Origin of the sequence: Siminovitchia terrae (genome assembly GCF_003605405.2) — a bacterium.
In the GTDB taxonomy this organism is placed as follows: domain Bacteria; phylum Bacillota; class Bacilli; order Bacillales; family Bacillaceae_C; genus Siminovitchia; species Siminovitchia terrae.
In genome coordinates this window covers 1-57,671 of record NZ_QYTW02000009.1, presented here as the reverse complement: position 1 = coordinate 57,671, position 57,671 = coordinate 1, and the positions used below count along the sequence as shown (strand labels likewise).

Below are 57,671 nucleotides of genomic sequence, written 5' to 3'. Positions count from 1 at the left end.
GAATCGGTAAATCGACTGTTTCACATCCCCAACCATAAATAAATTCCCGTCATATTCACCGTCGGCCGAAATAAGCTGAAGAATTGTTTCCTGAACCATGTTTACATCCTGATATTCATCTACAAGCACTTCCCTAAACTGATTCCGATACTCCAAAGCAATTTCGGAAGGCTGGATTTCATTTTCAGAACTCTCACCATCCACAAATATATGAAGAGCAAAATGCTCAAGATCAGCAAAATCTACGATCCCTTTTTCTTTTTTCTCAAGAGTGAAACGGATGGAAAATAACTTTCCAAGCTGGACCAACGCCTGATAAATCGGGTGCATTTGGCGCATGTCACGCAAAAAGCCTTCCGCTTCTCTTGCAAAAACATCCTTGACAATCTTTTCTAAAATACCTTTGGCCTTCTTTCTAAGTGCATCGGCATCTTCCAATAGTTTGCGATCGTAATCGTCTCCGCGACAGCTTTTTGCCCTGGTAAACTTCCAGTTGTTCATCTCGCTGTGAAGAATTTCCCAGCTTTCTGTTGTTGCCTTTATCATCCGATTCACTATTTCCAAGTCATCCAGATAATTGGCTGCTCTTGGAGCCGGCCCGCCCGGCATTTTGGTCATTTCATAAGCCTCTTCAAGCATTTGCCTTGCACCTGTAAGCTGCAGCTTAATATCGGACAATAATATCTGTGTAAATGGAAGGTCCTCAATGCTGGTACCTTCCGGAATATTATACATATTAACAAGGGCATCCAACCAACGGTCCGGATGCGGGTGAGACCTGGAGAAATCATATAATTTAAGAACAAGTTCCTGAAGCTCTCCATCGCTCCGGTCTCCTGTAAAAGTGTCAACCAGCTCGAAAAACTGGTCATTGTTCTTTTTTCCGTATTCTTCTTCAAATAGATCATCCAGCACTTCATCTCGCAGGAGGCCGATTTCATTATCGTCGGCTACCCTAAAGTGAGGATCGATATCAATCATGTAATAATGCTTTCTCACTGCATCGAGACAAAAGGAATGAAGTGTTGAAATAGATGCCCTGTTTAACAAGCCTAGTTGTTTTCTTAGATGGACGGATTCCGACCGTTCGTTGATTGCCTGGGTCAGCGCTTCCCCTATTCTTGCTCTCATTTCTGCCGCAGCGGCATTCGTAAAGGTGACAACGAGCAGCTGATCGACATCAAGCGGATCTGTCTCAGCAATAACTCTTTGAATGATTCGCTCGACAAGCACGGCGGTTTTTCCGGAACCAGCCGCAGCAGCTACCAATATATCCTGGTCTTTTGCATAAATTGCTTTCCACTGATCATCCGTCCATTTCGCATGTTCAGGTTTTACTGGAATATCAGTTTTCAAGTTCTTCACCTTCTTCCCGAATACGTGTAATGACAGCTTCCCGTTTTTCCGGCTGAATCAGTCGAAATTCATTTTCCGGCAAAGCTGGGTCAAACTGGCAAACTGGTTTATACAGACAAAATTTACACGGCGTTTTATCCTTCATTCGATAAGGGTCTATATCCACTTTCCCCGATATGATTCCATTTCCCGACTGTTGATAAAGAGAACGTACATGACGCCTCAAGAGTCCAAGCTCTTCTTTCGTTGCGGATTTTGATCTGGCACTTAGCGTACCGTCCTTTTTTATCCCTGCCGAAATGATATTGGATTCACCTGTCTCCAAAGAGAAATCCATCAGACGAACTAAATCCGCATCTTCAAGGACAATCCCCTTCATCTTAAACTTCTTGAATATTTCTTCCTCTATTTCAGATAATGTCATGATTTTCTCAGTTTGAATCATCGGATTATGTAGATGGAAATAAAATACCCCTGCTGGGAATGCTTCTTCTCCAATCAGCTGCTTTGAATAAGTAATGATAATGTCTAAATACGTAAGCATTTGCAATGAAAGCCCGTAATAGACTTCACTTAGATCCAGCTCCCTTGCGCTGGATTTATAATCAATCACCCGTAAGTAAATCCCATGGTCGTTCTCAGCTTTATCTACACGGTCGATCCGCCCCTGCAACTCCATCTTCATCCCATTTTTCAATGTGAAGGACAATGGAGGAAGTGGCTGCTTCGGTCCAAAGGCCAGCTCTAATCCAACAGGTATAAACCCGCTTTCCTTCGCATGCCCGCTCATTACATAAGAGGCCCTGCCAATCACCTGTTCAAGCTTTCTTTTAATATAGTAAAAACGGTTGGAGCTTAACAGAATTTGATTTTGAAGTTTTGGGGCCAAATAGGCCACTGCTTCCCTGGCCAGTTGTTCACATTGTTTTTTCGTCAGGTCTGACCACTTCAAATTGTTTTTGTTCACTTCATCTGCAATCCACTTCAAAGCAGCATGAAATAAATCTCCAATATGAGGTGCTTCAAGCTTGAAAATGTCACGGTCCCGGAGCTTTAAGCCATGCAATGCGAAATGGGAGAAAGGACAGCTGTTAAAAAGCTCCATTCTCGATACGCTTGCCGTAATATTGTCCCCATACAGCTCTTTGCTCGTATTTTCCGAGAGTTTCTTCGTTCCATTATTAAAGAATAAGCTTGATAAAATCCTTTCAGCCCTTCTTTTCCAAAGCGAGTCTGACATATAAAAGTTATAGACATCCCACCAAAATGGTGCAACGGGATAATTTCTTTTCTTTAGGTTCAATTGTCCCGTCAAATAAGCTATCGCCGAATCCGGGTGGGAGATATATTCAAATTGATGATCACCGCTTAATTCTGCTGGATCATTCACAGCGATTGTTTCTACTACCTGAGGAAACATTCCTTTAATTCTATCAATGTAAGGGGATGGCTGGAGTGCCTTACCCTCGTCATCCGCCAAAGGCCAAGAAAGCAGCAGCTGCTCCTCTGCTGAAGTAAATGCCCTATAGGCGACGAACTCTTCATTGAGAAGCCTTCTTCTGCTGTCAGGGGCGATATTCATCCCAGAATCCATCAACGCTGTCCGGTCTTCATCCGAAAAGACTCCCCCTTCGCTGAATTTAGCGGGAAGGACACCGTCATTCAATCCGACGATAAACGAAACCTTAACACGAGAAAAACGCGACTGCTCAAGGTTTGCTACAAAGATCTGATCAATGGCTGGGGGAATCAATGAAAACTTCATCTCTTCCAATCCCGCATTCATCACTGGGATAAACTCTTCTAATGTCATTTTTGTATCCCCTAAAATCTCCACGAATTGGTCGAGCAGCTCCATGACATCATTCCAGGCCTGATCATGTTCCCTTGATTCAACAAGCTTGCCTTTCTCTTCAGCTTTCTGACTTAGAACCTCCAGCTTTCTAGGAATATCAAGTTCTTCCAAAAAGAAATAGACGGCTTCGCACAGATCCCGCCCTGTTTCTGCTTTTTTTAGACGCCTTGTAAGCCTAAGGATGGGCAGGGTGACAATATCCCTTGATATAGCAAGCTCCTTTTCGAGTTTCCTTTCTTCATCAGTCTGTACACCCCCATCCAACTCCAATCCGCGGAAACGGCGGTATATCCACCTGTCTTTTTTCGTCCAATCGGCGCCTTTGATCCCATAGGCCAGGACATAGTTTTCCAGCCTGTCCATCTGCTCCCTTAAATCGTTCAAATTAGTTTCCAGCGGAAAGAACAAATCGGTTTTTATTGCACGGAACACGTGCTCATATCTCCAATTGCTGTTGATCACTTCCAGGACGGATCGAATCAGTTCAACAAGAGGATGGTTAAGCATAGAGCGTTTTTGATCAATGAAATAAGGAATTTCGTAATCATAAAAAACGGTTTCTATCTCCCCTTGATATTGGTTCCCATTTCGTAGCAAAACCGCGATATCCTTATAACGGTAGCCATCTTCCATGACGAATCGACGTATTTCTCTTGCAATTCCTTCAATTTCTGCACGCTTATTGACGGATTGCATCAGTTTTATTACCGGATTGTCCGTATACTGTCCCGACGGCCTGCTTTCAAACCTGGACTCCAGGAATTTCAGGCTATTATGTTTAAATTTGAAGGTTTCCCCGAGAACCACATCATCTTCAACTGTAATTCCTTCCTGGATTGCCAGTTCATATAAGCTTCCGTATGCTTCCCCCGTCATCCTGAATAAATGAAGCTCATCAGGGATTTCATTTTTAAATGGACGGTCAAGCATAAGAGAAACAGAAACACGGCTGCAGGTTTTCATCAGTCGTTCAATCACCATATATTCTTGAGGTGTAAAGCTGGTAAAACCATCTATATATACTTCTGCATTCTGTAAGTAACGAGATTTCTCAATCGACTCCGCCAGCAAGCTCAAGGAATCATTCGAGTCCAGATATTTTCCCGTTAAAGCATCTTCATAATGCCTATAGATCAATTCAAGGTCATGCATCTTGTCAGCAAGTGCTTTCTGGGATTGAAAAAAGCCTACTTCTTCCCTTTTCTGAGCGAGATCGTCCGGCTCGACACAGTAATGTTTGAACTCTGTGAATATCTGTTCGACCTGCTGTATGAATCCTGTTTTATCAGATGCTTGCCTGAATAGCTTCAATTCAGATCTATGTTCTTCAATTATTTTTTTTATGAGCATATTTAACCCGGTGCTAGTCACATGGATTCGACTTGCTCCGCCTGTCTCCTGAAAAATACGCCAAGCAAGGCGAGGAAAGCTATATACCTGTGCACGGATCATTCCCGTAAGCCCCTCCGATTGCACCAATTCATATTCTGATATAAAAGTCATTTGCTCCGGAACAATATACAAGATCGGAGGGCCATCAGGTTGCTCTGTCAGTTTTTCTCTGATTTCCTTCTGGAATAGAGTTGTTTTCCCTGTTCCTGTACGGCCGATGACGAAGCGTAGTGACATGCTTTCAACCCCTCTTTTGTTGTAAACATCATCTTAATTGCTCTTCTATGTTTGTAACCTTATTATACCATACATGGCAGCTAAGAAACGAACATACATTCCTATTCATAGATACGTTTTCAGCAAAAAGAAAAAAGCCGCTATAACTTTTAGCAGCTTTCCCTTTATCATTTTGACAATATGTAAATTATCCCCGATCATATTGCTTTTGTTTCAGTTTCACTTCAATCCGCTTCCCAATATACCATAAAATTACGATGGCTCCGAGTGCAATCCCAGTCCTGACCGGCTGCCTGATCAATGAGATAACATCATAGCCGATGAAACTCATAATGAAGATCATGACTGCTTTCCCCGTCAATACAGCCAGCATGTACTGATAAATGCCAATACCTGAAAGCCCCGCTACAATATTGACGACTGCTGACGGAGTAAACGGGAAGCATAGTAAAAGAAACAGAGGACCAAACCCGCGTTTTTCCACCCATGCCATCAAGCTCTGCACTTTGGGATTTCTGCGGAGCGGGCCAAAAAGCCTTGCTTTGCCAAATCTTCTAATAAGGAGGAATACAAAGTAGGCCCCCCATGAAGCCCCAATCCAAGAGAAAAGAAAGCCCCACCCCAGACCAAAGGCATTAGCATTGGCCATCACAAACAGGAAAAGTGGCAAAAAAGGCAGAAAAGCCTCTAAAAAAGGCAACAAGATCCCTGGAAGCGGACCAATTGATCGGTATTTTTCAATCAGTTCGATTACATTTTCTATCGTCATCCAGTCTTCGAATGAGAACAAATCCATGAACATTCCTCTATTCCCAGCAGGTAAATGGGCCCGGCAACTTGATTTCTTATAAATTATAGCATAGCCGGGCCTGCTTGTTCTATTCGGCACCTTGCAAGAGGTAAAATTTTCAGCTTGCTATTTTTTTCACCCCTTAGTAAAATACAAAAAAAGGAACAAACGTTCTACTCAGGAGGGCTGCTCAATGACAAAAATTCCTGGAAACGAGCGGGATATCATTGAACAAGCGATCTATTTACCGATGCTGCTGACAGTTTTACACCGTGATTTGTCCGCTATTGAGAAAAGCTCGTTCAAGTTGAAAAAACCCTATCAACATTTGATTGAAAACACCATCCGGAAAGTGCAGAAAGAATTGGCCGAAGTGAAGCGGTATTTGCATAAAAATAATATTCGGGTGGAACGAATGAAGTCGGATGAGGCTTTTACGATGTACTTGTTCTTGTATAAAGGGTACGAAGAACACCATAATTACTTCAATCCCCGGCTGCGAAACAGGATCGAAGAACTAATGTGCCTTTATTTAAGCACCCGCTACCCTTCTTAAACGATAAGCACAAAGCGAATTGCTAAGAGGCAGTTCCTTAAGCCTGACTTGACCCTTCCACCGATAGTGCCCGACCGCCTCAGATCGTCACATTCTGTGGCTTCGGTGGCACTAGTACTTCCTGTACGTCGGCTGGCTCAAATCGGCGACGTCCTGTCGCTTCGCCTGCACTAGTACTTCCTGTACGTCGGAGCTTGACATATTCAATTTTAATTCGAACAAAATATTTCAAGTGATTCAATACTTTCTTCCTCTTCAAAAAAAGAGAAGAAGGCGTGACTGTCTTTTTCTACTCGTTGATCCAATAGGCCCCATTAGGCTCAGATGCCCGATTATGTAATAAATGAGACGGATTTTTGTTAAAATGTTCCATTCTCTTCATATTTTGTGTAAATTTGATCCGAAGCATAGCTGTTCGCGAAACTTGATTTTCTAGAGAGTAGAAAGAAACCGGGAGCTCAAAGCTTTCGCTATTCTGAAACGTGACAATTGTTGAATATGGACCATTCTTTTTATATGAAGCAATATAGTCATGGGAAATCCACGCACATTGAGGACTTGTCGGCGATGCGGTTGGAAATAAATAGATGGAAGTGTAGGGGTCTACAATAATGGGTGCCTTATGAGTGATGCCGATTAACTGCTTTGTTCCAGCCCTCCTGCCTGAATATGAGCTTCCAAAATACTCACAGCTTTTTTTTACAATCTCAAAGGTTTTGCAAGAAATCAAATAGCGGGCGCCTGCTTCAACTACTTCCGAGGATTCGTCGCCCGCTGGCCGAATCATCATCGTATAAGGATTAATTTCATAATTTGATAACGTTGTATCTTTTTCTGCCATTTTTCTTCCCCTTTCTTCAGCATTCATCCAATATGCCTATAATAATAGCATAGATTTCCAAAAACGTCATTAAAATTCTAAAAAATCAAAACATACCATTCTATCCACTCATACTTTATTACCTCATCAATGCATCAAAATATTTTTGTTCCAAGGCACCTTGAGTCCTTAGTCACGATAGGTTCAAATATAAAAAAACATCAGAAAATTTAAATTCCTGCCTTGTTTTTTTACCCAAATCCGTGTATAATTAAAAAAAGGTTCCGAGGTGATCATCGATGGAGAGGAAGAAAACTTATCAGGAACTGTTGAAAGAGTACACGATGACCCAAAATCAAAAAGAAGCTAAAGCGTTGCAATGGTACACAGAAATTTTCCTAAACGATCTTTTGCAAAAGCGGAGAGAGGAACAACTGCGTGCGGAAATTGATCTTGCGTTAGATCAAAGAGACGAGAAAGCTTTCACAAAGCTTTCCAAAGAACTCATTAACCACATAGGTAAATAAAACTGCATCCCCCTGAAAAGGGGGGTTTTTTTGCTTTGAAGCGCAAAATACTTCAAAGGACCAGTTCTTCATCTACAGCTAATTCTTCCAGGGCTAACAGAGTACTTCTAACGAGATAAAGAAAGTACGGGAGATACCTGTTATAGAACGGGCGCTGAAACCCGATTCCAGTGTTAAGTGATAGATATTCGGCGCAACTTAGGCATTGTTAGTTTGCGAAACTAAAGGATGGCTGCGGGGTTCATGAACCGCAGCCATCCTTGTTGACTAATCGCTCTCTCTTTCAAACTCGTCTGCCATTTTGATTCGCTCCAGCATCGTCGGGTGTCCATATCGGAAAATTTTTACTAAATACGGTGGATTGACCTCGCTTAACCCAGCTCTTGTCAAATCCTGGAATGTCCGTACAGCGGCATCACGATCTTCCGTCGTTTCCAATGCATACCGGTCCGCACGCATTTCCTGGTAACGCGATACCCAATTGGTTAGAGGGCTCACGGCAAAAAGCAAAATAGATGTAATAAGCAGAAAGGCTGGCAGAGAACTGATGCTGATTATGCTATTTACCTTCCAGACTGTTCCCCTCTTCTGAATCCACAGCTCCATCAGTTTCGCTGTCAGCCACAGGCCAACAAAAGAAAGCATTATATACCCCGCAATGCCTTTATAAATGTGCTTCTCCACATAATGACCCATCTCATGCGCCATTATGAACAAAACCTCTTCGTCATCAAGCCTTTCCAAGGTCGTATCCCAGAGGACAATCCTGGAATTGGAGCCAACACCTGTCACATAGGCATTCAATGCGTTAGTCTTTTTAGACATATCCACTTCATACACATGTTCGGCAGGAATGTCCGCTTCATCAGCAAGCGAAAGAATCTTCATTTCAAGCTGTTTATCTTTTAGAGGATAAAAGTCATTGTAAAGCGGGTCAATCACGACTGGCCGGATGAACATCATGAAGATTGAAAACGGGATGGATAACACCCAGACCGCTAGCCACCACTTCTTTTTGAATTTTTTCATCATCGAATAAATGACAAGGATGACTACACACATCGTTGCATAACTGATCCAGAAGTCCAGAAATTGATCCTTCATCCAAGAAGAGAAATACTGTGTGGAGATATTATAGGTCCTAGAAAAAAGATAGGATGTATAGGCAAACGGAAAAGTTGCGACAAATGAGGCAAGCGACAACCAAAAAAGGTAAATGATTGTTTGGAGCGGGAACCATTTCGTCGTCTTCCCTGCCCATCGTTCAAACATCGCAGATATGCCAAACAGTAAAATTAGATAATAAAACAGCCATTGATAAGGTTCCGCAAGAAAAAACATCAGGTTCCGGATTTTTGAATATTCCTCGCTCAGCATAAGCTCTCTGCTGTTTAAAAAAGTCGCGGGATCTATGCTCGTCCCTTTATACATGTGCGGAATCGAAGTGTCCGTCAAGAAAAACAGATACACATACATGGCTATACCAAACAAAAAATAAGCGATCACTGCCCGCAATGCCCATTTTCTAACCAATAGTCTCCCCTCCTTGTCCATTCATTATTATATGTAGAATAGATAGCCGGCAGAACAGAACCGATATGGTCCTATTGTCTCCTCAAAAGAAAAAAATAAGCGAAAGCTTTAAAAAAGCCCCGCCAATGTTAAATAAAAAATGAATAAATGCTTAATACCACAATAGAACCAATCACGACGATGATTACGTTGGCCCCAAGAAATGCAATGATAAAAGCAGCCGCGGCTCCCGCAACCCCAAAAAGAAGATTTCCTTCGTTAATAAGGAGAACAGCGGGAAATATCAATGCGCCAAGCGTAGCAAACGGAACATTTTGCAATACCCCCTGAAAAAAGGGCGGCAGCTCCCTGCCTCTGAACATGACGAAGGGCAGCATTCTCGGAATATATGTAACAACCGCCATACCAATAATTGTAAAAATGATCAATGAACTATTCATTGGCTGACTCTCCCTTCTTTTTTATGGTTTCAACCGCTTCGACCAAAATCGAGGACAGAAGAGTCGCCACAACGATAGCCCAGCCTTTTCCCATCACATTCCAAAAAACGAAAACGCTATTAAAAACAGCGGCTAAAAGAGCTAAGTAGACAACCTTTACACTTTTTCTCATGGAAGGGACAAGTAAACCGATAAACATGGCGTAAAGCGCTATGGTCATGCTGTCTTGAAGCACCTTCGGCAAACTGGCCCCTATGCCATAGCCAATGCCTGAAAAAACAACCCAACTGCTATATGCCAAAGAAATGATACCAAATAAATAACCAGTCGAAACAGTCCCTGCTTTCGTAGCGGCAACGGAAAAAGTTTCATCTGTAATTCCGAAGGCATAAACGGCTTTTTTCCACGGAACTTCTTTTTCTACTTTCTCGTTTAATGAGGCGGACATGAGAAAATGCCGGATGTTCACAATGAAAGTCGTCATGATCACTTCAAGTGATCCCGTTCCGAGCGCAAACATGCTAAGCGCCATATACTGAGAAGCCCCTGCAAACACAATGAGACTCATCAAGACAGTTTCTATCAGCGTAAGACCTGCTGTTTTTGCCAAAAGCCCATAGGTTAGGGCAATCGGGGCATATCCAACGGCTATGCTAACACCATCTTGGAGACCGAGGCGAAATTGTGAGGTCTTTACTTTCCGTACTGAAGCTTCCAATTCTCCTTACCCCCAAAAATCAATCAACTAATCTACTTATTTTGAACTTTTCACCACTTCACACCCTGCGGGTTGTTTGAAGCAGGAAATTCCTAACAACATCAGCGTAACCAAAGTTTTAATTAGGCTTTGCTTCTCCTAAAGTTAGAAGTCATATGGCTTCATTTTTAAGATTTTGTCCTGCATACATGAGCTTTAATCATTCAGTGTTTGCAAAAATATGAATAAGGCCAAAAAACATGATTCCATTCAACGAAACGTTATATTCCTCACTAAGTTTTACAAACCTATCTTTTACACAGTTAGACATTCCAGCAGCTTTTCTGCAGTATTTAGCCACTAAGATAAGATAGTAAAACATTAGGAATACTGAATGCTCATTTCATTGTAGCATCAGCCTTTCCATTATGTAAGACTGATTTACTCTAAGGAAGTGAAACTGCCCAGAATAACCGTTAGGCTCACACCTAACCAACCTTTATCTCCCATCTGTCTTCTCACGGTAAATGATAAACAGGAACGATTTGTTCATCAAAGGAAGAAATAATACGAAAGAGATCGATCAATGAACCGCAAACAACTTGCCCGTCTGCGTTTTGAATGTCTCCGATGTTTTTTCGTATATCACCAGGAGTCATATTATCTGCTCCTAGAGCACAAAGAGCCCCTGCTTCAGAAACAGCGGCTGAAAGTGTGGACGTGGAAGTACCAGCTATCCCAGCATGAATAATTGGTAATGGATGTCTGACAAATCACATATAGAAGTCTTTATATTAAGCATCCTTTCCTTCATCCTTCTTCATCAGCTTGCGAACGTTATCTTTAGGAGTCCAGCAATTGAATTGGTAATGGGTCTTTGTTTCATATCCCAATCTTTTGCAGTAGTAACTCATCTTTCCGTCTTTTCTTTCGGCAACAAAATGAACGCATGTTGCACAACAATGATATCTATTCATAATCAGCTCCCCCATTGCACCCTTGCCAAAAGAAACCGCAGGATCCAGACATTTCCTGGCCAGTCTACCGTCGATGGGCAAGCGTTTACGCTTTTCTTTATTGTCTAACTATAGCACACCGCTCTCCTCTATCCCGCCGGAGGTACTCCGATCTAGATGGCTTCGATCAATCTCATGAAGGCAACAAGCGCCTTCACTGGATTGACCTTCGCTGGACAGGAAGTACGAATGCAAACAAAGCGACAGGGTAGTTGTCCTGGATCTACCGGTTCCTTGGCTGGCTGCACTCGCCTCTAAACAACCTTGGCCGTTCCGCATTTCGGAGCAGTCTATAGGATAGACGCTTGTGCTTATTTCCCTTGATACATAGGCCTTCTCTTTTCACTGAATGCCTGGAGCGCTTCAAGCCGGTCCTCGGTAGGGATTGTCAGTTCATATGCTTTTCTTTCAATCTCCAACCCGGTCTGCAGGTCCGTATTCATTCCTGTTTTGATGGCATATTTTGCTTGTTGGACAGCAATCGGCCCGTTAGCAAGAATAGCGTCTGCAAGTTCCATTACTTTTTCCATCAGTTCTTCCCGCTCCGCGATTTTGGTAACAATTCCATATGTATATGCTTCTTCGGCTTTCATTCTCCGTGCTGTCAGGATCAATTCCATTGCCTTGGCTTCTCCAATTAAGCGCGGCAGCCTTTGCGTTCCTCCAGCACCCGGAATAATTGCTAAGCTTGTTTCCGTCAACCCCATGGTCGCTTCTTTTACTGCTATCCTAAAGTCGCATGCCAAAGCAAGCTCCATTCCTCCGCCAAAAGCATGGCCGTTCATTGCTGCAATGGTCGGCTGTGGCAATTTTTCTATTGCATGAAACACATCTCCAATTTTATTGACGTTGCGACGTACTTGCTGTTCGGACAACGTCTTCCTTTCTTTCAGGTCTGCGCCAACACTGAAGGCCTTTTCACCGGCTCCTTTCACAATCACCAATCGAACATTTTTGTCCGTTTTTAATATTTCTGCGGTTTCTCCCAATTCACACAGTGTTTCGTAATTAAAAGCATTTAAAGAATCGGGACGATTAATTGTTATAGTCGCAATAAAATCCTGCACATCCAACTGAATATTTTTCATAGCTAATCCCCTTCCTTATTAAGCTCACCTATATATATTTCTCGATTTCTTTGAAAAAACCTTTCTATCTATAAGAAAAGTGCAAGGGGTCCCTTTCTGTGACAGTATAAGATGAATTTTATGGGGCAGCGGCAGCTTCTCGGCCAACTCAACAATTTGGTCGGATCCTTTCACCCATGGCGTCGGCAGGCTCAGGACGCAATCTCTTTGTAGGAGCTAGGCGTCTAAAGCTCATTATTCGAATAAAAATTCGTTTAATCTTATAACTTTTCACCTAAAAAAATCACGGAAGAGAGCATCCGTGATCATTGAAGAACTCGATTTTTCAAATCCCTTTTCATTATTTTGCCTGTAGAGTTTTTCGGTAGTTCTTCAAGAAACTCGATGAATTTAGGCAGCTTATACGAAGCCAGTCTTTCAGCAAGAAATTGATGCAGCTCCGCCCTATCCACTTGTTTATCCCTTGGTACAATAATAGCTTTCACTGTTTCTCCTTGTTCCGCATCGGGCACGCCGATCACTGCGGCTTCCAGAACACCAGGATGTTTATACAGAACTTCTTCCACTTCTCTAGGATATACATTATACCCCCCAACAATGACAAGATCTTTCTTACGATCAACTATATAAAAATAACCTTCTTCATCCATTCTTGCCAAATCTCCCGTATACAGCCAACCTTCACGAATAGTCTCTGATGTTTCTTCGGGCATGTTATAGTACCCTTTCATGACGTTTGGCCCACGTACCGCCAATTCTCCCACCTCTCCTATAGGAAGTTCATTTCCAAATTCATCCATTACCTTATTTTCCACATTGAAAATAGATGTGCCGATCGATCCAGGCTTTCGGGGTCTGTCAAGCGGATTAAAACAGGTGACTGGCGAAGCTTCCGATAATCCATATCCTTCAGAAACAACTACATCGAATTTTTCTTCAAAATTTTTCAGTAAAGCGACTGGCATGGACGCTCCTCCTGAAATACATAGCCTCATAGAGGAAAAGTCACCAGGGTTACTTCCCGCATACTGATATAGGAAATTATACATCGTCGGAACCCCTGCAAAGATGGTTGCTTTATATTTTTGGGCAACTCGGAAAATTTCCTTCGGACTGAATTTTGGTACGATAATCAGAGCCGATCCGCTTATAAGCGGAGCATTCAAAACTACAGTCAGGCTGAATACATGGAACATTGGCAGCGTTGTAATGACCGTATCTTTACTATCCATTTTCAAATAGTCCCGGATATCACGTGCGTTGGAATATAGATTTCCATGGCTCAGCATCGCACCCTTAGGCTTTCCAGTCGTTCCAGATGTATATAAAATGACGGCCGTTTCCTCGCTATTTACAGGTACTGGTATAAAATCGCTATCTCCTGAATGGAGAACTTCAGAAAACGTTTCCATTCCTTCGGTTAATTGAGCTCCCGTTTCACAAATGATATAATGTTCAATTTTCGGTGCCGCCGTCCTCAATTTTTCGATATAAGGAACCATCTGATCCAAAGCGATGACGGCTTTTACATCTCCATCTTTCAATATGTAGGCAATTTCGGACGGAGTATAGGTTGGATTGATCGGAATCGCTGTCGCTCCAACTCTCATAATCCCATAAAGACTAATAATGAAATGCGGGGAGTTACCCAGCAGAAGAGCAACATGGTCCCCTCTTCCTATTCCCGCTTTTGCTAACCCGCTTGCAAACTTATTGACAGACACATTCAGTTCTTCATAGGTCGTCTGCTTATCCATGAAATAATAGGCGGTATTTTCACGGTTTTTCATTGCTGCCTCTAGTAAACTATCAGGTAAATTCATAACGTTTCCTCCTATTGAATGAACGATCATTCATTTTTTTGGCGTTAAAAATCCCAGATGCATTACTATTTTTAATTATAATAAAAGTTCAAAAAAGTCACAACCCTATTTTTCAGGCTGTGACTCCTCTCTTAATATAACAGCTCAATGATTTCATCCTTTGTAACGTTTCCGAAATAATGCTGGATGTCTACATTTTCAAGAACCTTAGCTATTTCCGATCTTTCATATTTTACTCCTATCAACCGCTCTTCAATATCATTTACATCCCCGATACCGAAAAAGTCCCCGAAAATTTTACAGTTGGTAATCTGGCCTTTATTCACATCCAAAAGGAATTCGATTTGGCCTACAGGAAAACGGCGTGAATGCTGAAAGTTAAATTTAGGAGATTTCCCATAATTCCAATCCCAATTCTGGTATCGGCTTTTCGAAATTTCATTGATCTTTTTCCAATCATCTTCTGTCAACTTATACGCTGGAATTGGATCCTGTCCGTCAAAAATATAACGGAGAAGGAGTTCCTTAAACTGCTCGGTGGTCATTTTTTCTTCCAGAAACTCCGAGATATTTGCTACACGGCTTCTGATTGACTTGATCCCCTTTGATTCGATTTTATCTTTCCGAACCTTCAATGCGGAAACTACATTTTCGATTTCGGAATCAAACAGCAATGTCCCGTGGGTAAACATGCGCCCTCTGGTCGCAAACTGGGCATTTCCAGAAATTTTTCGACCTTCCACCAGGATATCATTTCTTCCTTGCAATTCCGCTTTTATTCCAAGCTTCTCCAATGCCTGAATAACGGGTTCAGTAAACTTCCGGAAATTCATGAAGCTATCCCCTTCATCCTTCGTGATGAAGCTGTAATTCAAATTTCCCAAATCGTGATAAACAGCTCCGCCTCCTGACAGCCGCCTGACGACATGGATACCATTTTTTTCAACATAATCTGTATTGATTTCTTCAATTGTATTCTGGTTTTTGCCGATGATGATTGAAGGTTCATTAATATAAAAGAGTAAATACCCGTCGTCCTTCATTTCAAGGTTTTTAAGGGCAAATTCCTCAATAGCCAGATTGATTCGCGGATCCGTAATACCTTGATTATCAATAAAAAGCATGTTATCTTCTTCCCCTTTACCATTACATGCGCCTTGGCGTATTTGCGCCCAGATTTTATCGAGCCCCGATAAATTTCCTCTGAAAATCTGAGGCATCCGCCAGAGGCTTTAACTTTATTCAGCCGGGGTTTGAACCCCCACTGAATGGAGTACCAATATGCATTCATTTTACCACTTACAGAAGTGGGAGACTTCTGGTGAATGAAGTTAAATTATGATTTTCAGCCCTTCCGAAGCCATGAGAATTTCACCTGTGAACTGTTCTGCAGCTTCGTCTTTAAGCCTCGACAGATCTCCGAAATGGGGCAGATGTGTCAGGATGAGCTTGTCCACACCCGCTTGATGAGCAGTCATTCCAACTTCCTCGCTCGTCATATGACCAGCAGCACTTCCATCCATCCCTTTATAAAAATTCGATTCACAAAGCAATACATCAGCCCCTCTAGCAAAATCCTCCAGTTCTTTAAAGTATGAAGTATCGCCTGTATACACAAGAGCTTTTCCATCTGTCTCAATCCTCATAGCGAAACAGGGAACTGAATGATGTGTTTGCAAAAAGGATATCCGAAATGGACCAATATGTAATATTTCTTCAGGTTTATAAGCTATCCCTGCTGTTACATCTTTATAAGAAAGCTGATTAAAGCGCTCCAGATCCAGCATATGACCATAGATGGGGAGAGTTCTGTCATACTGGTTAGTGAACTTTCCAACATAAAGGGCGTGCTGGACTACACCAATATCCGCCGTATGGTCCGCATGATAATGCGAAAGAATCATTCCATCCAGCCTCTCAGCACTTATTATGGTCTGGAGCTTGGATAGGACAGCACTTCCGCAATCTATAAGCAAATGAAAACCGTTATGAGTCAACAAGTATCCTGAGCTTGCTTCCCCTTTTTTCGGAAATCCACCCCAGTGTCCAATAATGGTCAGTTCCATCTTCATCCCTCCCTTCCGATCTTCGATCAAATGCGCGCCTTGGCGTATTTGCGCCCAGATTTTATCGAGCATCGCTCGATAAATTTCCTCTGAAAATCTGTGGCATCCGCCGGAGGCTTTAACTTTATTCAGCCGGGGTTTTGAACCCCCATTCAACGGAATACCAATAGGCATTCATCTCACCACTTACAGAAGTGGGAGACCTCTGCTAAATGAAGTTAATCCTTACTATACTAGATTTTTAAATTTTTAGCAGAAAAAAAGAAAATTCCTGTTGACAGAAAAACAACTGTTATAATACAATATAAACAACGAAGCACCGTTGTATAACAAATTTGAGGGAGTGGACATTCAAATGATCGAAAATGCAGTTGAATTTTTTAAAAATTTACCTCCAAAGAAATGTACAGAATGCGGAGAAACCGTATCAGAACAACACGAGTGCTATGGAACAAAATGCGATAAGTGCTTAGATTTTAAATAAGCTGACATACTCCCCCACCGCTGGGGGTTATTTTTTTATTGTTTCATCTGTTATAATACAAAAATGGAACTGCCCAATGACAGCTCCATCCTCTCTCTAACGGCCTGCTCCAACCGCCTCTTTAATATTTGTAAATCCATCTCTCTTCAACAATTCCAGCAATCTTGTATTAATAGATTTGACGATTCCCGGACCCTCATAAATCATCCCTGTGTACACTTGGATTAGGCTTGCGCCAGCAAGGATTTTTTCATAGGCATCCTCTCCATTAAATATACCGCCAACACCAATAATAGGTACCTGATCGCCGATTTCTTCATATATTTCCTTAATCCATGCGGTTGACCTTTCTTTGAGCGGGAGACCACTGAGGCCGCCAGCTTCTTCAACATAGGCTTTTGAAGCCAGCCCTTTTCTGGACAGAGTCGTATTTGTAGCAATAATTCCGGAAAGACCTTCATCCACAGCAGCATGTACAACATCGCGCATATGTTCATCAGTCATATCAGGAGCCACTTTTAAGAAAATCGGCTTTTTCGCTGCGCCATTTGACTCCAGTTCAGCCTTTTTCCTCTGAATCGAAGAAATTAACTGTTTGAGACTCTCTATTTCCTGTAAGTCACGCAAATTAGGAGTATTAGGCGAGCTAATATTAATCACAAAATAATGTCCGTACGAATAAAGGATGTCCAAGCACTTTTCATAGTCGCTTGATGCTTCATCATTGGGAGTTACCTTATTTTTGCCAATATTAATTCCAATCGGCACACCTGCAGTTTCATAATGGTGCAGGTTCCTTTTAACAGCCTCTGCCCCATCATTATTGAACCCCATGCGGTTGATCACCGCACTGTCTTCAACAAGACGGAAAAGCCGCGGCTTTTCGTTTCCAGACTGCGCAACCGGTGTTATCGTCCCCACCTCTACAAAGCCAAAACCCATGGCGGACAGCGCATGATAAACCTCAGCGTTCTTATCATATCCGGCAGCCAATCCTACCGGATTTGGAAATCGTATTCCACAAACATCTATTGCCAAGCTTTCGTCATCAACCTGATACATTGACCGCAACAATGCTTTTCCGCCCGCCTTATCCGCAAGCTTCAATGCGGAGACGGTACGGTGATGCATCTCTTCAGGATCCATCTTAAATAAAAATTTCTTTATCAGAGGGTATATGACTCCTCACGCCTTTCTAATATACCGTTTCGAATTCTTTTCTCGGATTGATATTACCACTATCTCTCGAGACTCTCAATAAGGGAAAGCCTTCATTTTTGTCCGGCAAGTAAAAAATTCACCAGATTTACTTTTAAATGAATTATTTCTGAACATTGGCCTGTTACTGCCAATGTGTTGCATATATTAGGTATAATGGATGCAAAATATGTGTGTTTTTCGGGAGGGTTTTTTTTGAAAAAAGTTTTTTCCGTTATCTTTATATCTTTTCTTCTCATATTAAGCGCCTGTTCTTCCCCGAAGAGTGGCAGCCCCATTGAAGATTTCAATTATACAGATCAAGATGGGAACAGTTTCGGGCTTAAGGATTTAAAAGGTAAGGTCTGGGTCTCCGATTTTGTATTCACGAACTGTACGACGGTTTGTCCCCCAATGACGATGAATATGAGCGAACTGCAGAAAAAAGTAAAGGAAAAGGGACTGGACGATGTCCATTTTGTATCATTTAGTGTGGATCCGGAAATTGACACTCCTGAAGTGCTAAAAGACTACGGTGAATCCTTTGAAGCCGATTTTTCCAGATGGCACTTCCTTACAGGGTATTCACAAGAAGAAATCGAAAATTATGCACCGAAAAATTTTAAAACAGTCGTGAAAAAACCACGAGATGACGACCAGGTCATCCATGGAGTCAGCTTCTATCTTTTTAATAAAGAGGGGGAACTGATCGGGGAATATCCCGGGGATAAAGAAGTGCCATTCAAGCAGATCATTAAAGATATAAAAGCTTCTCTATAAGAAAAGTGAAAGGCCGACAAGCACAAGGCGAATTTTGATGAGGGAGTTCCTCAGCCGCCACAGGAAAGCTGCTAATTTCAATTACATCGTGAAAAGCTTCCTTGAGTATGCTTCATGTAGCTTTGCGACGAGGGAAACATATGCTTCCTTGAATAAGCTGTGCCGCAGGAGCACATTTCTTCCTGAATAAACTTCCGCGTGACTTGTGACCTCGAGGGGCTGACCAAGGCGCTGGCAGGCTCAGTACGCGACGTCCTGTCGCTTTGCTTGCACTTGTACGTCCTGTACGGCGTAGCTAGACATATAAAAACTTAATTCGAACTAAATATTTCATCTAATTTTATACTTTCTTTACTCATAAAAAAATAGTGCGGAAGAAAAGCCCAATCGGGACTTTCTTCCGCATTTTTTATGCTTCCTCAGCCATATGGCTCACAGCATATTGCTTCTTATGTTTATAAATGAAAAAACCTAACGTACAAATCATAAAGCCAAGAAGGAAACCACCCAGAATTCCTAGGTTATGCCACATGAAACTGAAATCCCCGCTAGAAATAACCGCTTTATACGCTTGAACGGAATAAGTCATTGGTAACAGAGCGTTGAACCACTGCAATTCATGCGGGATCAGTTCAAGTGGGAAGGTTCCTGCGCTCGTTGTCAATTGCAAAATCAAGATGACGATGGCAATGAATCTGCCTGGGTCGCCAAGCAATGTGACAAGAAACTGGATTAAGGCCACAAATACCATACTTGTTACGAAGGTTGTCAAAATAAAAAGCGGTACACTTTTCACTTCAATTTCAAGACCGTACAGCATGATGACTACCGCAAGCAGTGATTGTAAAATACCAACAATCGCAACCACTCCAAATTTCCCAATGAACCAGGAAAAGCCATTTTTAGGCCTGCTGGCCGGTTCCCTTAACGGAAATACAATCGATAAAAGTAAGGCGCCGACAAATAATCCAAGCGACAAGAAGTATGGTGCAAACCCAGTTCCGTAGTTAGGAACTTTATTCATTGGATGGTTTTCCACTTCTACAGGCTCGCCCATCATATCATATGTTTGGTCATCGGCATGGATAGAGCTTGATTTCTTAGCCGCATCGCCCAGTTTTTCCTTCATTTCGGCAGCTCCATCATCAAGCTGTTGGATGCCATCCGATAGCTCTTCAGAGCCTTCTGCCAGCCGCTTGCTTCCCTCACCAAGCTGGCTTGACCCTTCCGTCAATTTTTCCATTCCGCCGTTCAACTGTTTTGCCCCGTTATTCAGCTCTGCAGCCCCCGACTTTGCATCATTCAACTTTTGATCAAAAGTTGACATTCCATTGAGCAACTCGCCTTGTCCTCCAGCTAGCTGATTTGCCCCTTGTAAAAGCTCACCCGATCCACGGGAAAGTTCACCCAACCCAGACTGTAACTGTTGTTGCCCATCGTTCAATTGGCCGACTTTCTCATTTAGAGTAGCAGCACCTTTTTGCAGTTCACCGGCGGACGACTTCAATTGTTCTGTCCCTGCCGCCAATTCAGCACTCCCGGCTTCCAATTTAGATATCCCTTCCTGAAGCTGCCCTTTTAACTCATTTGCCAACTGCGCCTTTACTTCATCAGGAATTGGCAGTGCTGCAAGCTTTCCATCAATTCCATTCATCTGCTCCTTCATTTGGACAATTCCTGCATTCAGTTGATTTGCCCCCTGAGAAACTGTGCTTGCACCGGATTGGAATTGTTGAAGCTTTTCGGCCAACTGGCCTGTTCCATCATAAATTTGGCTAGTACCGGAAATAATTGCATCCATTGAACCCTCAGCCTGCATAAGCCCCTCTTCCAAGTTTTCCGAACCTGAAGCTAGTTTCTTAGCTCCTTCCCGTGCTGATTTCGTTCCATCTACGAGCTGTTTATGACCACTAGCAAGTTGGTCAAGGCCATTTGATAAGCTTTCAGTTCCAGATGACAACTCTCCGGCCCCTGACTTGATTTGGGATACGCCGTCTTGAAATTCGATTGATTTAGAAGCAAGCAAACTCAAATTTTCTTTCAATTTATTCGAGCCTTCATTTACTTTTTCCGTTCCATCACTTAGTTCGTTGGCTCCTTCAGTCGCCTGCTCAAATCCATCCGCCATCTCTTGTACTTTGTCAAACATCGTTTCAGCGTATGTAACAGTCACTTCCTTGGAAACTGCTGACTTAATTTCTTTCATAGCAGTTTCTCCAATTTGAGCAGACAGGAAATTGTACCCTTCGTTAGGCACATAATTCAGTTCCAACTTCTTCGGATTTTCATCCATCAAGGTAGTTGCATTTTCAGAAAAATCCTTTGGAATCTCAATCAACATGTAATAATCCTGCGACGCTAACCCCTTATAACCTTCCTTCTGTTTAATAATCTGGAAAGAAAACTGGTCGTTTTCTTTTAATTTTTCCACGAGCTCATATCCCAGTTGAAGATCTTCTCCTTCAAATTCGGCTCCTTTGTCATTATTAATAACGGCGACCGGCAGATCTTCCAATTTATCGTATGGATCCCAAAAAGCCCATAAAAACATACCGCTATACAGAATTGGAATCATCATCACAGCAATAATAGGTATTAATAATTTTTTATTACGGAAAATCTCTTTCCACTCAGCAATAAATAACGATTTTTTCACTTTTGTTCTCCCCTCGATACTGAATGACCATTTTCCTCATTTAGTCATTTTTATTGTGAAAACAAGGACTATCACTTGGACAATCCCTTAAACAGATAAAATTCGAATAAAGATGCTATCTTATCCTTATCCAATGGCTGATGACATTTTTCCCAGTCAAAAATTAGAGAAACATACATCTTCAACATAATGTAAGCTGTAACTTCTGGATCGCATTGTCTGATTTCACCTTTTTGTATCGCTTCCTCCACTTTATCTTTTATATAGTTGATAATCGCTCCCTCGACCCTTTGGATGACTTCCATGACAGTCGGAGTACCGATTTCCCTTTCCTCTTGAAACAGTTTAATCGTGAGTTGGTGATCTTTCCGAAACTCTAGCAAACGATAGATAGCTCTGTTGGCATTTTCATGGAATGATAAATCATCCCGGATTGTTTCTTCTGCTTCAGCTTTCATTTCTTTGATTAAAGCAGTCACTATTTCGGCAAGTAATTCTTCTTTATTCTCGAAAAAAGTATAGATCGTTCCCTTGCCGACATTGGCTATCTTTGCAATTTGATCCATCGTCGTGGCTTTATACCCGAACAGAGAAAATGATTTTGTTGCCGCTTCAACGATTAGCTGCTTTCGGTCAACAGCCATCTATTTCACCTCGCTTATCATTGACTAAAAAACCAAAATAGTCATTTTGTTCAAAATATAACACAGTTTTAAAATGGAGGCAAGAATGAGCCTCAAAAAAGGTATTGGGGAATAGTGGAAACCCAATTAGAAAGTAGCCTTTTATTAGTGTGAAAATTCAGCACTATAGATTTCTTCAAATCTCCATTCATACTAATCTGTGACCAATCTAGGCATAAAGAAGGTAACATCCACAAGAAATATTTACATATCTATCAAATGCGCCTTGGCGTATTTGCGCCCAGAATTTATCGAGCTCCGCTCGATAAATTTCCGCTGAAAATCTGTGGCATCCGCCGGAGGCTTTAACTTTATTCAGCCGGGGTTTGAACCCCCACTGAATGGAATACCAATAGGCTTTCATCTCACCACTTACAGAAGTGGGAGACTTCTGCTGAATGAAGTTAAACTTTCTAATTTGATGATTTGTCAGATGATACTTGAAACTCATCAATGATAACATTACCCTTGTCATCTTTTACTCTTAGTAACACATCACTTTCATTATTTGCATCATTAATAAGCTCCTTCTTCCCAAAAAGGCTACCATATAAATAATCTTGATCATTAAAGTTGAAATCAGAAAAACTTATTTCTATTCTTACTTGTTTGTACTCTTTACGATTTTTAATGTTCTCACATATCCGAGAAGCAATAAAAGAACAACTGTATATACAAATACACCGCAAATAGTATATATAGCTTTGAAATTTGTGCTTATTGAAGAATAACCACTGTGAGCATTATAATGGTCTTCTACGCCAGCATATCCTAACCAAATGCTAATTAACATAAATCCTAATAAGGTTAAAGCTAAAATAGCCTTTTTGTGAAAAATCATTTTAACTAAACTAGATTTAAAAATTGATATGAAGGATATCTGATTCTGTTGGTAACTTTTTGAGTGTGCTCTCCTTTGAAAAGGGATTAAAAAGAAAGTCATGAGTCCACTATAAACGAACAGTATTACTGCAATTTCAGAATACCCCATATTAATGCTCTCCTTTTCTTCAGTTGTATCATTCTTTACCTAGATTGTACATTCCGAGTTAACATCTGTTTTCATTTTTGCGAAAAAATTGATTGATACTTTTATGGGCTGAATAACAGGCCTCTTCCTTGTCGTATCTCGTACCAATCTCAGCTTCAAAAGCGATTTGTAGTTTATTTCTAATTTTTATGTATCAGGTGTTGCAAAATTATTTCTTCGCCCTAGTTCTTTAGCTGTTATCTCGATTCCTGTGTTAACCATCGGATATGCCTTAGCAATTTACCTTCTAATATCGAATCGACAGCTATATTTTCAACAAATTCATATTCTTATATTTTTCCAAGATCATGTAAATTACCCCTAAAAAAAGCAAGTCTTTATAAAGGATAGGATACAATTAGCCTATGATTTGGCCAAACTAAGTGTACAAAACGCGTGATATGCCACTCCAGAAATAATGGCATGGTAAACATTTCTTAAGCCGAATATTGTTTCAAATCAGTTATGTATTTTAGGAGTACAGATTTAGTAATTGTCTTGAATCTCATCTACAACGGAAGTTACTTAAGAACGATATCTTCCCTTAATACTTGGATAAAGTCCCTTGTACCTTAATAGGCTGTAACATCCTTTTCTGCATTAGCTCCCAATCTTTGAATCAACCTGTCCACTAACCCCTGTAAGAATAATTTTTAAACAAGTGTTCACGTTGCATCATTCAAGAACCATTGTGAGGAATGGATTTACTTAACCATATAATTTATTATACACTGAATTTACACAGCTATTAAAAGACTGTTACAAAACAAATATTTACATATCCATCAAATGCGCCTTGGCGTATTTGCGCCCAGAATTTATCGAGCTCCGCTCGATAAATTCCTTTGAAAATCTGTGGCATCCGCCGGAGGCTTTAACTTTATTCAGCCGGGGTTTGAACCCCCACTGAATGGAATACCAATAGGCATTCATCTCACCACTTACAAAAGAGGGAGACTTCTGCTGAATGAAGTTAAACTATTATGAGTAAAAACAATAAAGGAGAATCGAACATGACAAAGAGTGATAAAATCAGCAATAAAAAGGAGCTGTCATTAGAACAACGCGAAGAGTTGCTTAGTGTATTAAAAACTCGTTTTGAAAAAAACATGCATCGCCATAAAGGTCTTGAATGGACTAAAGTCAAAGCAAAGCTGGATGCTAATGCTGAAAAAATTTGGTCGCTCAATGAAATGGAAAGAACCGGCGGTGAACCGGATGTTGTTGGTCATGATAAAAAGAAGGATGAATACATTTTTTGTGATTGTTCAGCGGAAAGCCCTAAAGGTCGCAGAAGTGTTTGTTTCGACCGTGAAGGGCTGGAGTCAAGAAAAAAACATAAACCTGAAAATAACGCTATTGATATGGCAGCCGCCATGGGCATTGAACTGTTAACGGAAGAACAATATCGAGAGTTGCAGAAACTTGAGAATTTCGATATGAAAACGTCAAGTTGGGTGCAAACTCCCTCTGATATTAGAGAACTCGGCGGTGCGCTTTTTTGCGATTTTCGTTTCGGACACGTCTTCTTGTATCATAACGGCGCGGACGCCTACTTTGGTGGCAGAGGGTTCCGCTGCTCGCTAAGGGTCTAAATTTGAATCTGAGTGATCAAATGCACCTTACGTATTCGCGCCCAGATTTTATCGAGCTCCGCTCGATAAATTTCCTCTGAAAATCTGTGGCATCCGCCGGAGGCTTTCACTTTATTCAGCCGGGGTTTGGACCCCCACTGAATGGAATACCAATAGGCATTTATCTCACCACTTACAGAAGTGGGAGACTTCTGCTGAATGAAGTTAAATCTATAAGGGTATATTTTCACAGAAGAATTTCTAGCAATTAACCATCGAGTTTTCCCTCATGATCATCCGAACACCCGAAAAAATAAGAGGAACGGTCTTCAGAACCGCTCCTCCATTTTAATGAATGTGCCGTAAAACATCATCTACCGCTGCTTTTCCCTGGTCAATACAATCAGGAATTCCCAAACCTGCGTAGGAGCTGCCGGCAATGAATACCCCAGGCATATTATTCTGGAAATCAGATTTGATTTTATCAATCCGCTCTTTATGGCCGACAGTGTATTGCGGCATGGCCTGTTTCCACCGTGTTACAATCGTAAAATTTGGTTTTGCCGATAAATCCATTGTCCGCTTCAGATCTGCCAAAACAATTCTTTCTATCTCTTCATCTGATAAATCTACAACGGTTTCCTCACCCGCACGGCCAACATAGCAACGCAACAGAACTTTTCCTTCTGGTGTTGTATGCGGCCATTTTTTATGCGTCCAGGTACATGCCGTGATCGTATAATCACTGTTTCTTGATACTACAAAACCAGTCCCATCCAAGTGATCATCGACATCTTTCGCATCAAAGGCCATCGCAACCGTTGCTACAGAAGTGGCAGGCATTTCCTTCATCCCTTGAATGACAGGATTATCAGGAAACAAATCTGCCAGTGCAAAATGAGGCAGAGTAAGAATAATACTGTCCGCTTCGAGCCACTCTCCGTTATTCAGTTGAAGTTTGTACCCTTTTTCATTGTTATTCACTATTGAAACAACACGTGTTCCTTTTAATATCGAAGAAGGTTCGAGTTTTTCTTCAATTGCTTTGACAAGCGACTGCAAACCGCCTTTCAAAGTTAAGAAAATCCCTTGATTCTTTGCACTTACTTCCTTTTTCGGTCCAGAAGGTGTTGTCTTTTTCATCCCCATGATCAAACTTCTGTATTTCTGTTCCACCTGATAAAATTGCGGAAATGTGGACATTAGGCTAAGCCGGTCAATATCACCCGCATAAATGCCTGAAAGTAGTGGTTCAACCAAATTTTCCACAACTTCATCCCCTAGGCGTCTGCGGAAAAAGCCGCCCAATGATTGGTCCCCCGAAACTTTTGAGCGAGGCATGACAAAATCTGCAGCCGCCCTCATTTTACCTTGGATAGAAAATAAATCAGTTGTAATGAAAGGCGTGATTTTCGTCGGAATTCCCATAACTGCCCCCTTGGGCATTGGATGGAGCTTCTCGTTGGCAAGTACAAAAGACCGTCCCGCTGTATTGTTCACCAGTTCATCTTTCAAGCCGACATCTATAGCAAGTTCTGCCGCGCTCTTTTTCCTTTCAAGAAAGGAGTCCGGGCCGCGTTCGATTGTAAATCCATCTTTATAAACTGTTTGAAATTTCCCTCCAAGTTTATGGCTCGCTTCCACAAGCAAGACATCACATGGTAGCTTCTTTTCATGAATTGTTTTTTGTAAATAATACGCTGCTGATAAACCAGTTATTCCACCACCGATCACAACAACTTTTTTCTTGTCTTCTGCCAAACCGAAATCGCCTTCTTTTAATTAAAGTTTTCCAAGTTGCTTTAAAACAACTGTCGCCAGTGCATCAATAAATTCAGGCTGCGCATCTGGCATTGCAGGCCTGTAGTATGCTGAGCCGACTTCATCTGTCACTGCTTTGCACTCGTGGTCGTTATCATAGAGCACTTCCAAGTGGGTTGAAACAAATCCCACCGGTATATAAACAAAAGCCTTGTACTTTTTCTGATGGTATAAATCGCGTGTCAAATCCTGCACATCCGGGCCGAGCCATGGCTCGGGTGTATTTCCCTCACTTTGCCACCCGACCTCATAATCTTTAATACCAGCTCCTTTTGCAATCAGGTCTGCTGTCTCCTGCAATTGCTGAGGATATGGATCGTGAAATTGAAGAATTTTCTCAGGTAAGCTGTGTGCAGATACAATTAAACAGGCTACCTCCCGTTCATCACTCGGCATGCTATCGTAAACCTCATTTACCTGTCTGACCCAGTAATCGATGAATTTCGGTTCTTTGTACCAGCTTTCAATGGACGTAATTTCAAGGCCTCCCAATTCAACGGCCTTTTCTTGTGCACGTCCGTTATACGACTTGACGCTGAAAGTAGAGAAATGAGGAGCCAGGACGATCGATACGGCCTCTTTAATTCCATCGTCCTGCATTTTCTGTACGGCATCTTCAATAAATGGCTCAATATGCTTTAATCCGATATATGCTTTGAATTCCACCTCATCTTGGACTTCATTCAGCCGGTCAGCAAGTCCATAGGCTTGATTTTCGGTAATTTTTGCCAGCGGTGAAATTCCTCCGATCGCCTCGTATCTGTTCCTTAAATCTTCTAATGCTTCAGGAGAAGGCTTCCTCCCGCGCCTTATATGAGTATAGTAACGTTCAATATCATCTTCATTATATGGAGTTCCGTATGCCATAACTAGCAATCCCATTTTCTTTTTCGGCATCTTGCTGCTCTCCTTCTGGAAAAGATTACTGCTTTAGTTTCTCTGCACTATATTCATGAACAAATGCAGTCAGTTTTTTCAGTGTTTCCGGTTTGACCTCCGGGAAAACTCCATGGCCAAGATTGAAAACAAAGCCCGGCTTTTCTATCCCTTGATCAATGATTTCTTTTGCCCTTTCTTCTATGACATCCCACGAAGAAATAAGTACAGCAGGATCTAGGTTTCCTTGTACCGCTTTTGTAACGCCTAGCTTACGTGCATCAGCAATCGGCAGTCTCCAATCAAGACCGACCACATCAAGCGGTAGGTCATTCCATTCCAGCGCAAGATGGCTGGCTCCTACTCCATGCATGATAAGCGGGACATTCTCGTTTTTCAATTCGGTGAATATCTTTTCCATAACAGGTTTGATAAACGTTCGGTAATCTGCTTGGCTCAGCGCACCGACCCATGAATCAAACAATTGGACGGCGCTTGCTCCTGCCTGGATTTGTGCTTTCAAATAAACCACCGTCATATCAGCAAGCTTATCCATCAATAGCGACCACGCTTTTGGCTCCGAATACATGAACGCTTTCGTTTTATGGTAATTTTTAGAAGGGCCTCCTTCAACCATATATGACGCCAACGTGAATGGCGCCCCTCCAAATCCAATCAATGGGACCGTTAATTGCTCTTCCGTTAAAATCTTGATTGTTTCTAAAACATAATCAATATCTTTTTCCGGATGAAGCTCACCGAGTTTTTCAACATCAGTTGCAGAACGAATCGGGTTATCAATAACAGGGCCAACCCCACCGACGATTTCCACATTCACGCCTAGCGCAGGAAGCGGGGTCATGATATCTTTGTATAAAATTGCCGCGTCCACATTATAGTTTTCTACCGGAAGCCTTGTTACATAAGCGCAAATTTCCGGACGATGCGTAATTTCGAAAAGAGAGTACTTTTCTTTTAGTTCCCGATATTCCGGCTGAGAACGTCCAGCCTGGCGCATATACCAAACAGGTACATGATCCGTTTTCTCTCCTTTCGCAGCCCTTAAAAATGTATCGTTTGTGATTTTACCCATGAACAAGGAAGCCACCTTTCAGGTTTTTCTCGTATATAAAAATAATCTAATTCCACTCATATAATAGTACATGTGATTGACTCATGCCTACTATATTACTTTTCCTATCCAAAGTATAGGCGGGATGCGGGGTTGTCATAAATTTGTGCTTTTTTCACAAGCTTCCTTGCTTTGTTTTGTCCTCTCCCCATTTGGGTAGACTCATGTAAATAAGTACTCTATATGAAAGAGGTGTCTTGAATGTACACATATATTACAACTGGAACATTTTTCTTCTTAAAAAAAATGAAAGACAAACATCCGGAGGACTGCATGCTTTTAATGCAAAATGCAGACACCTGCCAATTGTGGCACGAAACCGAAGGAAAAACGATTTTTCAATCACCCAGAAAATACGAAGCCATCCATTCTTCTGGGCGGCTTGAACAGAAAGGCTTCGTTGCTTGCAACCATATACCTGTACGTGAAGAAAACCGTCCCGTTTTTGAATATACGTTCACAGAGCAAATGAAAAAAATCGAAGCGCTTCCCGGCTTCACTGCCTTTCGGCTACTTCGTCCACTATCCAATGACACGTACATTGCCATGACGATATGGAAGGACGAGGAAGCATTTAAAGACTGGAAACAATCTTCTCTATTCGCCGATTCTCATTCTAAGGCCATCCAATCTGCTAAGAGCACAAATATCTTTTCCGGACCTTCTTACCTGTCTGTCTTCGTGCTAGACGATGAAGATGAGATAAATACAGATTAGGCCTGATTATGCTGACACACCATGCCCTGGCCATCATATGATGAAGTATGGGATTTTGGGCTTTTGTCCCTACTGACATTTGAAGCCGCAGGGAGGAATAAATGTGGGAATAGAGTTGACGGCCTTACATTGGATCTATCTTCTGTTCATCGGCTTTACCATTCTGATGATGATTTTCAGACGCGATATCACGATTATTTGCATAGCTGGTGTTTTTCTGCTTGGACTTACCGCAACAGGATCCATAGCCGCATCCATCAGCGGGATTTTTTCAAGTTTCATGTATGCCATTTCCGAACTTCTGTCCATAATCCTAGTCATTTCTATCATTACGTCTATGAGCCGGGTGTTGATGGCAACAGGAATCAATGATTTGATGATTTCACCTTTTGCTAAAATCATCAAAACACCAACACTCGCCTTTTGGACGATTGGAATCGTTATGATGATTATTTCCTGGTTTTTTTGGCCCTCTCCTGCTGTTGCTCTAATGGGAGCTGTCTTGCTGCCCGTCGCCCTCCGCGTCGGCCTTCCAGCTCTCGGTGCCGCAATGGCCATGAATCTGTTCGGACACGGGATTGCTTTATCCGGTGATTTCATCATTCAGGCCGCACCAAAACTGTCAGGTGACGCAGCCGGGATCACTGCTTCAGACGTTATCACAGCCAGCATTCCCCTTATCATCATAATGGGTATTGTCACAACAGTCACCGCTTTCGTCCTATTAAAGAGAGATATGAAGAAAGGAAAGCTTGATTCTTTAAAAAAGTTCTCAGCAGAAGAAATCTTGAAAAAAAATGAAGAAAGCGAACTTCCCCTTCCCGTCAAGCGCATCTTCGCAGCAATCATTCCCCTCTTATTTGTAGCCAATATAATCATGATGTTCACCTTAAAGCTTCAGGGCGGCGAAGCCACAGCCCTCATTGGCGGCACATCCGTATTAATACTAATATTCACATCTATAGCAGCCCATAAACAGCAGGCATTGGAAAAAACAACAAAATTCCTCATAGAAGGGTTGCAATTCGGCTTTCGTGTGTTTGGCCCAGTTATTCCCATTGCCGCATTTTTCTATCTCGGTGGAGGCGGATTTGAACAAATGATTGGCAGCCCCTTGCCTGAAGGTTCCGAAGGGATTATCAATGACCTTGGAACAGCCCTTGCAGCTGTTGTACCTATCACTAAATCATTGGGAGCTTTTACAATTGCTGCAGTCGGAGTGATTACAGGATTGGACGGCTCCGGTTTCTCCGGCCTTCCACTAACAGGTTCCATTGCCGCACTATTCGGCAAAGCCATCGGATCTGGTACAGCCTCTTTGACAGCGTTAGGGCAGATTACAACAATCTGGATCGGAGGAGGAACACTTATTCCCTGGGCACTCATACCTGCGGCTGCCATCTGCAATGTCGATCCTTTTGAACTGGCAAGGCGCAACCTTGTCCCTGTCATCATCGGCTTATTCGTTACAACCGTTGCCGCTTTGTTTTTCATATAACGAATCTATTTGAGGAAATGGGCTTATCTGCTACATTTCCTTACTTTCTTTGTGGTTCGGTCACTTTTATTCTAGTTCTCCAAATAAAGATATAAGACTTCCTCTATGCTATAATCATTTTAAATAAAAAATAGGTGGTGGTTCTCATTGGAGCAGGCTCTATTTAAAAAATTAGAAGAATATTACGATGAAATGGTGCGAATTAGACGCCACCTGCATCAAAATCCCGAATTGTCATTCGAAGAAACCGAAACAGCAGCCTATATTGCTGACTTTTACAAGCAACTAGGGGTTGATGTAAAAACAAATGTGGGAGGAAACGGTGTCGTTGCGCGGATCAAAGGCGGAAATCCTGGTAAAACCGTTGCATTGCGCGCCGATTTTGATGCACTTCCGATTCAAGAAGAAACCGGCCTTCCGTTTAGTTCAATGGTCCCAGGTGTGATGCATGCATGCGGTCATGACGGTCACACAGCATCATTATTGATTATCGGTAAGGTTCTGAATGAACTCAGGGAAGAACTTTCAGGTGAGTATGTATTGATTCACCAGCATGCCGAAGAGTTCGCACCTGGCGGGGCCATCTCCATGATTAAAGACGGCTGCCTGGATGGTGTAGATGCCATTTTTGGAACGCATTTATGGGCGGAGATCCCTCATGGAACGATTAGTTATCGTACAGGCCCATTCATGGCTGCTGCAGACCGCTTTGAAATCCTGATTAAAGGCCGGGGAGGCCATGGGGCTATGCCGCATAAAACAAAGGATGCAGTTGCGATTGGCTCTCAGCTTGTCATGAACCTTCAGCAAATTGTAAGCCGAAGGGTAAACCCTGTTGAATCGGCAGTTGTTTCGGTTGGTTCTTTCATTGCCGAGAACGCCTTCAACGTTATTGCGGATACTGCCAAACTACAAGGAACTGTCAGGACATTCAGTGAAGAGGTCCGTGATTTAATTGAGCAAGAAATTGAAGCGGTTGTAAAAGGGACTTGTCTCGCCAATGGGGACTGCGGATATGAATACAATTATTACCGCGGCTATCCGGCAGTCGTAAACCATAAACAAGAGACAGAATTTTTGGCAAAACTAGCGGTAGACGTTGCGGGGGTCACAAATGTAGAAGAATTGGAACAACAAATGGGCGGAGAAGATTTTGCTTATTATTTACAACATGTAAAAGGTACCTTCTTTTTCACTGGAGCCCAACCCGATGATACCGAATCTCCATACCCGCATCATCATCCGAAATTTGATATCAACGAAAAGTCAATGCTTTTAGGGGCTAAAACTTTGACATTAGCTGCTGTTGAATATCAAAAACAGGAACTTCCAAAAGATGAATCTATTGCTATCCCTTAAAAGTGTAAGCTTTGTCCATTGACTTGCAGTTTGAGACTAAATGGAAAAAAGAAAGAGCAAGCAAAATAAGCGAGTTTTAAGGAAGCTATCTGAAAGAACTGACTGAATTCTTCGGACTTGGCATTCGCTTGTTCAGAAAGTACCTCTCTTGCTCCGCTTGACTTTTACTTCCTGTACATCCGAGTCAGTCGATAGCTGCTGTAACTGAAAGCAGTGCGCTGGATAGATTCACAACCTTTAAATTCCTGAAACCCGAAAAGCACTCGCGGGGCGAGTGCTTTTAATATTGTTCCATTTTCCTAATTCTCCCAGGGGCATAACGCTTACCGAAAATAAACGCAAACAAAAGGCTTACCATTAGAACCAGTCCGGCGTTGACAAAGCTTCCACCCAATGCAGTTACCCCCCCGAACACCAGCCCCTGAATGACGAGCACTTGGATCAATAAACGATAAAAATCTACCTTTTTATAGATGGGCTGTACTGGATATAGATGTATCCAGACCTTGGTATCATGCCGCTTAAAAATGGGAAGAAGCTGAAAGCCCGTCAAATATAGAAAGAGTAGGGAAACGCCAACTGCCACGTATAAGTTATTAACAAAAAATAAAATAACAGCAGCAATCAACGTGAGTCGGACAATCAGCCCTGAATATTCGCTAGTCCGAACAAGCGTCCTTGAATATAAGTAGCGGAAAGTGTTTTTGTCTCCAAATGGAATAAATCGAAAAACAGGATCCAGCCATTTTCTTCGCCATACCTTACTTTTTAAATGGGGAACATCCGTGAACATATTTGCCATCCTATAGAACATTTGCATCCTGCCTTGTTCTTTTTCAATCAACAGCTCCCATTTCAGCAACTTGTTTTTCACTGAAGCCCTTATAAAAAGAGCAAAAGCTACCATGATCAAAAGAACCGCCAATATGAACCACCACGAAGCTTTTTCAATAATAAGATAAAGCGCCGATGCATTCAGGATAAAGCGAATGAGCGGATCCGCGATTTGAGTCCCCTGCTCCGTCGTTTTCATCGTATCCCAATGAAGCCTTAAATTCCAATATTTCAGAAGTAGAAGCAATCCGAATAAATATAGAAAAGAAACCAAACCAGCACCCGTTGCTTTAAAATACATGGGCATGAGTGCGGCAAGTACGAGCAGCAGCAGGTACGCCTGGATAGTAAAGCTGAGTCTCATCCCTTTTCTGAAATAATCCGACAGCTCTTTCTCCAGTGGCAATAAGAAAACCATATCCCCTTCCTTTAACAAAGTAATGATTGGACTAATGGTCAGGAAGAAAGCTAAAATTAGCGACATAACAAGACTGATCGGAAATTCCGGCGTGAGCTGCTTCACCCATTGCGAATAATAATAAATGGCTGCACCGCCTCCAAATATCAAGACAAACCTCATATGGTCGTTAAACATATATTTGAAGTAACGGCGCATTTCTTTTATAAATTCCTGAAGCCTTTCAGGCCATAGCTCATTTATTTGCTTCATCAGGCTCTTCCTTTGTCAATTGAATATAAATGTCATTCAAAGTTGCACCACGCATGCCGAACTGTTCTTGCAGCTCTTCCAAAGTCCCCTTTGCCCGAACCATGCCGTCATGTAAAATGACGAATCCATCACAAAATTGCTCGGCCGTCGACAGGATATGAGTCGACATTAATATGCCCGCCCCTTTATCCTTCATCTTTTCCATCAATTCAAGCAGCGACTGAATTCCGAGCGGGTCAAGCCCTACAAACGGCTCATCAATGATATACAATGACGGTTCAATGAGAAAGGCACACATAATCATCACTTTTTGTTTCATGCCTTTGGAAAAATGGGAAGGAAACCATTTCATTTTTTTATCAAGCCGAAACTCCTTAAGCAGTGGCATAACCCTTGATTCATATGTATCCTGCGATAATCCATAGGCCATTGCGGTCAATTGCAAATGCTCCTCAAGTGTCAATTCATCATACAGGACCGGTGTTTCAGGCACAAAGGAAAACTGCTTCCGATATTTGACCAGATCCTCTTCCAACTGGGTACCATGTATGGTGATATTCCCTGAACGCGGCTCCATCAAGCCGATAATATGCTTAATTGTCGTACTCTTTCCAGCCCCATTCAGTCCGATCAAGCCGATTATCGTCCCTTCCTCCATAGAAAAAGAGACATCCTTCAATACCGGCTTTTTCGTATATCCACCGGTAAGGTTTTTGATTTCCAATAAAGACATTCTCATTCGTCCTCTCGTTCAACTGATTTCATTGTAACAAAAAACAATCGTGCAAGCACTAACAACTGGTGAATTTTACCTCTTATAGGTCTTGCCAAAATGCACAATATATATTTGAAGGAGCGGGAAAAAGCGAAGCTGGGGTGGTTGTCGTAGACACTGAACTGCAGTAAACGCGGAAAGTCAAATCAATTGCATGAACTGTAATCTGCACCTTCATAAGGGGATGATTGCGTTGGGCATGATAAGATTGATCAAACGTTTCTTTAGTTAAACCGATGGTTTAGATGAAGAACACTTTCCAAAATGAACCGCAAACCTTCAAATGTGCAGAGCTTAACTGCTCTGCACATTTTATTGTGCCTTGCTTCAACAAACGGAGAATGCAAATTCGAGAGAAGGCACATAACGCGCCGCTGACACTTTAAGTACTGATTGCATGCTAAGCTTGCTGAGCACAAGGTAAAGTGAAGCGACAGGACATCGCGATCTAAGCTTGTCAAAGCCAAATATGGCTTTTGTTGTTCCCCTTCCCTTATGATAAAATGAGCTATTATATATCAATACGAGGTGGAATGGACATGAGCAACTGTATTTTTTGTAAAATTGTAAATGGAGAACTTCCGTCAGCAAAGATTTTTGAAAACGAAGATATTCTGGCTTTTTTGGATATAAGCCAAATCACAAAAGGACATACACTTGTCATCCCCAAAGTACATAAAACAGATATTTTTGAAATGGACGAAGAAACTGCAGCCAAGCTTTTTTCCGCGGTTCCCAAAATTGCACAGGCTATTAAAGATCAGTTTGGTGCAAAAGGCATAAACCTTCTAAACAACAATGGTTCTTTTGCCGGACAGGAAGTGTTTCATTACCACATGCACTTGATTCCAAGATATGATGCAAATGACGGCTTTTCAAAGCAGTTTGTGAGCCATCAATCCGAATACACTCCTGAAGATTTACAACAAATGGCGGCCGAAATTTCCAGCCGATTGAAATAAAAGAGATGTACGATCCTTTCTCAACGAAAAAAGGCTTCATTTTCAGAAAATATTATGCTACAATACTGTTAATCTTTCGCTGGCAGCATCAGAGCATGTCAGGATTGACATTATGAGTTGAGTTTAGAAGAGAAGAGGAGAGTTACAAATGAATACAAGAACGCTTGTTATTTTATCGTTATTTGTGGCAATCGGCGCCGCCCTGCATTTTATTATGCCTGGGATCTATATGGGTATGAAGCCGGACACAATGCTGGCTATGATGTTTTTGGGGATAGCACTTTTCCCTGATAAGAAAAACGTGCTTTTGCTAGGTTTAGTCACCGGATTACTTGCAGGACTCACTTCAAGCTTCCCCGGAGGACTTATTCCAAACTTAATCGACAAACCGGTTACTGCTTTTGTTTTCTTTGGACTTTATTTGCTGATCGCGAAAAATATGTCCAATTTGATTGGAGTCTCTATCCTTACGGGGATCGGCACAATCGTTTCCGGTACAGTCTTCCTCACATCGGCTTATCTTATTGTCGGCTTGCCAGGACCGTTTGCAGCACTATTCGGTTCAGTAGTCATCCCTGCAACAATCATGAACGCAGTCGCCATGTTCGTCCTTTTTCCAATTGTAAAAACGATTTTAAAAAGGACGAACCTTATGCAGCAAGCTTCATAAAGTCAATAAGAACCCCGCCGCTGGTGAGGGTTCTTATTTTACTTGGAAAAAAGGGAAAATAAAAGACCGACAATGAACAAGATTCCACCAATGCTTCCCAAAGAAGCTGCGCGAGCCCTCAACACCTTCTTTGGAGGATAAATACCCGGGCGTTGGTATAAAATAACATTATAGAACATGCTTACGAGCATCAATGTGCCCATAATGAGAAAAATAATCCTGATGAGATTCAAGTTGTCCACCTCTATCCTTTCTTGTGTAAAAAGGAAAGGAAGTTCCAAATTTTTTTGGACTTGCTTGGAGCAAAGGACTTCAGCTTTTCTTTTGTCCAGTTTCTGCGCCTAGCCCCTCGAGGTCACAAGCCTCTTCCCTGTGGTGGCTGAAAGAATGCCTCCTCGGGAACCGTCTTGTGCTTGGCGGGGCTGAGCAAGGCGCTTCAGCTTTTCTTTTGTCCAGCTTCCGGCGTCAGCGACTAGCAGACTTCGAGCCTTTTCCTACGATAAGTCAACATCGGCTCCTTCGTCGCCGTGTTTCCTTTATCTCGTCAAAGGCACTCCAGTCTGTACATCGCTAAACGACGCCTTCAGCTTTTCTATATACTATGCAAAAAAAGTGTGTACATGAACAAGTTCGGGTAAAGTGATTATCAGGAGAGTTTATTTTTATCCAGAAAAATATTTTATAAGAGAACAAGGGGGAGGAAAAATGAACAAAAAAATGTTAACTTACGGACTATTTGTGGGAGGAGCTGTCGGTGCGGCTGCAGCTCTACTATATGCTCCACTATCGGGCAAAGAACTGCGCAAACAAATGAGGGAATCGAAAGATGAATGGATCAAGATTGCCAGCGAATTTAAAGAAAATGCAACTGAATTGAAAGAATCCGTAACAAAGCTTTCTCACGATGGAAAAGAAATCATCAAAGAGCTAGCAACCGACGTAAAAATGGCCGTAGAAGAATGGCAGCATGAAATCGAGCCTACGAAAGAAGCAATGCAAACTGAGATTAAGAACATCCAAAAAACGATTGCAGAGCTGGAGAACAAGCTGGAAGAAGGTAAAGGTGTCATACGCCCTTCCTAATTGGTTCCAAGGCAAGAGATCAAAATAAACCGCTCTTGCCTTTCTCTTAATTACCTCATTCAAAATTTTCCAAATTTTTTTCAGATTGCATTTTTATGATTTTTTTTGCATAATAATAGAAATACCTTTAAAGCGGGGGAATAAAATGGCAAGCAAACACGTTTCCGTCAAAGAAGCAATGATCTTCAGCCAACGCATGGCCCAATTAAGTAAAGCATTGTGGAAAACCATTGAGAAAGATTGGCAGAACTGGATTAAGCCGTATAATTTGAATATCAATGAACACCATATTTTATGGATCGCCTATCATTTAAAAGGCGCCTCCATTTCAGATATTGCAAAATTTGGTGTAATGCACGTATCCACTGCCTTCAACTTCTCTAAAAAGCTGGCAGAGCGTGGATATCTTCAATTTTCAAAAAAAGAGAATGATAAACGAAATACGTACGTGAAATTGACAAAGCTTGGAGAAGACCTTTTGCTTGATTTAATCGATTGTTACGATCCCGAGGCTGACTCAGTTTTCACAGGAGCTTCACCTCTTAGGGATTTATATGGCAAACTTCCTGAAGCCATGGAAATGATGGCGATTGTAAGGCAAATATACGGGGATGATTTTATGGAGATTTTCGAAAAATCTTTCAATAACCTCGAATCCGATTTCTTGGAAGAGGGAAGAAGATTGGAAAAGGCTGAAATCAACAGCGCTGTATAAAATTGGATATCATTTGATATTCAGCCATAGTATTTTCATTAGCTCGGGATGAACCTTTTGATTCAAGCATGCCTGTATGGTTTCTTCAGGCTTGAGTTTCCCGTTCAATCTAGAAGTGAATTGTTTGAAAAGCGGAAAATGAAAAACAAACTTTTCCGCTTTTTGCTTTTCCATCTCATCTGTTAATTCTTCACAAAGCTGGGAAAATTCCTCTACTTCTCTCTCAGTCATTCCTTTTTTTATTATCAGCAAATCGAAATCCTTATTCACCGGCTGGACCATGCCCAGCAACAGCTTTTGATGATATTCCAGCCTTTCGATTCGCTCTTTCAATTCGTCCATTCTCATACCTCCGTACTTTTATCATCCATGAAATCATCAATTTTTTACAACATAACGAAAAAACCTCAAAAATCATATTGCAATTCCCTTCCATCCGTCGTACATTATGAGTGAAACTTAAACAAAGTTAGGGGGGCTGTTGCCATGCATTGTTGGAAAGCCTACAACGTGCACCACAAATATCATTTTTTTCGACGTTTTTTTATTTCCGCTCTGATTTCCGTATTGGTTTTTATCGTATCCTATGTAACAATGCAGACAGTTGCGGCCCGGGAATTCAATGATGAATTTTTCCTTATATTTTTATGTAGTTTTATTTTACTATATCCGATTCATAAACTATTTCATATTGTACCAATCATGTCTTATTATAAACATATGAGATGGGAAATCGAGCGGTATTTTCGTATTATACCTGTCATAGATTTAAAAGTGGAGTATCCGATTCCTAAAGCAAAATTTGGATTGGCGCTTATATTACCATTTATTGTGCTGAATGTACTGCTCATTGCAGCTATTTTTTTCTTTCCGCAATTTGGGCACTATATTACCATTTTGCTTGCATACCATAACGGTATATCAGCATTTGACCTTTTATATTTTAAAACACTTTTCTTTACGCCCAAAAATGCACTGGTTGAAGAAAATGATGAAGGCTACGAAATATTGGTAGAAGACGATTCCGAGTAACGGTGCTTTCACAAGTTTGCTGAAAACTTATGGAAGCATCATTTTTTATGCTGTCTTTTTTTTGAAAAATTTGCTATCGTATGTTTATGAGATAGTTGGGGGGAGATTCGGATTGCCGGTGTTGTTTATAATATTTGCTATTTTTATTTTATATATTTTTAATAACTTGACATATTCCCTCTGTGTTCAACGGGAAATACCTGAGGAGCGGCACCCAAAAATATTTCGCACCATCAATATACTGATTACGATTTTGCTTTTCTCCTCGTACATCGAGATCTTGTACACTTAAAAACACTACAAGTGCAAAGGAATACTGGGAAAAAAGAAAGGACGGCATCCGCGTGGATACCGTCCTTATTTTCTGTCATGATTTCAAGAAATATTTCATTTTTAGATAAACCAGGACGCTCCGACAATGACTAACAAGATGAACAATACTACTATCAAAGCAAAGCCTGCTCCGAATCCAGCGCCTCCGCCCACTTACATGCACCTCCTAAAAATTCCTCACCATATATTCTATTCATTCAATATTTTTATGCTTAGATACTCGCCCAGTTTTTAGATGTTTTTTACCAAACAAACGCTGCCCCAACAATGATCAACAAGATAAACAGAACTACAATAAGCGCAAATCCTCCGCCATAGCCAAATCCTCCCATATTGATAACCTCCTTTGCTTTTCGCTATAGCATATGAACCAGAAGGGCATGTTGGGTGAATCAAACGCCCAATTTCTTAGATTTTCGGGAAATTGTTTTTTTTCTTCAACCATCTGTGATATAGTATGATTTGTAGAAATTGAAACACATAGACATAAAAAAACAGGGAGTTGGCTTACATGAAAAAATGGGTATTATCCCTTTCCTTAGCTGCAGGAATTGTCGGTCTTGCAGGATGCGGAGGCCAAGGCGGCGATACAGTTGCCAAAACAAAAGCTGGAAACGTCACAAAAGACGAATTATACGAAGCAATGAAAGATAAGTACGGAGAGCAGGCACTTCAGCAGCTTGTTTTTGAAAAAGTTCTCTCCAAAGAATACAAAGTGTCTGATAAAGAAGTGGACCAAAAAATGGACGAGCTTAAAGAACAGCTCGGGCCACAATTTCAAATGGCACTTCTGCAAAGCGGCTTTAAAGACGAAGACGATTTCCGTCAATCCATGAAAGTCAACCTTCTTCAAGAAAAAGCGGCAGCAAAAGACATTAAAGTCTCTGAAGATGAAGTAAAAGAATATTATGAGAACAAACAAAAGGAAATAACTGCCCGACACATTTTGGTTGATGATGAAAAAAAAGCAAAGGAAGTAAAAGCAAAGCTTGATAAAGGCGAGGACTTTGCAAAGCTTGCAAAGAAATATTCTGTAGACACAGCTGCCAATGAACAAGGCGGGGACCTGGGGACAATTTCCATCGACGACCCTCAAATGGACGAAACGTTCAAAAAGGCCGCTTTCAAATTAAAAAAAGACGAGATCAGCAATCCTGTGGAAACCCAGTTTGGCTGGCACATCATCCAAGTAACGGACATCAAGGAAAAGAAAGACAAGAAGTCTTTTGATAAGGTAAAGGACAAGTACGAAAATGAATTGAAAGTGTCCAAGCTTGATCCTGAAATGATGCAGGAAGCTTTAAAGAAAGAGCTTGAAAAAGCAGATATCAAAGTGAAAGACAAAGATCTGAAAGAAGCTTTCGACCCGATTTTAAATGAGCCGAAAGAAGACGGGGACGCATCAGATAGTGAAGAAGAAAAACAATAAAATAATAACCGGGCAGCCCGCCCGGTTTATTTTTTATGAACATCCCTTTTGTATGGCTGAAGGGGGAATTCGATTCAATATAAAACAGTAATCCAAACCCTCCATCTTGTTTAACTTCCGGTTTCCCTTACCTGCTTTTTCCTTTCCTTTTCTTCCTCCATCCTTTCAATATAGACTTTTCCTTCTTTTTCAATCCATTCCTTTTCAAACTCACGGTCTTCACGCGCTGTTTTGATAGCCATAAACGCACTGACAAATATCCCTACAATAACGAAATACAACCAAATCGGCAAGGTCATTTTCTTTTCTCCTTTCATTGGCTAGTCCATTTATTGTAATAATATGAAAAAGTGGTCAAAAAAATGCCTCTCAAGAGAGAGGCATCAAGAATGAAATGTCGGCTTATAAAATGACCGGTTATCAAGCGGAAAAACCTTTTCCGAAAACTCTCCCGGTTTAACATGTTTTAATGCACGATCCAGCATATTCATTTTTGCGTCCATATTGTCAATCAAGAATAGAATTTCAGCCTCTTTGATCATAGGCTGTTTTGGACTACCCCACTCTAATTTTCCATGATGACTAAGAACTAGGTGCTGAAGGACAACCACTTCTTCTCCCTGAATGTCCAGCTCTTCGGCAGCTTTTCCAATTTCATTGACGATGATGGTTATATGTCCCAGTAAGTTCCCTTCAATCGTATAAGTTGTAGCCACAGGACCAGATAGTTCTATGACTTTACCGAGGTCATGGAGGATAATGCCCGCAAACAGCAAATCCCGGTCAAGGGAAGGATACAATTCCGCCACAGCCTTAGCCAAATCCAACATTGAAACGACATGATAACCAAGGCCCGATACAAACTCATGGTGATTTTTTGTTGCAGCTGGATATTCGAGAAACGCATCATGGTATTTGCGAAGCAAATGCCTTGTAATCCGTTGAATATTCGGGTTCTTCATTTCAAATATATATTGTGTTACTTTACTAGAAATTTCATCTTTTGATATAGGGGCTTTTTCCAGTAAATCCCCGACGTTTACATTGTCCTGTGGGTTAGAGCGCCTAATTTTTTTTATTTTCAGCTGCATTCTTCCACGATAATTGTGTACTTCCCCGGAAACTCGTACAATCGTCCCCTGTTGGTAAGCTTTTACCTCGCTGTCTGAAGCATCCCAAAGCTTCGCCTCGATATCACCGGAGCGATCTTGTAAAATGAGTGTAAGAAATGGCTTTCCATTACTTGCTACTCCTCTGAACGCACTTTTGACGAGGAGAAATAAATCCACCTGCTCTCCAACTTCATGTTCCAATAATTCTTTTAACATCCAAACGCCAGCCTCCCTTTGTTCTCCTCAAAAAATTATAACATACTCCCTCTTCGCCAAGCCTCATTATTCAGTCAAATTTAGGGTGGGCAGTCTCTGCTGAAGATGAAAAATCCGATCTTCAGAAAACTGTCCGGCAATATGACGATGACATGTAAATAGCAAAACCTGGGTATCAAGGCTGATTGTTTGTACCAATTCAAGCATCCGTTTTGTTCTCGCTTGATCAAAGTTGACAAATCCGTCATCAATAATAACCGGAAAGGGATATTCTTTTTTCATTACATGAACAAGCCCAAGCCGAATAGCGATATAAAGCTGCTCACCTGTACCTTTACTTAATTCTTCAGGGGCGAATAAAACCCGGTCTTTCCTTTCAACTGCTAGATTTCCATCTGCTTTGACGTGAAGATGAATATACTCATGATCCGTTAAGAATGAAAAATATTCAGCCGCTTGCCGGATTACCTGTGGAAAGCGGCCCTCCTTGTATTTTTTCATGATTTTTTCAAGCAGCTTCAAGGCAATGGCCAGTTTGGCCCAGTTCCGTGACTCTTCGTTGAAAGTTGAACGCATCTGACGGAAAAGATGCAATTGCTCCGTATAGGTGCCTCCTTCTTCCAAAAAAGATAATTTCTGATTTAGGGACGCCAGACTATTCCGATCCTCCTCCAACAGCTGTGATTTCTTTTCAATCTCTGCTTTTAAGTATTTGATTTCAGTTTGTATTTCTTCCTGAGTGTGGAAAGGATTCATTATTTCACCTAACTGTCCTTCCAGAAGAGATAAACGCTCCAGCAGGATATTCTTCTCCTCGGATAGCTTGGCTTTTTTACGAAAATCCTCTTCGTCATCAACTTGAGCAGCTTCAAAAAGCTTTTTCATATTCGACCGGATAGCGGAATCTTCATTTTTAAGTTGTAAGACATCTATATTCAGTTCAGACAATTTTTTTTCAAGCTCTTTTATGACAATCTTCTTTTCCTGTTCTTTCTTCAAAGTCTCTTGCAAAAAGTACACCGCTTGCGCAGGCTCATGAACAGGTTCTCCCACATTACTTAGAAATTGAAAGAGTCCTTCTGTCCATTTTCCCTGCTCTTTTTGGAGCCTTTCTTTCTTGGCCATAGCCTCGTTTAATTGGCAGCTAATACTCTGAAGGTTTTTAAGCATGGAAAATGCATCCTCCATTTTCAAATGTGAAAAACCTTCGTCTAACCCAAGCTCCGCTTTAATTTCGTTCAGTTTTCTTTCCTCTACCTCGACAATTCTTCGCAACTGGTGAAAAGAATTCTCCATTTCCGCCACCCTCTGCTTCTCATCCTGAAGCCGCGCATAGTCCTCTTTCCACTTTATACGCAAACGCTGCTGATCTTCGTATTGATGTGTGATATGGTTATCGCCAGCAGCCCTTTTCAGCTGTTCCTCCAATTTTTGTAGCCCCCGACGTTTTCCATCGAGAGTTTCGGTTATGAAATCAATTCCAGTTCCCTCAACTTTTCTAATAAAGTAACCGGAAAAGGTCATTCCTAATATGGCGGCAAAAATCATCGACCACTGTTTGGATATGAAGCTCCAAATAAGCATTCCAAGAGAGATAAAAAGAAATGTAGCTGACACAATGAGGGACTGCCTTTTCTTTTTGTGGAGCAAATCCTTCTCATGCTTCTTCCTCTTTTCAAGCTCCTCGATTTCCTTTTCAAGCTTCGACTTTTCCTCCTTCAGGCTCGCTGTCGATGCCTGCTCCTCGTAATGGATTCTCCATTCTTTAAAAACACTTTCACTCACAAACTGCTGTTCTATCTCTTTGCATCTATTTTCAAGGTCAATGACCACTTTTCTGCCGTCCTTGAGCCGATCTGCCAAATCTTTCAGCCGGTCTTCTGATCTGATATATTGTTGAAGAGTTTCCGTCATTCTAGCTTTCATGTCTATACCCAAATTCAAGCTGTTGATCTTTTCGACCATTTTGGCGGGATAATGGAGTTCTGCAAGAAAAGCATCGAACTTTTTTCGTTCTTCAGCAATAGAATGGTCCAAATTGGACAACTCCCGCAAACCTTGCTCTTGTTGGGGCCATTCGTTAACGAATATTTGCGCTTTATTCAGATCAAATTCCTGTCTAAGGGCATTTTCCTTTATTTCATGTTCAATGGACCGGATTCTTTGATGTACAGTCTGCAGAGTACTAGATAATTCAAGCAGCCGGTCATGATATTTTTCCAATCTCTTTAAGCCATCTGCAGGAAAATGAACAGGCCCCAGTTCAAGAAGGCGCTGTTTGATTTGATCTTTTTCCATTATAAGCGGCCATCTTTTAAATAATTCATTAACAGCTTCAGACTTTATTTTCTTTTGTTTCAGAAACTCTTTAGTCGCTTCCACTCTACTGTTGATTTTTTGGATTTCAGTTAAAAGTGATTCGTATGCTGCATTCTCCTGTTTTGCTCTTTTAAGCTGCTGATCCTGTTGACGAAGGTTTTTCAATAGATCATTGAGAATCGGCCTGCGGCCTCCGGGTTTAAAAAGCTCTTGAAGCTCCTTCTGGATTTGTTGTTCTGCCCTTAGGAGCCCGTCAGATCCGATGGTAGCGGCTGCAATCAAGTATTTTCCGATTTCTTCTTCCTTTAGGTGCTGGATTTCCTGAAGACCTTGAAGATCAAAGGAAAAAATACTCCGGTACATTTTTTTATCCATTCCGTTCAGTAGCTTCGGGAGAAAATCCGATGCTTCCGCAGGTCCATCTTCAAGCAAGACAGTGACATCACCCGCTGCTTTTCCTTTTACTCGTTCAATAACCACCTCACCATATTTCTCCGTATCGAAAATAAGCTTGCCTCCATATGAAGATTGGGTTTTCGGCTCATATCTTAATTCGGATTGCTGCAGGGTGGGAAATCCAAAAAGGATACTGTGGATAAAAGACATGATCGTAGATTTACCCGCTTCATTTTCTCCATAAAACAATTGGAGATCTGAAAGGTTGTCCGCTGTGAAATCATGAAGCCTGCCATATCCATATATATGTATTTGTTTTAATTTCAAGAAATCCGCCCCCTTTCAGTCTACTTCGGACAGACATCTAAGCACCAACTTCTTTGCTGATTGCAATATCTGTTCTCTTTCGGGCCCATCAATAGCATCAAGGTATCTGCTGCCATATGTATGTGAAAATAAATCGGATACAGCTTGATCGAATACATCTGCATGAAACAGCTCACTGGCGGCTTCTTCGAGCACATTCAAAAAGGCATCATCTGATATAAGTTTTTTTTCATCCTTTAAATTCTCTTCAAGCTTCACATGATAAGGCCAAATAAAATCATCATCAAGAAAAACCTCGTCCTGAAGCATTTCAATGAACTCCCCATTTTCTATTGTTTTCAACAATTTTTGGGAAAGATGATATGGGTTGGCTATCATTACCTGACAAAGGATACTTTGCCCCTTACTTCCTAGTGATTCCATTGCTGTCATACATGAGGTATAGAATTGCGTCATCCCCATTTTTTCCTTCAAATCGATACGGACCGATTCCCATCTTATATCCGCTGTTTCAATGAATTCCAGCTCCGTTTGTCCCTCCTTTGTCATCGTAACAAAATAACAGCCTTTCTCCCCTTCTTCCTTCCTGTGCCGCCCCTGCGTATTACCTGGATAAACAATATATGGATCCGAATGCAGTACCCTGCTTTTATGAATATGCCCAAGCGCCCAATAGTCCATAGCTTTTTCCTTCAGTTCACGTATGGTAAATGGCGCATATGGCTGATGGGAGCCTGAATGTCCGTCTTCACTTCCATGGAGCATCGCAATATGCAAATCTGCACCAGGTACTTTTTCATATTCATCTATTTTTCTTGTCAATACATGCCGTTCTGGATAGCTGAACCCATAAACGTGAACCGTAACTCCATTTTTAGCTGTAAAAAGGAAAGCTTCAGGGCTTTCATTAAAAACATATACATTGTCTGGCATATCCAGCTTAACCCAGTCACCAGCCAAATGATCATGATTGCCATATGTAATAAAAGCGAAAATGTCCTCTTCCTCTAGCCGCTTTAGCTGTTTTCTCAAACGTGCCTGTGCCTTAATGCTGCGATCCTCCCCGTCAAATAGATCTCCTACGAACAAAACAAAGTCGACACTCTTTTCAATGGCTGTGTCCACTATTCGCTCCAATGCGGAAAATGTGCTTTCCTGCAGGCGACTGAACAGTTTATCGGGTAATTTGTTTAAACCGAGAAAGGGGCTGTCCAAGTGCAAATCTGCTGTATGGATAAAACGAATTTGCTCCAATGCCATCACCTCAATCGAATATACGTTCTATCATTATACATGAATGGACAAATTTCTTCCATATCTCCTTACATTGCGCTTTTCCCTTTTTCAAAAATATGTAACAATAGATACAAGACAAGGAGGCTGAAAAATGGGAATTTACAAAATTACTGCCTTTGAACCCTCAGGAGAAAAACTACTGGATGAGAGCTTCGAGGCTATGGATGACAGCGAAGCCAAAGAAAAAGGAACAGCGATCCTAACAGATAAAGGACTACTCAACAGAACACATCGCTGCTCGTCCCCCGCTGGGAAACTACTTCTATTCCATCGCTAACATGAAAGTGAAGAAGACTGCCCATTAATAGGCAGTCTTCGGTACCTTCACTCAAATTTATTTTTTTCCGAACTGATCAGAAAAGGGTTATCATAACCATCCTCGGGTAAATCTGATTTCTTTAAATTGTTCAAGAAGCCAAGGCGATACTGTTTTCTGAAATGCTCTTTGACCATATACGCCACACCATTATCATTATTTGTTCTTGTGATCCAATCGGCGGCATCGTGAACCTCCTTCGGAGCATTCCCCATGGCGACACCAAGCCCAGACCATTGCATAAGAGAAAGATCATCCACACCAGCCCCAATGGAAACCACCTCATGCTTACTAATGCCGTACTGGCTACAAACAAATCTTACAGCTTCCAGCTTGGAGACCCCTGCTGGCACAATGGCCATTTTCAAAGGGTCAATTGGAATACAGACAACCTCACTGTACATTTTCTTTATTGCCGTCATGGCATCAGTCATTTCATTTTCATCAAAAAATACTACTTCAAAGTTGGGCGGAGAAACCGACTGATCCACCAGTTTTTCACTAATAGAGTCAACATACCGTTCCTGATAAACAAAACGATTGGCCGATTGAAAAACGACCTTTGCCATCATGTTGTTCGGAAGTTTTACTTTATTGCCGATTAAAAATTTCTCATGGACGAGTCTGATTTGGCATGAAAAAGATTCTAAAAATGCGGTAATTTCACTTGCAATCTGCTCATGGATTCTTTGAACATAGATGGGTTTGCTTATATTTTTTGCAATAAAAGCCCCCTGGTGAGCAATAATATAATCTTTTATCTTCAAAGACTTTGCCGTTCGTTTTGCCGCAGGAAAATTCCTTGTTGTTGCCAATACTATATGAATCCCTTTTTGAAGAGCGAACTCAATCGCTTCACGGGTTTGCTTATGAATGCGGCCATTATCTTGCAACAACGTTCCATCAATATTTAAAACAAGCATTTTATAGGTCATGATGCTCCCCCTTTGCGAAGGTCTCCTACCTCTTCTTATTTATACGAGACACGCCTTTTATATAGAACCGGAAATTTGAGAAACTGCTGACGAACATTGTTTTATCATTTTGCAGGGGTGATGGAGTGACTGCCTAGGGACTCCAGAAGAAGCACAGACCGTGAAACCTTATGAGTAAACTCTGGATAGAATTGCTTTTTATTCGGAATTTTTTGGATAGTAACCTTATTTTTGGGACAGTAACCTTCATTCTTGGACAGTATCCTTAATTTTTGATAGCAATCTTTCATTATCGGACAGTTTTCGGATTTTTGGACCGTTCAAAAAAAGCCCCTCAGTGAAGTGCACCCCGAAAGTTAGAGTCAAAAATCTAACTTTTGGGGGTCACCACACAAAGAGGAGCCTTTTTAAGAAAAAGAACTATATAATTCATCCAGCGGCTTCATGATAATTTTATTCAGTTCTGCAATTGTCATACTCATCCGCTGTTCTGCTTCCATGAGTCTAGTCACTTTCTCATTTTGCTGCACTCTGTTGGCTATTTCCTGAGCATGCATAACCTCTTCCTCCGAAATATGCTGCCCTTCCATTTGTTTTTGCTGAAGCTGCATCTGGACATTGCGGAACTCGTCAAACATTCTACTTGCTTCACTGTCGTTAGTAACAGATCCATACATCTCTTTCAAATGCTTGAATTCATCACTGTTTCGCATCGCTTTTTCAAGGTCGTACGCAAAGTCATACAAGTTGTTCATGATCATCCCTCCTCACCCAAGTGTAACATACTATGAAGTGACCGTTACAATGATTCCTTGGATCATGCCGATCAAGCCCCCAAGCAGTGCGCCAAGGTAAGTAATCATCACGAGTTCTTTTTTTGCAACAGCTATAACCAGTTCTTCCAAGCGCTCAAGGGAAAATAACTCAATTTCCTTCCGTACAATATCCTCCACTTGAAAACGCTCAAGGATTTCACCCGATTGTTGCGTTAAATATTCGCCTGCTGATGCAAGCAGCCGTGGCACTCCCCTATCCAACAGTTGAATTTTATATGGTTCAATCAGCTCTTTAACAGGTTTTTGCAAATACCCTTCAAGCGGAAAAAGCTCGGCTGCCTCCTTTTTTAAAAAATGCAGGACTTTCTCCTCATTTACTCCAGAATAAAACTCTTCCAACTTTCTTTGTTCTAACTTTCGTCCTTCCTCTTCTAAAATGGATATCAGGAGATCCCTTGTTCCTTTATTATGAAGAAACCTCATAATTTCCGGCTGCATTTTATCCGCCAGTTGCTCTTCACCAATGAACATCTGAACCAGATTCCAAAGCTTTCCTCTGTTTTTCAAAAAATTCTCGATCATGAGCCTGATTTTTTCTTTTCCCTCATCGCTGGAAAAATAATCTTCCCCTTTTTTAATGATTTGATCGGCCAATCCGGGGATTTTGCTGTAAATAGTTTCTGTAAGCTGATCGGGCAGAATATCCCCTATCGGCTCGTTCAGATACTTCATTTTAAGTGAGACATATTTTTTTTCAATCGCCTTATCGATCACTGACTTCATTTTCTCCACGGGATTACTCATTCCAAATTGGTTCAGTATTTCTTCCGGTGTCACCCCTTTTTCCAGCCAACTGTTCAATTTGGTGTGAATCCATTCCTCTGTATCACGTTTGAACGACTCATCTGTCAGTTTTTTATAAATGCTTTCAGGCGTTACCAGATAGCCTACAACGAGCTTTCCGATTTGGGCTGCCAATTCACCCTGTCGCTTCGGAATTAAGCCTGGTGTAAATGGTACCTGCCATTTGCCAATATAGAGCGTGCGATATGGCCGAAACAGCATCCGGATTGCCAAAAAGTTGGTGAATCCTCCTATTACGGCTCCGATAATAACCATGAAAGGTATGATTGTAAACCAGCTTGACATACATTTTCTCTCCTTTAGGGATGGTTCCTCAGGTAACAGTTTTTCAGCCACCAAAGGAAAGCAGTTTGATCTTTTACAGGGTTATGGCGCTAGAACAGAACTAAGGTAATTTCACTTTCGAACCAAAATGCTATTTACAAGGCGAATTGAAATGAGGCTGTTCCTCAGCCATCACCATCACTGACTTGACTTAACGTCCTGTGGCGTCGGCAGGCTCAGGACGCGACCTCCTGTCGCTTCGCTTGCACTAGTACTTCCTGTACGTCGCAGGCTCAAGACATGACTTCCTATACGTCGTCGGCACCAGGACCTTCTATCCGTCGAAGTTAACCCTATTTGATTTTATACTTTCTCTTGAACAAGGACATATTCTCCGTCATACGATATGGGGAATCCGCCTAGTTCCGTTGTTCGGCATTGTACGGTCTGAACTGATTATAAATAATAATGGTGCACAAGGGCAAATATGGACACCTTTTAAAAGGAGGGCTTTTGTATGAGGGTTCGATATAAATGTGAAATGTTTGACAGTAACGAGATAAAACTATATTATCCGCGGGAATTTCAGCCTAAGGGGAAACATCAATTTGTCTTATTTGGTTCCAATGCTGCAGAAGCTGAATGCAGCCGGCACCCGAATGGAAGAAATGTAATTTCCATCAGTTCAAGTTTGGCTAAAATTTTGGGAATCCCTGAATTTGTTTCGTCACTCTGCCTCTTTGAAGATGATGAAGCATTATATCTCGGTCCCCTTGTAGGCATTTTCACGTCAGGTTTTACACCTTTTCAATTATTGCCTGTCGGAGAAAGGACAAAAAATTTCGCCAATCAAATGTCCGTACAGGCCTCTGTCGGAGCGGTCCCTTTTTTATTCGGTGAAAAGCATGTTGATTGGGAAAAAGGGGTCATAAATGGATTTTTCTATCACGAACAAAGCTGGAAGAAAAGGATCGTTCCTTTTCCCAATGTAGTATATGACCGGCTGCCAAACCGTTTGAGCGAAGGCCAGCCCTCTTTCCAAAAAGTAAAAGAAAAAATGGAAAATGACTATCTGATCCCTTGGTATAACCCAGGATTTTTCAACAAGCTGGAACTACATGAGCGGTTGTGCAATGATTCCCGTGCCGAACATTATCTCCCTGAAACCCATCCATTCAGGTCATTTTCGGATATTGAACGGATGGTCGAAACCTATGGGCATGTATATTTGAAAAAGGCGGACGGAAGCAACGGAGAAAAGATTCGTCAAGTTCTCTATGATCCAGCAAAAGGAGATTTCTATTGCCGTTTTTTTGATAAAAAAAGCCGACTTTATAAATTTTCTTCCATCGAAGGCTTAATCAACCACACGTACAAAGGGAAAGAATCTGAGAAATTGATAGTACAGCAGGGAATCCGGCTTCGACGGCTCAACAAAAAGCCGATGGATTTTCGTGTCCATGTCAATAAAAATGAAAGCGGCCAATGGAATATCAGTGCAATCGCCGCTAAAATAGCTGGAGATGGCAGCCCTACCACTCATTCCAGGTTTGGAGGGGTTGTCCGATCCCTTGAAGAAGTTTTTCCGGAAGAAGAGGAAAGGGAAATTTATCAAAATAAACTTCATAAAGCTGCACTGGATCTGGCTGCTGCTATTGAAGATAATATAGGAGGGATTGTTGCGGAAATCGGCTTTGATCTTGGAATAGACTGTAATGGGAAAGTTTGGATGTTTGAGGCCAATTCAAAACCGGGACGCCAAATATTCTCCCATCCCGGATTAAAAGAATCCGATGCATTGACTAGCAAACTCGCCCTTGCATTCGCAGTTCATTTGACGGAAAAAACGATCCATTCTCCCCAACTTCTTTGGGAGTGATAATCTTAGATTCTTTTTAAAATAATTGTTAGAATAGTTCTAAAAGCCGAGGTGATCCCGCGTGCTACAGCACTTTCAATATAAGCCTCTCTATAAAGAAGAGCGAATTCCAGGGTGGTCATTTTCATTTTATTTCTCCGGAAAAAGAATGGAAGGTGTCTATCACAAGAACGGAAGAATCGAATGGAAATTGGAGAGGCCAGTCAGTCAATACGAGACTGCATTGGAAAAGCAGGTGCATGATTTAATGCTTTTTCATGTTTACGATCAGCAACGATAATTTTTTCCAACTTTTTATATGTATGATCTATCGTATAAGCAGCCCAAACTACCCCTAAGGAGGCTGAATACGATGGAAAAGAAAAAGGTGAAAGATAACTTTCTGCCAGATTCAAACCATGAAGGTCGAGAAAAATATTTCATGGATGTAGACCGGATGGAGAATGAAGGAATGTCCGGAGGATCTGTTTTTATGAGAGAAGATTCAACAAACATAGAACAATCCACTGATTTTTTTCCTGAGGATCCGCCACAGGAAAGTATGGAATAACCGGGGGACTCGATAATGGGTCCCTTTCTTATGTTAACACCCATAAAAAATTTTCAATTCTTGCTGTGTTCCGCACGCTTCACAAACAAATAAGTGAACACATTCCGACTTTTGGAAGCTCTCAGGATCGCCGTCAGCCAATTTATTCAATTCAATCTCCATATAAGGAGAGTAATCATCGTAGAAGTCATATATTTTGCCTTGATCCTTCAAAATTCCCATGCATATGAAGCAAGTCTGATTTTCAAGCGATATTCCGTTACATAACCGACAGTAATTCATACGTACCCTCCTCCTTTCATATATCTTTTCGTGAAATGAAGAATACATGTATGACACCCGGCTATTACATCAGGTAAAAACTTCCACTCCCCCTCCTGCATATTTTCATTTTGAAAAAACATAATAAATATTATAAACGATGGGTTAAATTCCAAGAAGGTCACATGCATGTGTGTCGGTGCAAATCCGACTAACCCAGCCAATCTTATTATCAACAAACAAGGAGATGACAACATGGCTAATAACAATTCAAATCAAATTTTGGTTTCTGGTGCTGAGCAAGCAATTGACCAAATGAAGGTTGAAATCGCCCAGGAATTTGGCGTGAATCTTGGTGCAGATACAACTTCACGTGCTAACGGTTCTGTCGGTGGAGAAATTACAAAGCGTCTCGTTGCAATGGCGCAACAACAGCTTGGCGGTTACCCTCAACAATAAGTGAATATAACATGGCAAAAAGGCCCCCGAAAATTCGGGGGCCTTTCGTATGGGGTCAGACCCCCTTTAGGAGACTAAAGGGGGTCTGACCCCTGCTAAGCGTCGCCCTACGCTTTTCTTTATAGATGAACCATTTTTTTCGGATCAATCCATTCGTCGTATTGCTCTTCTGTCAAATATCCAGTTTTGATAGCAGCTTCTTTCAAAGTTGTACCTTCTTTGAATGCAAGCTTGGCAATTTCAGCAGCTTTTTCATATCCGATATGAGGGTTCAGCGCTGTAACGAGCATGAGTGAACGGTTCACATTCTCCTCAATGACTTCAATATTCGGCTCAAGACCTTGGACACATTTTTCATTAAATGAAATCATTGAGTCTGCAAGTAGGTGAACTGACTGTAAGAAGTTGTAAATAATTACCGGTTTATAAACGTTTAATTCAAAATTTCCTTGGCTTGCAGCAAAGCCGATAGCCGCATCGTTACCAAACACTTGAACTCCAACCATTGTAAGTGCCTCACTTTGTGTCGGATTCACTTTTCCAGGCATGATAGAACTTCCCGGTTCATTGGCAGGAATCGAAATTTCTCCAATACCGCTGCGTGGACCGCTGGCAAGCCAGCGAACATCGTTCGCAATTTTTGTCAAATCGCCAGCAAGTCCCTTCAATGCTCCATGCACGAAAACAATTTCATCATGGCTTGTTAGAGCGTGGAACTTATTGTCAGATGAAACAAAAGAATATCCGGTTTGCCTACTTAGCTGTTCCGCCACTTTGTCGCCAAAGATAGGTTCAGCATTGATCCCTGTGCCGACAGCCGTTCCTCCAATAGCCAGGTTAAGAAGATGTTCGGCACTTTCTTTGATCATTTTCTCACTTTTTTCAACCATTGCTCTCCAACCGCTGATTTCTTGGCCAAGCGTGAGTGGAGTAGCATCCTGCAAATGAGTGCGGCCAATTTTAATAATATCCATATTCGCTTTTTCTTTTTCAAAAAGCGTTTGTTTCAATTGGCCCAAGGCAGGAATCAAGTCATGGTAAATTGCATGATATGCAGCAATATGCATTGCTGTCGGGAATGTATCGTTAGAGCTCTGGGACATGTTGATATCATCATTTGGATGAACCTTTTCTTCAGAACCCTCTGGTAATAATTCATTAGCTCTACGAGCAAGAACCTCATTCACATTCATGTTGGACTGTGTGCCGCTTCCCGTCTGCCATACAACCAGCGGAAAATGTTCGTCGAATTTACCGTCCAGCACTTCATCACATGCTGTAACGATCGCTTCCTTCTTGGCATCAGATAACTTACCAAGCCCATTATTTGTGAATGCAGCAGCTTTTTTTAATTGAGCAAAAGCCTTAATGACTTCCAAAGGCATTTTTTCATTTCCAATTTTAAAATTCTGCTTGCTCCGCTGAGTTTGTGCGCCCCAGTATTTATCTGCAGGCACTTTAATTTCACCAATCGTATCCCGTTCAATGCGGAATTCCATTCTTACATGCCTCCTCTATGTTTTAACCAATAAGTATTCTCTCATATATCGACAAAAATTTCATCTTCTGTGACATAAATCATATAAAACTTCAAAAATTAACAAAGTTATTCATTTTGGAATCGCCTATACGTTTCTTTTAGCTTTTCTTCAAGCTTTTTAAAACTGCTCTTTCCGTTTTCCAATTTATCTTTCCATTTTTTTGCTTCATCAATCATCTTATCATCAAAATTTTTCAGTTGTTCTTTTAAGGATTTCTCTTCTTTTTTCCGTTCTTCCTCAAGACGCTCATTGATGGATGGTGTCCCAAACTCGCTTTTTTCAACATGAGGTAATGTCTGCTCCATCATCGAGCGGAAAATAGGGACAACTGTTTCACTGCTTGAACCTCTTAAATAATGGTTTCTATCGGTTAAATCATAACCAAGCCAGACAGCTCCCACAAGGTTCGGCGTATAGCCGACAAACCATTGGTCTTTCGTACCATCTTTTATTTCCGGATAAGGAAGCTGTGTTGACCCGGTTTTTCCGGCAATTTCATACTCAGGAACTTTTGCGTTCCGCCCAGTCCCTGTCTCTACTACATTAAGAAGGATGGCTGTCATTTTTTCGGCAGTTTTACGACTTGTCACCCGTTTGGTTTTTGGCTTGAATTCGCCTTCTACATTCTCTGTAGGTCCGACGATTTTCGTAATAATATGGCTTTTTTCCCTTTTTCCTTCATTAGCAAAAACTGAATAAGCCTCTGCCATTTGCTGTGGGGAATACCCGGTGGTCGTGCCACCCAAAGCCAGGCTAAGGTTTTCATCTTCTTTTTGGATAGGCAGCCCGAATTCCTTAGTGGATGCAATCCCTTTATCCAACCCCATTTCATTCAAAAGCCAGACAGCCGGAACATTTAGTGATTGTTCAACAGCAGTATACAACTGGACTTCTCCTGCGTATTGCCCATTAAAATTTTTCGGTTTATAGTTCCCAAATGTCATGCCCTCTTCATCTTTTAACATAGATTCTGCCGTATAACCTTCTTCAAGCGCAGGTGTGTATACAGCAATAGGCTTCATAACGGAACCTGGTTGTGCCTTTAATTGTGTCGCCCTGTTATATGCACGGAATGAGTGTTCACCTCTGCCGCCGATTAATCCACGGATTCCTCCTGTCTTAGGGTCAAGCATGATGGCCCCGCTTTGCGCAAGCGTTCCGTCTGGACTTACTGGAAAAAGAGAGTTATTTGCATATACCCTTTCTAAACCAGCCTGAACATTTTGATCCATCTCTGTGTAGATTTTATAACCTCGCGTCAGTATTTCTTCCTGAGTTAAACCGTATTGGTTAATAGCCTCATTCAAAACGGCGTCTACATAATAAGGATACTTTCCTTTGAGCGGGTCTTCTCCTTTGTCTTCAAGTACAATTTTCTCATTAACAGCTTCTTGATATTCTGATTCACTAATCATTTCAAAATTCAACATCTGCTTTAAAACAAGATTTCGTCTCTCAACTGATGCATCATAATTTTTATATGGGTCAAGGGCTGATGGTCTATTCACAATTCCTGCCAGCATCGCTGCTTCACTAAGCGTAACTTGACTTACATCCTTACCAAAAAACTTTTTGGATGCATTCTGGACTCCCCAACCTCCGCTACCAAAGAAGGCTTGGTTTAAATACATTTCCAATATTTCATCCTTCGTAAACTTCTTCTCGATTTCGACTGCCAAGAAAATTTCTTCGAGCTTTCTCTTATATGTCCGCTCTGGAGAAAGGAGGGCATTCTTGGTTAACTGCTGCGTAAGAGTACTTCCTCCAGCCGTAATTCTTCCAGCAAACAGATTTTTAAAAAACGCACGGGAAATACCATAAACATCGAATCCTCTATGCTTATAAAAACGATGGTCTTCTATAGCAACAACGGCGTCCTTTAAGTTTTGAGGAACCTCCGCAATCGGCACACCTTCCATCCGGTTGGCAGAAATCTTACTCGCTTCATCACCATCTTTGTCATAAATAACGGTTGCTTGTGCCAATCCTTTTTTCAAAGATTCAACATTGGCGGCACTCGCCAAATAAGCAAAATATGATAGACCAATCAAGATCACTAACGAAATAACCAATAGTAATATCTGATTAAGATGGGCTTTTTTCCAGAATTTCCAAATACTATCCTTTATTTTATGAAGTAGGTCCATACCTTTTCCTCACTTTCGATTGACCTGGCTCCAACTATTCATTTGGAAACCAATTATAATATAATGTTTTTTCCGTCGAAAAGCTACAGGAAAAGTGAGGGTGGCTGTTCAGGGTCAGCAAGCACAAGGAAAGCAGTAATGCTTTTCAACCTCCATAGCTGATTGACTTGTGACCTCAAACCCTAGCACTTGCAACCGAACAACAGGACGACCTCATAAGCCAAAGCCCCACATTCCGCAGATCCGGCAGGATTGAAACGTAACACCTCATCGCTCACTGTACTAAGAGCTTCCTACTTTACCGGAGTTTATGTTACTTACCATAGAAAGAGGAAACAATCGGCCAGTTGCTGGAACCCGTCACATAAGAACAAAAGCGCAAGCGCCTGTTCATCGATGTACATGAAAACGGCGTTTAGGGGCGACAAGCGCTGGCCGCCGAATATCGCCACGTCCTGTGGCGTCTTATGACCTCGAACCGATGGGACTCGGCAGGCTCAATCGCGACATCCTGTCGCTTCGCTTGCACTAGGACGTCCTGTACGTCGGAGCCGATGTTAACTTATCGTAGGAAAGCAGCCTTCTTGAATTACCTCGTGACAACTTCTTTGAGTAAACTTCGTGCAGCTTTGCGACGAGGTGAGGTTAACATCCTTACCGCAAGAGCACATTAGGCGCGAAGTCTGCTAGTCGATAGGTGCTGGAGCTGGACACAGCACAATCTGATAAACAAGATATACACAAGCATAGAATTTTATAATTTCCCATATAACAAAAAAACAACCGGGTTTTCCGATTGTTTAAGGGGATTGGTGATCGAGTTCTTTTTCATTCACCTTTGTCAACTTATCTTCCAGTGTCTTCATATACATATAAACAATTTGCCTTGTTTTATCATCTGCTCCAATGATTTCCAAATGCTTCATACACTTTTTTATCACTGGATCCATCGATCTGGTTTTACTCTCTTCATTTTTCATATTACCTACTCCATTCTACAAGATTTGACTTGCAAAATTTCTTATGTTTGAAAAATCGCCATTTTGCACCAAATATAATGGGTAGATATTTACTAAATTATATCTATTATAAATAGGCTTCCAAAAAAAGTATATAGGTACATTTTATCAACTTTTCAAAAAATATAGTCTACAAGGGGAATTTCACGTTTTTGAATATAAAAATACAAGACTATATTTTCTGTTTTATATATTTTCTGTATGATAATACGTTAAAAAAATTGATGGAATTTGTTCTTTTTAGGCATAACCTACAAAATGTGTCATATATATCTAGTAAACTTTTAAATAAAATGCATAAATTTATTATTTAAGTGAGTCTTTTTACTCTTCAACTGATATAAATATACTCTCGGTATTCCAAACGAGTAAATTCCTGAATTCCCAAAAATTTACTGGAAATGGAGTGTAATCTGATGAGGAGATGGTCATTTTCATAGGGTTTTCAAAAAAAGGCATGCCAAATAAGCTCCAGCTATTTAATTTTT

Annotated in this window: 61 protein-coding genes (1 of these 61 running past the window's edge); 20 read left to right on the top strand and 41 right to left on the bottom strand. The window is 41.4% G+C overall.

Translation table 11 applies throughout. The features are described 5' to 3' along the window. From addA to D5F11_RS10940, 3 genes are all read right to left on the bottom strand, one after another. A protein-coding gene (gene addA / locus D5F11_RS10950; RefSeq protein ID WP_120116397.1) for a helicase-exonuclease AddAB subunit AddA crosses the window boundary here: on the bottom strand, window positions 1-1,356 show its beginning. Its footprint begins 2,391 nt before the window's first position; 1,356 of the gene's 3,747 nt are visible here — the first part of the coding sequence; its start codon is at window positions 1,354-1,356; the stop codon falls past the left edge of the window. Next, window positions 1,346-4,840 (bottom strand): helicase-exonuclease AddAB subunit AddB, encoded by a 3,495-nt coding sequence (gene addB / locus D5F11_RS10945; RefSeq protein WP_120116395.1) that lies wholly within the window; start codon window positions 4,838-4,840, stop codon window positions 1,346-1,348. Before addB ends, addA begins: the two co-directional genes overlap by 11 nt. Window positions 4,841-5,027: 187 nt before the next feature. Beyond that, window positions 5,028-5,636: a TVP38/TMEM64 family protein gene (locus D5F11_RS10940; RefSeq protein ID WP_120116393.1), complete on the bottom strand. Its 609-nt coding sequence runs from the start codon at window positions 5,634-5,636 to the stop codon at window positions 5,028-5,030. A 187-nt stretch (window positions 5,637-5,823) separates the two neighbouring features. On the opposite strand from D5F11_RS10940, the gene D5F11_RS10935 reads away from it, so the two are divergent. Next, a complete protein-coding gene (locus D5F11_RS10935; RefSeq protein WP_120116392.1) occupies window positions 5,824-6,186 on the top strand; it encodes a YhjD family protein in 363 nt (120 codons plus the stop codon). A gap of 289 nt (window positions 6,187-6,475) precedes the next feature. Here the strand turns inward: D5F11_RS10935 and D5F11_RS10930 are convergent, their stop codons facing one another. Beyond that, window positions 6,476-7,027 carry a competence protein ComK gene (locus D5F11_RS10930; protein WP_120116390.1) on the bottom strand — a complete coding sequence of 184 codons (552 nt, stop codon included), beginning with the start codon at window positions 7,025-7,027 and terminating at the stop codon, window positions 6,476-6,478. Between the two features lie 278 nt (window positions 7,028-7,305). On the opposite strand from D5F11_RS10930, the gene D5F11_RS10925 reads away from it, so the two are divergent. Beyond that, window positions 7,306-7,533, top strand: coding sequence for an IDEAL domain-containing protein (locus tag D5F11_RS10925; protein ID WP_120116388.1), 228 nt, complete (start codon window positions 7,306-7,308; stop codon window positions 7,531-7,533). Between the two features lie 267 nt (window positions 7,534-7,800). Here D5F11_RS10925 and D5F11_RS10920 read toward each other — a convergent pair whose 3' ends face one another. The 10 genes from D5F11_RS10920 to D5F11_RS10880 all read right to left on the bottom strand — a co-directional run bounded on the left by D5F11_RS10920 (window position 7,801) and on the right by D5F11_RS10880 (window position 16,196). Further along, a complete protein-coding gene (locus D5F11_RS10920) occupies window positions 7,801-9,066 on the bottom strand; it encodes a M48 family metallopeptidase (protein WP_185830633.1) in 1,266 nt (421 codons plus the stop codon). Window positions 9,067-9,194: 128 nt separating this feature from the next. Further along, window positions 9,195-9,506, bottom strand: coding sequence for an AzlD domain-containing protein (locus D5F11_RS10915; RefSeq protein WP_120116384.1), 312 nt, complete (start codon window positions 9,504-9,506; stop codon window positions 9,195-9,197). Continuing rightward, entirely contained in the window at window positions 9,499-10,224 is a 726-nt protein-coding gene (locus D5F11_RS10910) for an AzlC family ABC transporter permease (RefSeq protein ID WP_120116382.1), read from the bottom strand. The genes D5F11_RS10915 and D5F11_RS10910 overlap by 8 nt, the downstream gene beginning before the upstream one ends. Window positions 10,225-10,721: 497 nt before the next feature. Next, the gene (locus D5F11_RS26335) at window positions 10,722-10,862 is read right to left on the bottom strand and encodes a hypothetical protein (RefSeq protein ID WP_185830632.1); all 141 of its coding nucleotides are present in this window, start codon (window positions 10,860-10,862) and stop codon (window positions 10,722-10,724) included. A gap of 135 nt (window positions 10,863-10,997) precedes the next feature. After that, window positions 10,998-11,180, bottom strand: a complete 183-nt coding sequence (locus D5F11_RS10905) for a hypothetical protein (protein WP_120116380.1) — start codon at window positions 11,178-11,180, stop codon at window positions 10,998-11,000. Between the two features lie 350 nt (window positions 11,181-11,530). After that, the gene (locus tag D5F11_RS10900; protein ID WP_120116378.1) at window positions 11,531-12,307 is read right to left on the bottom strand and encodes an enoyl-CoA hydratase-related protein; all 777 of its coding nucleotides are present in this window, start codon (window positions 12,305-12,307) and stop codon (window positions 11,531-11,533) included. 305 nt (window positions 12,308-12,612) lie between these two features. Further along, entirely contained in the window at window positions 12,613-14,130 is a 1,518-nt protein-coding gene (locus D5F11_RS10895) for a fatty acid--CoA ligase family protein (protein ID WP_120116376.1), read from the bottom strand. Between the two features lie 131 nt (window positions 14,131-14,261). Next, on the bottom strand, window positions 14,262-15,254 hold the full coding sequence (gene lplA / locus D5F11_RS10890; protein ID WP_120116374.1) for a lipoate--protein ligase: 993 nt from the start codon (window positions 15,252-15,254) through the stop codon (window positions 14,262-14,264). Then, window positions 15,170-15,421, bottom strand: a complete 252-nt coding sequence (locus D5F11_RS10885; protein ID WP_126646558.1) for a hypothetical protein — start codon at window positions 15,419-15,421, stop codon at window positions 15,170-15,172. Before D5F11_RS10885 ends, lplA begins: the two co-directional genes overlap by 85 nt. 40 nt (window positions 15,422-15,461) lie before the next feature. Next, the gene (locus tag D5F11_RS10880; RefSeq protein WP_120116549.1) at window positions 15,462-16,196 is read right to left on the bottom strand and encodes an MBL fold metallo-hydrolase; all 735 of its coding nucleotides are present in this window, start codon (window positions 16,194-16,196) and stop codon (window positions 15,462-15,464) included. 355 nt (window positions 16,197-16,551) lie between these two features. Here D5F11_RS10880 and yhfH point away from each other — a divergent pair, with 355 nt between their 5' ends. Continuing rightward, window positions 16,552-16,680, top strand: a complete 129-nt coding sequence (gene yhfH / locus D5F11_RS10875) for a protein YhfH (protein WP_120116371.1) — start codon at window positions 16,552-16,554, stop codon at window positions 16,678-16,680. Window positions 16,681-16,776: 96 nt separating this feature from the next. Here yhfH and D5F11_RS10870 read toward each other — a convergent pair whose 3' ends face one another. Next, complete coding sequence (locus D5F11_RS10870) at window positions 16,777-17,859, bottom strand: quinone-dependent dihydroorotate dehydrogenase (RefSeq protein ID WP_120116369.1); 1,083 nt, start codon at window positions 17,857-17,859, stop codon at window positions 16,777-16,779. Window positions 17,860-18,093: 234 nt separating this feature from the next. On the opposite strand from D5F11_RS10870, the gene D5F11_RS10865 reads away from it, so the two are divergent. Next, entirely contained in the window at window positions 18,094-18,657 is a 564-nt protein-coding gene (locus D5F11_RS10865) for an SCO family protein (protein ID WP_244862185.1), read from the top strand. Window positions 18,658-19,066: 409 nt separating this feature from the next. Here the strand turns inward: D5F11_RS10865 and D5F11_RS10860 are convergent, their stop codons facing one another. The 5 genes from D5F11_RS10860 to D5F11_RS26330 all read right to left on the bottom strand — a co-directional run bounded on the left by D5F11_RS10860 (window position 19,067) and on the right by D5F11_RS26330 (window position 23,959). Continuing rightward, window positions 19,067-21,313 (bottom strand): YhgE/Pip domain-containing protein, encoded by a 2,247-nt coding sequence (locus D5F11_RS10860; protein WP_120116365.1) that lies wholly within the window; start codon window positions 21,311-21,313, stop codon window positions 19,067-19,069. Window positions 21,314-21,384: 71 nt separating this feature from the next. Then, complete coding sequence (locus tag D5F11_RS10855) at window positions 21,385-21,957, bottom strand: TetR/AcrR family transcriptional regulator (RefSeq protein ID WP_120116363.1); 573 nt, start codon at window positions 21,955-21,957, stop codon at window positions 21,385-21,387. A 208-nt stretch (window positions 21,958-22,165) separates the two neighbouring features. Then, on the bottom strand, window positions 22,166-22,471 hold the full coding sequence (locus tag D5F11_RS10850) for a hypothetical protein (RefSeq protein WP_120116361.1): 306 nt from the start codon (window positions 22,469-22,471) through the stop codon (window positions 22,166-22,168). 126 nt (window positions 22,472-22,597) lie between these two features. Further along, window positions 22,598-22,987: a hypothetical protein gene (locus tag D5F11_RS10845; RefSeq protein WP_120116359.1), complete on the bottom strand. Its 390-nt coding sequence runs from the start codon at window positions 22,985-22,987 to the stop codon at window positions 22,598-22,600. A gap of 813 nt (window positions 22,988-23,800) precedes the next feature. Further along, window positions 23,801-23,959: a hypothetical protein gene (locus tag D5F11_RS26330; protein ID WP_185830631.1), complete on the bottom strand. Its 159-nt coding sequence runs from the start codon at window positions 23,957-23,959 to the stop codon at window positions 23,801-23,803. A gap of 80 nt (window positions 23,960-24,039) precedes the next feature. Here D5F11_RS26330 and D5F11_RS10840 point away from each other — a divergent pair, with 80 nt between their 5' ends. Then, window positions 24,040-24,621: a DUF4256 domain-containing protein gene (locus D5F11_RS10840; RefSeq protein ID WP_120116357.1), complete on the top strand. Its 582-nt coding sequence runs from the start codon at window positions 24,040-24,042 to the stop codon at window positions 24,619-24,621. On the opposite strand, the gene D5F11_RS10835 is transcribed toward D5F11_RS10840, so the two are convergent. The 4 genes from D5F11_RS10835 to hemE form a co-directional block, all read right to left on the bottom strand. After that, window positions 24,618-24,851, bottom strand: coding sequence for a hypothetical protein (locus D5F11_RS10835; protein WP_126646557.1), 234 nt, complete (start codon window positions 24,849-24,851; stop codon window positions 24,618-24,620). The genes D5F11_RS10840 and D5F11_RS10835 overlap by 4 nt on opposite strands. A 97-nt stretch (window positions 24,852-24,948) precedes the next feature. Continuing rightward, window positions 24,949-26,361, bottom strand: a complete 1,413-nt coding sequence (hemY, locus tag D5F11_RS10830) for a protoporphyrinogen oxidase (RefSeq protein ID WP_120116355.1) — start codon at window positions 26,359-26,361, stop codon at window positions 24,949-24,951. A 21-nt stretch (window positions 26,362-26,382) separates the two neighbouring features. Then, window positions 26,383-27,318, bottom strand: a complete 936-nt coding sequence (gene hemH / locus D5F11_RS10825) for a ferrochelatase (RefSeq protein ID WP_120116353.1) — start codon at window positions 27,316-27,318, stop codon at window positions 26,383-26,385. 25 nt (window positions 27,319-27,343) lie between these two features. Then, a complete protein-coding gene (gene hemE / locus D5F11_RS10820; protein WP_120116351.1) occupies window positions 27,344-28,390 on the bottom strand; it encodes a uroporphyrinogen decarboxylase in 1,047 nt (348 codons plus the stop codon). 240 nt (window positions 28,391-28,630) lie between these two features. On the opposite strand from hemE, the gene D5F11_RS10815 reads away from it, so the two are divergent. From D5F11_RS10815 to D5F11_RS10805, 3 genes are all read left to right on the top strand, one after another. Next, complete coding sequence (locus tag D5F11_RS10815) at window positions 28,631-29,146, top strand: antibiotic biosynthesis monooxygenase family protein (RefSeq protein ID WP_120116349.1); 516 nt, start codon at window positions 28,631-28,633, stop codon at window positions 29,144-29,146. A gap of 103 nt (window positions 29,147-29,249) precedes the next feature. After that, the gene (locus tag D5F11_RS10810) at window positions 29,250-30,644 is read left to right on the top strand and encodes a hypothetical protein (protein WP_120116346.1); all 1,395 of its coding nucleotides are present in this window, start codon (window positions 29,250-29,252) and stop codon (window positions 30,642-30,644) included. 147 nt (window positions 30,645-30,791) lie between these two features. Next, window positions 30,792-32,003, top strand: coding sequence for a M20 family metallopeptidase (locus D5F11_RS10805; protein WP_120116344.1), 1,212 nt, complete (start codon window positions 30,792-30,794; stop codon window positions 32,001-32,003). Window positions 32,004-32,283: 280 nt separating this feature from the next. Here D5F11_RS10805 and D5F11_RS10800 read toward each other — a convergent pair whose 3' ends face one another. Together D5F11_RS10800 and D5F11_RS10795 are read right to left on the bottom strand one after the other, a co-directional pair. Further along, window positions 32,284-33,507 carry an ABC transporter permease gene (locus D5F11_RS10800; RefSeq protein ID WP_120116342.1) on the bottom strand — a complete coding sequence of 408 codons (1,224 nt, stop codon included), beginning with the start codon at window positions 33,505-33,507 and terminating at the stop codon, window positions 32,284-32,286. After that, window positions 33,491-34,240 carry an ABC transporter ATP-binding protein gene (locus D5F11_RS10795; protein ID WP_120116340.1) on the bottom strand — a complete coding sequence of 250 codons (750 nt, stop codon included), beginning with the start codon at window positions 34,238-34,240 and terminating at the stop codon, window positions 33,491-33,493. Before D5F11_RS10795 ends, D5F11_RS10800 begins: the two co-directional genes overlap by 17 nt. Window positions 34,241-34,821: 581 nt before the next feature. Between D5F11_RS10795 and D5F11_RS10790 the strand changes: the two genes are divergently transcribed. Both D5F11_RS10790 and D5F11_RS10785 read left to right on the top strand, forming a co-directional pair. Further along, complete coding sequence (locus tag D5F11_RS10790) at window positions 34,822-35,244, top strand: HIT family protein (protein ID WP_120116338.1); 423 nt, start codon at window positions 34,822-34,824, stop codon at window positions 35,242-35,244. 148 nt (window positions 35,245-35,392) lie between these two features. Next, entirely contained in the window at window positions 35,393-35,914 is a 522-nt protein-coding gene (locus D5F11_RS10785; RefSeq protein WP_120116336.1) for a tryptophan transporter, read from the top strand. A gap of 38 nt (window positions 35,915-35,952) precedes the next feature. Here the strand turns inward: D5F11_RS10785 and yhzF are convergent, their stop codons facing one another. Continuing rightward, window positions 35,953-36,156, bottom strand: a complete 204-nt coding sequence (yhzF, locus tag D5F11_RS28325) for a membrane protein YhzF (protein ID WP_484385943.1) — start codon at window positions 36,154-36,156, stop codon at window positions 35,953-35,955. Between the two features lie 463 nt (window positions 36,157-36,619). Here yhzF and D5F11_RS10780 point away from each other — a divergent pair, with 463 nt between their 5' ends. Next, entirely contained in the window at window positions 36,620-36,997 is a 378-nt protein-coding gene (locus D5F11_RS10780) for a YtxH domain-containing protein (protein ID WP_120116330.1), read from the top strand. 145 nt (window positions 36,998-37,142) lie between these two features. Beyond that, complete coding sequence (locus tag D5F11_RS10775) at window positions 37,143-37,712, top strand: HTH-type transcriptional regulator Hpr (protein WP_120116329.1); 570 nt, start codon at window positions 37,143-37,145, stop codon at window positions 37,710-37,712. Window positions 37,713-37,721: 9 nt separating this feature from the next. On the opposite strand, the gene D5F11_RS10770 is transcribed toward D5F11_RS10775, so the two are convergent. Then, a complete protein-coding gene (locus D5F11_RS10770; protein ID WP_120116328.1) occupies window positions 37,722-38,054 on the bottom strand; it encodes a DUF1878 family protein in 333 nt (110 codons plus the stop codon). A gap of 144 nt (window positions 38,055-38,198) precedes the next feature. Between D5F11_RS10770 and D5F11_RS10765 the strand changes: the two genes are divergently transcribed. Further along, complete coding sequence (locus tag D5F11_RS10765; protein WP_120116327.1) at window positions 38,199-38,744, top strand: DUF3267 domain-containing protein; 546 nt, start codon at window positions 38,199-38,201, stop codon at window positions 38,742-38,744. Between the two features lie 112 nt (window positions 38,745-38,856). Continuing rightward, window positions 38,857-39,036 (top strand): hypothetical protein, encoded by a 180-nt coding sequence (locus D5F11_RS27400; protein WP_120116547.1) that lies wholly within the window; start codon window positions 38,857-38,859, stop codon window positions 39,034-39,036. 101 nt (window positions 39,037-39,137) lie between these two features. Here D5F11_RS27400 and D5F11_RS10755 read toward each other — a convergent pair whose 3' ends face one another. Together D5F11_RS10755 and D5F11_RS10750 are read right to left on the bottom strand one after the other, a co-directional pair. After that, window positions 39,138-39,230 (bottom strand): YjcZ family sporulation protein, encoded by a 93-nt coding sequence (locus D5F11_RS10755; RefSeq protein WP_120116326.1) that lies wholly within the window; start codon window positions 39,228-39,230, stop codon window positions 39,138-39,140. An 89-nt stretch (window positions 39,231-39,319) separates the two neighbouring features. Then, a complete protein-coding gene (locus D5F11_RS10750) occupies window positions 39,320-39,409 on the bottom strand; it encodes a YjcZ family sporulation protein (RefSeq protein ID WP_018705487.1) in 90 nt (29 codons plus the stop codon). Window positions 39,410-39,588: 179 nt separating this feature from the next. Here D5F11_RS10750 and D5F11_RS10745 point away from each other — a divergent pair, with 179 nt between their 5' ends. After that, complete coding sequence (locus D5F11_RS10745; RefSeq protein WP_120116325.1) at window positions 39,589-40,506, top strand: peptidylprolyl isomerase; 918 nt, start codon at window positions 39,589-39,591, stop codon at window positions 40,504-40,506. 110 nt (window positions 40,507-40,616) lie between these two features. Here the strand turns inward: D5F11_RS10745 and D5F11_RS10740 are convergent, their stop codons facing one another. From D5F11_RS10740 to D5F11_RS10725, 4 genes are all read right to left on the bottom strand, one after another. Next, a complete protein-coding gene (locus D5F11_RS10740) occupies window positions 40,617-40,805 on the bottom strand; it encodes a sporulation YhaL family protein (RefSeq protein ID WP_120116324.1) in 189 nt (62 codons plus the stop codon). 84 nt (window positions 40,806-40,889) lie between these two features. Further along, entirely contained in the window at window positions 40,890-41,834 is a 945-nt protein-coding gene (yhaM, locus tag D5F11_RS10735) for a 3'-5' exoribonuclease YhaM (RefSeq protein WP_120116323.1), read from the bottom strand. A 66-nt stretch (window positions 41,835-41,900) separates the two neighbouring features. Next, window positions 41,901-44,876, bottom strand: coding sequence for an ATP-binding protein (locus D5F11_RS10730; protein ID WP_120116322.1), 2,976 nt, complete (start codon window positions 44,874-44,876; stop codon window positions 41,901-41,903). A gap of 15 nt (window positions 44,877-44,891) precedes the next feature. Next, entirely contained in the window at window positions 44,892-46,136 is a 1,245-nt protein-coding gene (locus D5F11_RS10725) for a metallophosphoesterase family protein (protein WP_120116321.1), read from the bottom strand. Window positions 46,137-46,263: 127 nt separating this feature from the next. On the opposite strand from D5F11_RS10725, the gene D5F11_RS10720 reads away from it, so the two are divergent. Beyond that, window positions 46,264-46,449, top strand: coding sequence for a YhzD family protein (locus tag D5F11_RS10720; RefSeq protein ID WP_120116320.1), 186 nt, complete (start codon window positions 46,264-46,266; stop codon window positions 46,447-46,449). Between the two features lie 47 nt (window positions 46,450-46,496). Here the strand turns inward: D5F11_RS10720 and D5F11_RS10715 are convergent, their stop codons facing one another. From D5F11_RS10715 to D5F11_RS10705, 3 genes are all read right to left on the bottom strand, one after another. Beyond that, complete coding sequence (locus D5F11_RS10715; RefSeq protein ID WP_120116319.1) at window positions 46,497-47,423, bottom strand: Cof-type HAD-IIB family hydrolase; 927 nt, start codon at window positions 47,421-47,423, stop codon at window positions 46,497-46,499. 407 nt (window positions 47,424-47,830) lie between these two features. Beyond that, the gene (locus D5F11_RS10710) at window positions 47,831-48,181 is read right to left on the bottom strand and encodes a YlbF/YmcA family competence regulator (RefSeq protein ID WP_120116544.1); all 351 of its coding nucleotides are present in this window, start codon (window positions 48,179-48,181) and stop codon (window positions 47,831-47,833) included. A gap of 27 nt (window positions 48,182-48,208) precedes the next feature. Further along, a complete protein-coding gene (locus D5F11_RS10705; RefSeq protein ID WP_120116318.1) occupies window positions 48,209-49,348 on the bottom strand; it encodes a DUF445 domain-containing protein in 1,140 nt (379 codons plus the stop codon). Between the two features lie 496 nt (window positions 49,349-49,844). Between D5F11_RS10705 and D5F11_RS10700 the strand changes: the two genes are divergently transcribed. The 3 genes from D5F11_RS10700 (at window position 49,845) to D5F11_RS10690 (ending at window position 51,756) form a co-directional block, all read left to right on the top strand. Continuing rightward, a complete protein-coding gene (locus D5F11_RS10700) occupies window positions 49,845-51,206 on the top strand; it encodes a YheC/YheD family endospore coat-associated protein (RefSeq protein ID WP_120116317.1) in 1,362 nt (453 codons plus the stop codon). A 61-nt stretch (window positions 51,207-51,267) separates the two neighbouring features. Next, window positions 51,268-51,486, top strand: coding sequence for a YheE family protein (locus tag D5F11_RS10695; RefSeq protein WP_120116316.1), 219 nt, complete (start codon window positions 51,268-51,270; stop codon window positions 51,484-51,486). Between the two features lie 72 nt (window positions 51,487-51,558). Further along, window positions 51,559-51,756 carry a hypothetical protein gene (locus D5F11_RS10690; RefSeq protein WP_120116315.1) on the top strand — a complete coding sequence of 66 codons (198 nt, stop codon included), beginning with the start codon at window positions 51,559-51,561 and terminating at the stop codon, window positions 51,754-51,756. A 33-nt stretch (window positions 51,757-51,789) separates the two neighbouring features. Here D5F11_RS10690 and D5F11_RS10685 read toward each other — a convergent pair whose 3' ends face one another. Beyond that, window positions 51,790-52,038, bottom strand: a complete 249-nt coding sequence (locus D5F11_RS10685; RefSeq protein ID WP_120116314.1) for a hypothetical protein — start codon at window positions 52,036-52,038, stop codon at window positions 51,790-51,792. A gap of 234 nt (window positions 52,039-52,272) precedes the next feature. On the opposite strand from D5F11_RS10685, the gene D5F11_RS10680 reads away from it, so the two are divergent. After that, a complete protein-coding gene (locus D5F11_RS10680; protein WP_120116542.1) occupies window positions 52,273-52,476 on the top strand; it encodes an alpha/beta-type small acid-soluble spore protein in 204 nt (67 codons plus the stop codon). A gap of 119 nt (window positions 52,477-52,595) precedes the next feature. Here the strand turns inward: D5F11_RS10680 and fumC are convergent, their stop codons facing one another. The 3 genes from fumC to D5F11_RS10665 form a co-directional block, all read right to left on the bottom strand. Beyond that, window positions 52,596-53,975 carry a class II fumarate hydratase gene (gene fumC, locus D5F11_RS10675; protein ID WP_120116313.1) on the bottom strand — a complete coding sequence of 460 codons (1,380 nt, stop codon included), beginning with the start codon at window positions 53,973-53,975 and terminating at the stop codon, window positions 52,596-52,598. 107 nt (window positions 53,976-54,082) lie between these two features. Further along, window positions 54,083-56,164, bottom strand: a complete 2,082-nt coding sequence (locus tag D5F11_RS10670; protein WP_120116312.1) for a transglycosylase domain-containing protein — start codon at window positions 56,162-56,164, stop codon at window positions 54,083-54,085. An 800-nt stretch (window positions 56,165-56,964) separates the two neighbouring features. After that, window positions 56,965-57,144 carry a hypothetical protein gene (locus tag D5F11_RS10665; protein ID WP_120116311.1) on the bottom strand — a complete coding sequence of 60 codons (180 nt, stop codon included), beginning with the start codon at window positions 57,142-57,144 and terminating at the stop codon, window positions 56,965-56,967. Window positions 57,145-57,671: the final 527 nt, after the last annotated feature.

Bases quoted from the DNA above. Each gene is read 5' to 3' on its own strand.
- addB (WP_120116395.1), bottom strand. From the start codon at position 4,840: ATGTCACTACGCTTCGTCATCGGCCGTACAGGAACAGGGAAAACAACT.
- D5F11_RS10940 (WP_120116393.1), bottom strand. From the start codon at position 5,636: ATGGATTTGTTCTCATTCGAAGACTGGATGACGATAGAAAATGTAATC.
- D5F11_RS10935 (WP_120116392.1), top strand. From the start codon at position 5,824: ATGACAAAAATTCCTGGAAACGAGCGGGATATCATTGAACAAGCGATC.
- D5F11_RS10930 (WP_120116390.1), bottom strand. From the start codon at position 7,027: ATGGCAGAAAAAGATACAACGTTATCAAATTATGAAATTAATCCTTAT.
- D5F11_RS10925 (WP_120116388.1), top strand. From the start codon at position 7,306: ATGGAGAGGAAGAAAACTTATCAGGAACTGTTGAAAGAGTACACGATG.
- D5F11_RS10915 (WP_120116384.1), bottom strand. From the start codon at position 9,506: ATGAATAGTTCATTGATCATTTTTACAATTATTGGTATGGCGGTTGTT.
- D5F11_RS26335 (WP_185830632.1), bottom strand. From the start codon at position 10,862: ATGACTCCTGGTGATATACGAAAAAACATCGGAGACATTCAAAACGCA.
- D5F11_RS10905 (WP_120116380.1), bottom strand. From the start codon at position 11,180: ATGAATAGATATCATTGTTGTGCAACATGCGTTCATTTTGTTGCCGAA.
- D5F11_RS10900 (WP_120116378.1), bottom strand. From the start codon at position 12,307: ATGAAAAATATTCAGTTGGATGTGCAGGATTTTATTGCGACTATAACA.
- D5F11_RS10895 (WP_120116376.1), bottom strand. From the start codon at position 14,130: ATGAATTTACCTGATAGTTTACTAGAGGCAGCAATGAAAAACCGTGAA.
- lplA (WP_120116374.1), bottom strand. From the start codon at position 15,254: ATGCTTTTTATTGATAATCAAGGTATTACGGATCCGCGAATCAATCTG.
- D5F11_RS10885 (WP_126646558.1), bottom strand. From the start codon at position 15,421: ATGAATGCATATTGGTACTCCATTCAGTGGGGGTTCAAACCCCGGCTG.
- D5F11_RS10880 (WP_120116549.1), bottom strand. From the start codon at position 16,196: ATGGAACTGACCATTATTGGACACTGGGGTGGATTTCCGAAAAAAGGG.
- yhfH (WP_120116371.1), top strand. From the start codon at position 16,552: ATGATCGAAAATGCAGTTGAATTTTTTAAAAATTTACCTCCAAAGAAA.
- D5F11_RS10855 (WP_120116363.1), bottom strand. From the start codon at position 21,957: ATGGCTGTTGACCGAAAGCAGCTAATCGTTGAAGCGGCAACAAAATCA.
- D5F11_RS10850 (WP_120116361.1), bottom strand. From the start codon at position 22,471: ATGACAAGGGTAATGTTATCATTGATGAGTTTCAAGTATCATCTGACA.
- D5F11_RS10845 (WP_120116359.1), bottom strand. From the start codon at position 22,987: ATGGGGTATTCTGAAATTGCAGTAATACTGTTCGTTTATAGTGGACTC.
- D5F11_RS26330 (WP_185830631.1), bottom strand. From the start codon at position 23,959: ATGAATGCCTATTGGTATTCCATTCAGTGGGGGTTCAAACCCCGGCTG.
- D5F11_RS10840 (WP_120116357.1), top strand. From the start codon at position 24,040: ATGACAAAGAGTGATAAAATCAGCAATAAAAAGGAGCTGTCATTAGAA.
- hemH (WP_120116353.1), bottom strand. From the start codon at position 27,318: ATGCCGAAAAAGAAAATGGGATTGCTAGTTATGGCATACGGAACTCCA.
- hemE (WP_120116351.1), bottom strand. From the start codon at position 28,390: ATGGGTAAAATCACAAACGATACATTTTTAAGGGCTGCGAAAGGAGAG.
- D5F11_RS10815 (WP_120116349.1), top strand. From the start codon at position 28,631: ATGTACACATATATTACAACTGGAACATTTTTCTTCTTAAAAAAAATG.
- D5F11_RS10800 (WP_120116342.1), bottom strand. From the start codon at position 33,507: ATGAAGCAAATAAATGAGCTATGGCCTGAAAGGCTTCAGGAATTTATA.
- D5F11_RS10795 (WP_120116340.1), bottom strand. From the start codon at position 34,240: ATGTCTTTATTGGAAATCAAAAACCTTACCGGTGGATATACGAAAAAG.
- D5F11_RS10790 (WP_120116338.1), top strand. From the start codon at position 34,822: ATGAGCAACTGTATTTTTTGTAAAATTGTAAATGGAGAACTTCCGTCA.
- D5F11_RS10785 (WP_120116336.1), top strand. From the start codon at position 35,393: ATGAATACAAGAACGCTTGTTATTTTATCGTTATTTGTGGCAATCGGC.
- D5F11_RS10780 (WP_120116330.1), top strand. From the start codon at position 36,620: ATGAACAAAAAAATGTTAACTTACGGACTATTTGTGGGAGGAGCTGTC.
- D5F11_RS10775 (WP_120116329.1), top strand. From the start codon at position 37,143: ATGGCAAGCAAACACGTTTCCGTCAAAGAAGCAATGATCTTCAGCCAA.
- D5F11_RS10770 (WP_120116328.1), bottom strand. From the start codon at position 38,054: ATGGACGAATTGAAAGAGCGAATCGAAAGGCTGGAATATCATCAAAAG.
- D5F11_RS10765 (WP_120116327.1), top strand. From the start codon at position 38,199: ATGCATTGTTGGAAAGCCTACAACGTGCACCACAAATATCATTTTTTT.
- D5F11_RS10750 (WP_018705487.1), bottom strand. From the start codon at position 39,409: ATGGGAGGATTTGGCTATGGCGGAGGATTTGCGCTTATTGTAGTTCTG.
- D5F11_RS10745 (WP_120116325.1), top strand. From the start codon at position 39,589: ATGAAAAAATGGGTATTATCCCTTTCCTTAGCTGCAGGAATTGTCGGT.
- D5F11_RS10740 (WP_120116324.1), bottom strand. From the start codon at position 40,805: ATGACCTTGCCGATTTGGTTGTATTTCGTTATTGTAGGGATATTTGTC.
- yhaM (WP_120116323.1), bottom strand. From the start codon at position 41,834: ATGTTAAAAGAATTATTGGAACATGAAGTTGGAGAGCAGGTGGATTTA.
- D5F11_RS10725 (WP_120116321.1), bottom strand. From the start codon at position 46,136: ATGGCATTGGAGCAAATTCGTTTTATCCATACAGCAGATTTGCACTTG.
- D5F11_RS10720 (WP_120116320.1), top strand. From the start codon at position 46,264: ATGGGAATTTACAAAATTACTGCCTTTGAACCCTCAGGAGAAAAACTA.
- D5F11_RS10715 (WP_120116319.1), bottom strand. From the start codon at position 47,423: ATGACCTATAAAATGCTTGTTTTAAATATTGATGGAACGTTGTTGCAA.
- D5F11_RS10705 (WP_120116318.1), bottom strand. From the start codon at position 49,348: ATGTCAAGCTGGTTTACAATCATACCTTTCATGGTTATTATCGGAGCC.
- D5F11_RS10700 (WP_120116317.1), top strand. From the start codon at position 49,845: ATGAGGGTTCGATATAAATGTGAAATGTTTGACAGTAACGAGATAAAA.
- D5F11_RS10690 (WP_120116315.1), top strand. From the start codon at position 51,559: ATGGAAAAGAAAAAGGTGAAAGATAACTTTCTGCCAGATTCAAACCAT.
- D5F11_RS10685 (WP_120116314.1), bottom strand. From the start codon at position 52,038: ATGAATTACTGTCGGTTATGTAACGGAATATCGCTTGAAAATCAGACT.
- D5F11_RS10680 (WP_120116542.1), top strand. From the start codon at position 52,273: ATGGCTAATAACAATTCAAATCAAATTTTGGTTTCTGGTGCTGAGCAA.
- fumC (WP_120116313.1), bottom strand. From the start codon at position 53,975: ATGGAATTCCGCATTGAACGGGATACGATTGGTGAAATTAAAGTGCCT.
- D5F11_RS10670 (WP_120116312.1), bottom strand. From the start codon at position 56,164: ATGGACCTACTTCATAAAATAAAGGATAGTATTTGGAAATTCTGGAAA.
- D5F11_RS10665 (WP_120116311.1), bottom strand. From the start codon at position 57,144: ATGAAAAATGAAGAGAGTAAAACCAGATCGATGGATCCAGTGATAAAA.